We start from the raw sequence: 57,671 nt of genomic DNA, 5'->3' as shown, positions 1-57,671 counted from the left end.
ATATTGTTTTTTCAGTGCGGAATATTTGATGAAGTTCAAAAGCAATCAGGGTTTTACTCACAGTCAGTCAGACAAAATAGGCGTGTTGGTTACCAATTTAGGTACACCCGAAAGCCCAACCGCGGCGGCCCTGCGCCCCTATCTAAAAGAGTTTCTTTCAGACCCGCGGGTAGTAGAAATACCTCGTGCGCTTTGGTGGTTCATTTTAAACCTCATTATATTAAATACTCGTCCTAAGCGTTCGGCTGAAGCATATAAAACCGTTTGGACAGAAGAAGGCTCACCGTTGCTTACTATTACCAAAGCCCAAGCAACAGCAATAGCGGCACGCTGTAAAGCAGAGTACGGCGACGATGTTGTGGTTGATTTTGCTATGCGTTACGGTAACCCTGCTATTAGCGACACTATTGAACGTATGTTGTCGCAAGGCGTAAGAAAGTTAGTGGTATTGCCTTTGTATCCGCAATATAGCGCCTCTACTACAGCGTCTACCTTTGATGCCATTGCGAAAGACTTTACCAAACGCCGCTGGTTACCGGAACTTCGCTTCGTGAACCATTACAACGACAGGCCTGATTACATTAAGGCGCTGGCGAATAAAGTACGGGCATACTGGGAAGAACACGGTAAAGCCGATAAGCTTATTCTTTCTTATCATGGTATTCCTAAGCGCTACTTATTAAATGGCGACCCGTATCACTGTGAATGTCATAAAACATCGCGTTTGTTGGCCGAAGAACTCGGGCTAACTCATGAGGAGTACATGACCACCTTCCAGTCTCGTTTTGGTAAAGCGGAGTGGTTGAAGCCTTACACTGATGAAACAATGAAGTCTTTGCCTGGCAGTGGGGTAAAGTCAATTCAAGTCATGTGCCCTGGTTTTTCTGCAGACTGCTTAGAAACGATTGAAGAAATTGGTGAAGAAAACCGTGAATACTTCATGGAAGCGGGTGGTGAAAAGTACGAATACATTCCTGCATTAAACAGCGACGAAGAACACATTGATATGTTGTTTGATTTAGTTAAAGAGAATTTGCACGGTTGGACTGCGACTAAAGATACTGCATTACGAGCTGGTTTAGCTCGCGCGTTAGGCGCTGACAAATAGCCAGTAATTGTTTTTACGTTAATAAGGTAGCTAAACATGGATAGTAAAGCCCCAAAGGCACTGTTAAAAGCACAAAAGTTAGCAAATTTACTTGATACCGCTGTTAAGTTACCGATTATTCCCATTCGGATAGGTCTCGACTCAATTGTTGGCCTTATTCCGGGTGCGGGTGATGCGCTAATGCTGCTCGTTTCTCTACGTATCGTGTGGTTGGGGAAATCATTGGGAATGCCCAGTGCGTTGGTAGCTCAAATGGTAAAGAACTCCGCTATCGATTTTGGCTTAGGCTTTGTTCCCTTCATTGGCGACATCGTTGATGTATTTTATAAAGCGAACCAAAAGAACGTACGCTTAATGGAAAAGTGGTGGATCAGCGAAAATAAAGCCGATGTAGATGCCGAAACTCAGAAAAAGCTAGCAGAATGGGAAGAGAAACTAGAGCGCCAGTAAGCGTTCACATTTAGGTGTTTTGGATAGTTTCACAAAACCACATTAATCGTAATCTATACTCTTTGCGTAGCAACCTTTACTGATACGCGGTTGCCGCGTAAAAATTAATGGAAAATGGAGTGTAGGATTAATGAAAGCGTCTGACCTTTTCGTAAAAGCGTTGGAAGCTGAAGGTGTAGAATACATCTTTGGCATTCCTGGCGAAGAAAACCTCGACTTGCTTGAGTCGTTAAGAACCTCCTCAATTAAACTCGTACTTACCCGCCATGAACAAGGCGCGGGTTTCATGGCCGCGACTTACGGTAGATTAACCGGTAAAGTTGGCGTGTGCTTATCTACCCTCGGTCCAGGTGCGACCAATCTTGTTACCCCAGCGGCGTATGCACAACTAGGTGCTATGCCCATGTTAATGATCACAGGGCAAAAGCCCATTAAAACCAGTAAACAAGGCCGGTTTCAAGTTATCGATATTGTCGATATGATGCGTCCCATTACTAAATTTACCACGCAAGTGGTGAGCGGCGATCGCATTCCCTCTGTCGTTCGCGAAGCATTTCGATTAGCCTCTGAAGAACGCCCCGGTGCTGTGCACATAGAGCTTCCTGAAGATATTGCCGATGAGCATACGTCTGTACCCTTATTAACCCCTAGTACGTCAAGGCGACCTATTGCTGAATACAAAGCTATATCAGCGGCTATTTCGATGATAGAAGAAGCTACCTCCCCATTATTGTTAATAGGAGCAGGTGCAAATCGTAAGCTAACCGCCAAAATGCTGCGGGAATTTGTGGATAAAACCTGTATCCCGTTTGTGACTACACAGATGGGTAAAGGGGTGCTAAACGAAAGCGATCCTAGGTTTGCGGGCAATACAGCTTTATCAGATAACGACTTTGTGCACAGAGCGATAGAAAGAGCCGACCTTATTATTAATGTTGGGCACGATGTCGTAGAGAAGCCGCCGTTCTTTATGCATAACGACGGTAAGAAAGTCATCCATATGAACTTTGAGTCAGCCGCTGTTGACCCAGTGTATTTTCCACAGCTAGAGGTGGTGGGGGACATTGCCAATAGTATCTGGCAAATAAAAGAAGGCATTACGCCGCAAGATGATTGGAAACTCGATTTCTATAAAGACGTACACGATGCCTATGAAAAACACAGAGCGGAAGCAGAAAACGATAATCGATTCCCCATTCTGCCTGAGCGCTTTGTGCGTGACATCAGGAAGGTCATGCCAGATGATGGCATAGTGACGCTTGATAATGGCGTATACAAAATTTGGTTTGCTCGTAATTATCCTGCTTACCACCCCAATACATTGCTATTAGATAACGCATTAGCGTCAATGGGGGCTGGTTTACCCTCGGCAATAGCTGCAAAGTTGGTGAAGCCTGATGTGCCTGTTATGAGTGTTTGCGGCGACGGCGGGTTTATGATGAATAGCCAAGAAATTGAAACTGCGGTTCGTCTGAAACTCGACCTTATTGTGATCATACTGCGGGATGATGCGTACGGAATGATTAAGTGGAAACAAGCCAATATGCAGTTTGATGAGTTCGGTTTGGATTACGGTAATCCGGATTTTGTGAAATACGCAAAAAGCTACGGTGCCCATGGCTGGCGCGTAGACAGTACCGAATTACTAATTCCTATGGTGGAAAGCTGTTTAAACACACCGGGGGTGCATGTGATTGATTGCCCTGTTGACTACAGCATGAACGATAAAACACTGAACCATACGATTGCCGAATTAAGCGCGAAATTATAAGGAGTGATCATGTTAAAAGACAGCTATCCCTATTACCTTGCAAGCGAACCTTGTTTTGCTAATACCGATTTAGACGTTACCAATAAATACACAGGCGAAGTGGCTACAAAAGTGGCGTTGGCCGACGCTGAAGTGATTGATAAAGCCATAGCCGCTGCCGAAAAAGCACAGCCTGCGATGACTGCGCTGGCTCCGTACGAGCGCCAAGCAATTCTAGAGCATTGCGTTAAGCGCTTTACTGAACGCGAGGAAGAACTAGGTAAAGCCCTTTGTATTGAAGCGGGTAAGCCTATTAAAGATGCCAAAGGCGAAGTAGGCCGGTTAATCGACACCTTCAAAATTGCGGCTGAAGAATCGGTAAGAATTAATGGTGAAGTGGTTAATTTAGAAATCTCCGCCCGTGCCAAAGGTTATCAGGGCATGACGAAGAAAGTGCCTATCGGCCCTTGCTCGTTTATCTCTCCGTTCAACTTTCCGTTAAACCTAGCCGCGCACAAAGTTGCGCCAGCTATCGCGGCAGGATGTACTTTTGTGCTTAAGCCTGCTTCTCGTACACCTATTGGTGCGTTGATTATTGGCGAAGTGTTAGCGGAATGTGAGTTGATGCCCAAAGGCGCATTTTCAATTCTTCCTTGTAGTCGCGACGGCGCTGATTTATTTACCACCGACGAGCGATTAAAGCTACTTAGCTTTACCGGTTCACCTGATGTGGGCTGGGCGCTAAAAGCTAAAGCGGGTAAAAAGCCTGTGGTATTAGAGCTTGGCGGTAATGCCGCTTGTGTGGTGGATGAAGATGCCGATATTAGTGATGCCATCGACCGTATTATTGTCGGCGCGTATTATCAGTCGGGCCAAAGCTGTATTTCAGTGCAGCGCTTATTAGTGCACTCGTCAATTTATGATGATTTCAAATCTCGCTATGTAGAGCGGGTCGAAGCTTTGGTGTCTGGCGATCCTAGCGATGAAGATACTTTCATTGGCCCTATGATTTCTAAGGGCGAGGCTAAGCGTTTAGAAGGCTGGATTAAAAACGCTAAAGAAGCTGGCGCTAGCGTGCTATGCGGCGGTGAAAGAGATGGTGCCATGCTACAGGCTACCGTAATGGAAAACGTGCCGAAAGATTGTGACGCTAGCGCCGAAGAAGCTTTCGGGCCGTTATCTATATTGCAGCCGTTTGACGATTACGATAGTGCGTTAGATGAGGTAAACAACAGTCGCTATGGGCTACAGGCGGGTATCTTTACGCGTGATATCTACAAAGCACACAAAGCATGGAATGTGCTTGAGGTGGGCGGAGTAGTCATAGGTGATGTACCCAGCTGGCGTGTAGATAATATGCCTTATGGCGGTGTAAAAGACTCAGGACTTGGCCGCGAAGGTATTCGCTATGCCATAGAAGATATGACAGAAACACGGCTTATGGTTATTCGAACGCCCTAGGAAGTAGAGTAACTAAAACGCGTATAAGGTAACGAAGGTGAAAAAGCCTTAAAAGCCTAACGAACCAAAATCAACCGTAATAAAGCGGGTGCTTCTAACAGAAGTCACCCGCTTTTTTAATCTGCTGCAAAAGCTTCAAGGGTAGCCAAGGGAATAATATCAAGGGCTCGTTCATGAGTAGCTTCTAATCGCACTTTTGGCGCAACACCTGCTTCGTAAGCCTGTAACCATCTGGCGGCGCACAAGCACCATCTATCACCGGCAAGTAAACCAGCAAAGTCCATACTGGGCCAAGGCGTGATCAAGTCATTACCTTGGCGTAAGGAAAATTGTAGAAACTCATCGGAGACTACTGCACACACACTGTGGTTACCCACATCTGCATCGGGCACATAGCAAAAGCCTTCTCGGGTGTAGCCAGTGTTACCACAACACAGTTGAAGTGGTCTTCCATAGACATTTTTAGCATTAGCCAAAACGAATACCTCTTTTTGCGCGTATAAGCATTGATTGTATACCTATTTCTCATAAAACTCAGGCATCTGCTAGCCGTTGGCTACACAATATCCTAGGTGTTTTAATTACGGGGACCTAGCGTAGATAGATTTGAATAAATTACCTATTTTTTAAACTGGTGTTAGTGCATGTTAGATAAAAGCCGAAAATCAGCGCCCATTAATTTTTCTCAGCAGGAAATTGACCGCTTTGATGCGCTAGCAGAAAGCTGGTGGGATCCCAATGGCAATTATAAAACCGCGTTAGATTTTAATCGTGCACGGCTATCTGTGATTGAGTCTCAAATAACCAGTCACTTTTTGAAAAGTGAGCAAACCCAGGGCTTTCCTCAAAATGCGTCTACGGCAAATTCCCTAACGAATGCCACTGATAAAACCAAGCCTTTTACGGGGCTTTCAATTGTAGATATCGGTTGTGGTGGTGGGCTTATTAGTGAGCCGCTTGCGTTGAAGGGGGCGGATGTTACAGGTATAGATGCAAGTGCCATGAGTATTGAGGTGGCGAAGCGGCATGCGAATCTAAGCAATGTGAAGGTTAACTACATACACGGCCTTTCATCTGACTTGGTAAGCCAAGGCCGTCAATTTGACATCGTCATTAATGCAGAAGTTGTTGAGCATGTACCTGATCAAGCGCAGCTAATAAAAGAGTGTGCAAGTTTAGTGAAGCCAAGTGGTTTATTGGTGCTAGCCACGTTAAATAGAACCATTAAAAGTTTTGTTATTGCGATTGTAGGCGCAGAATATGTCATGCGATATTTACCCGTTGGTACTCACGATTGGCAAAAATTTGTTAAACCCACTGAGCTAAATCAATGGGTAGGTGAAGGGTTTACGCTTGATCATGAGACTGGCATGGCACTAAATCCATTCACTAAGGTATGGAAGCTTACACCCAGCTTAAGCGTAAATTACCTTCAGGTTTACCATCGTGCGTGATAAAGCCACATAGTCAGTGCATATTACTTTCGTTCGCTAACAGTAGTTAACATTTACCCGGGCTATAAACTCTCGCTATTTTCTTTATTCGCCTATTAAATAGTATGAGGGTTTATACCCAGTTTTTACGCTAGTCTTCTGAATATAAAGCATTTTACGTTTTCTTATCCTTCATAACCGTATTTTTAGCTATTACCTCTAGTCAATTTTATAAAAGACCACTCTCTTATTTATCTTGTTATTTACATTGAATTAACATAAAAGTAACTCAGGTCTGGCCTCAGACCACTAATGTTGATAATTCAAGGAACATGCAATGAAACTAAGAACGAAAATAACAACGCTCATGCTGTTTTTGCTTGTCGCAGTATTACCTTCTCAATCGTGGGCTGGTAACTACGCTAAAACACAATACCCAATTGTACTGGTTCACGGTCTCTTTGGTTTTGATGACATTTTGTTTGTAGATTACTTTTACAAAGTGCCTCAAAAACTATCTCGAAACGGCGCGGTGGTTTATATCGCAGAAGTGTCCCCTTCTAATTCTACCGAAGTGAGAGGAGAGCAGTTACTTAACTATATTGATGAGGTACTTGCACTTTCTGGCGCCGAAAAAGTCAATCTTATTGGCCATAGCCATGGCGGACCAACGGCAAGGTATGCCGCAAGTGTAGCGCCCAGTAAAGTGGCTTCGGTTACCTCCGTAGCCGGAGTTAACTGGGGGAGCGCTGTGGCAGACGTATTAAAAAGTGGCCTTACGGAAGGGTCTGTTCAAGAAGGTACAGTGGGGCTAATCACTAACGCTTTTGCTAATCTTATCGAACTTGCATCAGGTTCAGATCCTCGAGATAAACCCACAGATTCTGTAGCTGCACTAACCTCGCTATCAACCGCTGGTTCAATTGCGTTCAACGCTCGCTACCCCGAAGGCATGCCCTCGGCCTACTGTCGAAATGACGGTAAAAAATTAGGCGAGAATGGCGTGTACTACTATTCCTGGAGTGGTGGCAGAACTTATACAAACGCGCTGGACGTGGTCGACCCTTTTCTTGCCATTACAGGCTTGGCATTTGGTGAAACCAATGATGGGTTAGTGTCTTCATGTAGTTCTCATTTAGGTAAAGTACTAAAAGATAACTATAAGATGAATCACCTTGATGAAGTCAACCAAAGCTTTGGTATCACCCATTGGTTTGAAACCAACCCAGTAGATGTCTTTGTCGACCAAGCAAACCGCTTAAAAAGCCTAGGTTTATAATGAGCCGGTGGGTATTAATAGGAGGGGGCGCTGCCCTCTTTTTTGTCGTTGTTATTTTAATTAGCAAGCGTCATCACATCGACGATGAAGAGGCACATAAAAATCGTCAAGCTACAACGGCAGTATTAACCCGTAAAGACTTAAAAGCAGCTGAACTTAAAAAAGCGATTCAGCCAGTAAAAAAGGTAAATTCCCACGCGTCAGCTCTACCAGTATTTACCTTATATTTTGGCGTAAAAGACAGTTTCGATCGCTTTATTTTTGCTAATGAAGGCGCTTCAGATAGCGAAGTGACGGCACTATTTAGTATGAATGCTAAAAGTATGTATGAGGCTAAGTCGGCCATGTACGCCGCTGATGTATTCACCCGATATGTTGAATATAAAGTGGCATTGGCAGATACCGATGCCGAAATCGACAAGGTGCTGACAGTATCTAGCGAGAGCACCATGACTGATGTTACCTATGCTGGCATTTCATTAAGTGACGTTGAACAAAAACTAGCAACGAGAGATACGCTGCGTCTTAACTACTTTTCCCAACAAGAATATGAGTACTTGTTTTCTGCTGATGCGGCCATTGACGCAAGAGCACTTGCTCGCCTTGCTATTGCTCAAGATCGCGACCTCTCAAGGGAGCAAAAACGCAATGAGATATTTGGTCAATTAAATGCACTAAATGAGCAGGAAAAAGCGGCGTTTCAACCTACCCTAGATATGGAAAAAATTAACCAAATTAAACAAAAATATGTAGATTTCGAGTCTCGATACCACGCTATTGCCGCTGAATTTGGCCATCAGGTAGCCGAGCGATTCTCTGCATTATGGGAGACGCAAGCACGATGGCAACAACGAGTTGATGCCTACCGAGACTATCAAGAATACGTGAGCGCTAGTGCAATGAAAGCGCAAGCACAGCAAGACGCCTTAACGACTTACAGGCAAACCCACTTTTCAAATACCGAACAAAAGCGCCTGAGAGTATTAGTAGATGTAAATCTGTGAACAGGTATAACCATTCAACCTTTTAATAGTTGTACCCCAACGGAATATGATTTGAACCCATGGGCAAGCAGCACTAGTCTGACTGTTAACATTCCAACGATACGATATTACCTATGAAAATTTACGAGACCAAAACAGCGCCTAATCCTCGCCGTGTTCGCATGTTCCTTGCTGAAAAGGGGATAGATAAATCACAAGTAGAGTATGTACAAGTAGACATTCAAAAGGGTGAAAATTTAAGCGCTGAAATGCGCGCTAAAAACCCGCTAGGTAAAATTCCTATTTTGGAGTTGGATGACGGTACCTGTATTGCTGAAACCGACGCTATTTGTACTTACTTTGAAGCCATTCATCCTGAGCCTTCATTGCTAGGCTCTACGCCTATTGAGAAAGCCACCATCGCTATGTGGCAGAGACAAGTAGAAATGGCGTTGATGTTACAAGTAGGCATGTGTTTCCAACACACCACCGGGTACTTTAAAGACAGAATGGTGCCTGTGCCGGAATACGGTAAAGAAGCCGGTATCAATGCATCAAAATATTTTAATATTCTCGAACGCCGACTTGAATTACATGAGTTTATAGCGGGAGATACCTTCTCTATTGCGGATATTACTGCTCTATGTGCCATTGATTTTGCACGGGTGGTGGATATTCGAATTAAAGACGAACAAACCAACCTTCAGCGTTGGTACGACAACGTTAGTAGCAGAGCGAGTGCAAAAGCCTAATGATAGATTTATACACCGCAGCAACACCCAATGGCTGGAAAGCGTCAGTCGCATTAGAAGAAATGGAACTCGACTATACCGTGCACGCGGTAAACTTAATGAAAGGAGAGCAAAAAACTGCTGAGTTCCTCGCCATGAACCCGAATGGCAGAATTCCCGTTATTGTGGACAAAAGCGAAGGCGACCATGTGGTTTTCGAATCTGGCGCCATCATGCTTTATTTAGCTGAAAAGACAGGTAAGTTTTTACCCACAGACGCCAAAGGCAGAAGCCAAGTGATGCAATGGGTTATGTTTCAAATGGGGGGTATTGGGCCAATGATGGGGCAGGCGAATGTGTTCCATCGCTATTTAGAAGAAAAAATCCCCATTGCTATCGACCGTTATCAAAATGAAGTACGCCGATTGTTTACGGTGCTAGATGGGCGGTTAGAAGATAACGAATATTTAGCCGGTGATTACAGCATTGCCGACATGGCAAACTGGTGCTGGGTGCGTACCTATGAATGGTCAGGTGTTAGCATTGAAGGGCTAGATAATTTAACTCGCTGGAAAAACAGTATCGAGGCACGCCCTGCGGCGCGCCGTGGTGTTGAAGTACCCAATAAAATCGATAAAGAAGCGTTAATAAAAGGCGCTAAAAACGTGGTTACTCGATAATACGTCACCCGATAATACGTTACCCGATAACACGTTACTCTAATGCGTTAACGAATCCCTGCGCCAATGCTTTTATGTGCGCAGGGCCTATACCGCAACACCCGCCTACAATTGAAGCGCCAGCGTTCACCCACGTTTTCGCGTACGCTAAGTATTTTTCAGGGGTGACATCTTCACGCAACGTAGAGAGCATTTCATTAGCATCATGCTTTCTAACATGCTCTGAAAAACTATTCGCATAAACGCCAATAGGAATATGGGCATTGTGGCAGTGTGTAAACGCAATGGCTGATTCCATCTCTTCAGGCTGCGAGCAGTTAAACAACACGGCATCTAGGTTATCTAGCGTGGGCAATATCGCATTCAGTGGCTCACTAGAACGCAAGGTCACAGGGGTTGCAAAGTCATGACGATTACTGAGCGAGTAAGAAAGCCAAATTGGTTTAGATGAGTGCTGTTTTATTAAGGAGGTTACTGCAATAGCTTCTTCTACCGAAGATACGGTTTCTACAAGCCAAAAGTCGATGTAGGGCGCTTGTGCTTCAATCAATGGTAATAAAACTGAAGAGACTTGCTCGGCACAAAATAGTTCAGGTTTGTAAGAGCCAAACGCCGGAGGAATGCAGCCTGCAACTGACACATCACTCTTTTTTGCCACAGTACTGGCAATACTGGCCGCGCGTTCGGCAAGCAAGAATGCTTGCTCATCAAACTGTTTTTGTCCTATATGAAAAGGCACCAATGCGTAGGTGTTTGTGGTAATGATTTTTGCACCCGCATCCACAAAGTTTTGGTGTACTTGAGCTACTAATTCAGGGGCTTCCATTAATGAAAGAGCCGACCATTCAGGTTGCCTAAAGGGAGCCCCAACGCTTTCTAATTCTCGGCCTAATCCCCCATCAAGAATTAAAACGTTTGACGATGGGTTTGTTGAATGAGGCCCTTTAGAATGAGCCCCGGCTAACGGAGCGCTTGTGGCCTTGCCTGTAAGTGAAGTTGTAACCACGTTACCCCTGTTTTTCGTTTAACGTATATAAGCTAATAGTAGTTCGCGATAAGCGACAAGTTTGCACTGCCAATAGACTGCGCTTTACTCCCTACGTTACCTGCACTAATACTACCTTGAGAAACGCCTCGAAGATCAGCATCTTTCAATGCATTTTTCACGCAGGTAACCAATTCTTGTTTTATATTCTGAGGCATGGCCCCATCGATGATAATGCCATCGAGGTCGAGCATGCTAAATGCGCAGTGTGTGGCAAAGGCAATCCCCTGGGCTGCCTGTTCCATCCACACTTGAACGATGCGCATAAATTCTGGATTGGTTTTTAAGCCAGACCAATGTTCCGGTGCCTCATACAATTTATTGCCATCAAGCCCCGCGTTATTCAGCTGCTTTTCTAGCAGGTATAGCGATGATTGGGTGATGAGTTGTTGCTGTTGGCTTTGGGCGTTAGATAAGAAAGGCAAGGAACCAATTGCGCCAGCATTACCCGATTTTCCTGTAAATAACTGATTGTTAATAACCAAGCCACCGCCAAGAAAAGTGCCTACAAAAACATAGAGAAAATGGTTGAATCGATGGGGATTACCGAAGGCCATTTCTGCACTACACGCCGCTGTTGCATCGTTACTCACGTAAATGGGTAAGTCTAGAAGTTCAAATAACTCAGCCTGAATATCAAGGCTTTTCCATGCCTCTAACGCGTCACTAGGTGCGCCGGCTTCTTCTGCCCAGCTCCAAATTTCAAATGGCATAGCAATGCCTAATCCGCGAATGCGCGTTCGTTGTTCGTTACTGAGTTGTTGCGTTAGAACCGATACGCCGCGCTGGGTAAATGACAATAAATGATCGACGGTGGGGTAGGCTATTTTTTCGTGAAGCGAAGCTTTCACATTGCCAGCCAAATCTAGCAAGGTCATATCAAAACTACGGCGACCAATTTTCAACCCCAATCCAAAGGCACCCTCTGCATTTAATCCAAAAGGTACTTTAGGTTGCCCCACCCCCCCGCGAACTGGTGGTAGCCGCTTAACAAGGGCGTCTGACTCTAGTTTTTTGATAATAACCGTTGCCGACTGAGCAGATAAGCCCGTGCGTTGAGCGATCTCTGCTTTTGGAATAGCGCCTTCATGACGAATGAGTGTGAGTATATCCCGTTCATTTTGAGTACGGTTGTCTAGTGGGTCAGTTGCACGGTGGTGCATATCTCTTTCTAATGCGCTTTCTGATGAACCCGTGTGCTCATGGGATTTTGTCATTTACAGTGTACCTGAATCATTATGAATTGAATGTTATAACAAACTGCATCAATAAGTCATGGATAGATATTAATTCAATATCGATAACATAATTCACCGAAGCGAGTTTTTCTCTACCAATCAAGCCGATAGATTACGCATTCATCACCGGTAATGTCAAAGTGATAAAATAATAAATCAACAAGGTTGATTTATATTTGAAGCTAGTTAATACTATGCCCCAATTAATTAACTATAATTTAACGTGCCCGTTGGAATGCCCTTCGGCTACGCTTATTATCCATGACTACAGCGGTATAAATATTAACGTCATCGCTGTTAGCTTCAGCCAGAGGTGTTTATGAAAATTTTATGTTTAGGCGAAGTACTTATCGATATGTTAAGTGCGGGTGCAGCGGACCAAAGCGAAATGCCAGCAATGAATTCATTCCAGCCTTATGCTGGTGGTGCGCCCGCTAACGTAGCGGTTGCTGTTGCGAAGCTTGGTGGTCAAGGCGCGATGGTGTCTAAAGTGGGTGACGATACCTTTGGCCGCTTTCTTCAAGACATGCTTAGCTATCACAACGTAAACACTGATTATGTTTGGAGTACGAAAGAAGCGAATACAGCATTGGCTTTTGTTAATCTAGATAAAGACGGTGAACGTTCTTTCGATTTCTATGTTGATAATGCGGCACATAAGCACATTGGTGAAGACGACTTGGCCACGGTTGCATGCGACAATACTAGCGTGCTGCACTTTTGTTCTGGCTCAATTTCAGGCCCCGAATTGCTTCCCGGCACCGACTATATCCTAAACAAAGCTAAGCAAGAAAATATGCTGGTATGTTTGGATATTAATTATCGTCCCGCTTTTTGGGACGACACGGCTAATGCGCCAGGCCGAATTGATGAAGTAGCTAAAAAAGTAAGCATCTTGAAAGCGAGTCGCGAAGAGTTGGCTGAGCTTTACGGTGAAGAAAATGCGCAGACTCACGTGCAGCAGTGGCTAGATAGCGGCGTTAAAGTGGTATTAGTAACAGATGGCGGCGAACCTATCCAGTACATAACAAAAGAGTTTAGCGGCACCTTGGCCTCGCCCAAAATGGACGTGAAAGATACGACAGCTGCTGGCGACTCATTCATTGGTGGTTTCCTGTATTTCTTATCTACCAAAGTGGCTAATAGCGCAGAATTCGACGAGTGGGCAAGTAGCTTTGAAAACGTAAGTGAAGCCACCGAGTTTGCTATACGCTGCGGTGCCTACACAGTAACGCAATATGGTGCGTTTAGTGCTTTACCTACTATGGAAAATATTGCGAAATAAGCAATATATTGGTGCTCAATGTCTTTTGATATGAGCGTGGGTACATAATTTAAAAAGCAAGGCGATGCCTTGCTTTTTTATTGCCTGTTTAGCTGCTAGGCGTCTGCTTCAGCGCTAGCGTGAAGCAGTTTTTACCGTGGACACAGAGCTAAACACGCTAGGCAAACATATCTATGCAAACATCATGCGACCACTTAATCCAGTTTCGCTTCGTTTAGAGTGACGTTTAACGACAAAAACAATACAAATCGAAAGTAGCAAAATTCCTAATGAACTGGGCTCGGAAACAAAGTAGTTATCGACACCCCTGTCGGCAACTAGCGTTAAAGCAGCAACGCCCGAATTAACTTGTGCCCACTCTAAAAAAGCATCGAAGTGATCTATTTGAGGTGAGGATAAATCCTGACCCATTATACTATCAGCGCGAATAAGTTCAGTTACTGGGTCAAGAGCGCCGCCTGTATATTCATCGAATAGCCCTATCATGTGGCCAAATTCGTGAGCTGCTATAATGCCTTGATATGGATAACCCCAACCAGAGGGGTTGCCTGTATACCATTGCCTTAAGTTTGTAAAACCATCCCCATTACGAACGTTAATATAATGATCTGACGCGCCCCATGTGTCGACCCAATCTACATTAAACACAGTGTCGTAAAAATAAGTGCCGTCAGATAAGTCAAAGGCATTACTCCAAATGGATTCAATACCATCTTCCCAAATGTCCCGAAGTGCACTGCCGGGTTCATAACCAGTTAGATAAACGTCAACATCAATCAGTAAATCTTGATTAACAAAGCCAATATCATAGCTAGCATTCCATCCGAAGATCCCTGTCGAAATACGGTATGAAATGGTTTCGGACGCAATATTAGTAATTAGGCCAGCGTGACTCGCTGTGGAAAAAAGGAGAAAGAAACCAATAAGGCAATGTTTGAACGATCGCGAAAACAACATTTTTTTGTCCTTGGCGCTGCATTAATTCATGCAGGCGCACATAAAAATTTTTCTGTAATTTCTTTTCTAACAGTAGGTTAGCTGGAACAGAAAAAGCTAATATACTTTAAGTGTAAGCTAAAATCAGGGTTTGTAAAAAAAATGTTTCATTAAGATTATGACTCGATAAGTGCTTTCACGTTGATAAGTGTATCTGCCTCGTTAGCAGGCTTATCCCAGCGGATACGGTGTATGCGAGGAAATCGTAGTGCCACGCCTGATTTATGCCGGTTGGAGGGATGAACCGCATCGAAAGCCACTTCAAGTACCAGCTCCTTTTTAACCTCTCGCACTGGCCCAAAACGGCCTATGGCGTTTCGTCGTACCCAGTTATCTAGTTTCTTAAGCTCTTCATCAGTAAATCCAGAGTAGGCTTTGCCGATAGGCAGCAATTGCTCATCTTGCCATGCGCCAAAGGTGTAATCGGAATAAAAGCTAGAGCGCTTACCGTGACCACGCTGGGCATACATCATCACCGCATCTACCACCAGCGGGTCGCGTTTCCACTTGTACCACTGGCCTTTAGGTCTGCCTGGTACATAGTGGCTACTTGAACGCTTTATCATAAGCCCTTCTACCGCGCGGTTTTCACATACCCTTTTATGTAGCGCTTGAAGATCTGTTGGTGAATCGGCAGATAAGCACTCAGATAAATGCAGTCGTGATTTATTGTCGTTTTCCTGAATCCCATTTTTGTCAAACCACGCTTCTAGTGCTTTGCGCCGGGTGATAAGAGGTGAGTCGGTTAATTGCTTACCGTCTAATACCAGTGCATCATAAACTATAAGCCCTGCGGGGTTGGTTTTCATTAACGCAGAGGTGGGCTTTTTCTTATTGAGCCGCTGCTGCAGAGCATTAAATGTATCGACTTCGTTGTTATGCATCACCAACAGTTCGCCATCTAGCACCATGTTATCTACAACCATGTTGCCACTAACACTATCGAGTAGGTCGGGGAATGCATGACTGATGTCATCGCCGGTGCGTGAGAATAGCGCCTTTTCTGGTTCTTCTTTTGTGGTATTACAAACCAACTGCACCCGAATACCATCAAACTTGTGTTCTATTTGCCACTGCTCGGGGACAAAGTCATCGATATCACTTTGCGCAATGGGGTGAGATAGCATGACAGGGTGAAACGTAACTGCGTTGCTTATATCCGGTTTAGGGCCGTTACCTTCAAGCCATGCGAGCAGGTCGGTATAAGGCGGTGTGACGCCATGCCACAGTTTTTCTATTTCAGTGATATCTTGATTGCCGTATTCCGCTAAAATTTGTTTGATAGAGCGAGCCGATACGCCAATTCTCAACCCCCGTGTACCAAGCTTTAATAGTGCCCAGCGCTGTGATGGAGTCATTATGGTGAGATAATTCGCTAACGTTGAAGCGACTTTTTGTTTGCTGACATTCGCAAATGTATCTACCACTTCAGACAAACTAGGCAGCGCTTGATCTGGCGTTAGTTCGGGCCATAAATGGGCTACCGTTTCGCTAACTTCGCCCACATAATCGTAGCTCATAGCAAATAGCTCTGGGTCTACTCGCTCTGTAATCAGTTTTTTTACCGTGTTACGTTTGAAGAAATCAAATCGAAGCGTACCTGCCATCGCGGCAATAGCCCAGCCGCGATCGGGGTCTGGCGTAGTAGCAAGGTAATGCAGAATAAGCTGGGCTTTCGCTTTGGTTCCGGCGGTATAGTAAAGCTGTTCAAGTAAGTCGCTGAATGCTTGCATTGCTATTCTTCCTGCGCCGCTTCATCGTAACCTACCAGCGATAACGCTCGCGCTTTAAAGCCCATCTTCTGTGCCTGATACATTAGTGCGTCTTCTCGGCCGTGGGTCACCCATACCTCGCTAGGGTTCACTTCGGTGAGGGTTTGCAATAACTCGGGCCAATCGCAGTGATCTGAAATAATAAGTGGTAGCTCAGCGTTGCGCTGCTTAGCTCGCGCGCGAATTTGCATCCAACCAGACGCCAACACAGCGCGAACATGTGGCAAGCTTCTCGACCACCTGTCGGCTAATGCAGAAGGGGGAGCCAAAACGATTTCACCGGCGAGTAACGCTTTGTCTTCTACCTCGCTAACCGGAATAATATCGCCTAACGCAATGCCTTCTCGTTCATATAAATCACACAGCTTCAGTAATGCACCGTGCAAATAGATAGGCTTGGTGTAACCCGCTTCTCGAAGCGCCAAAATAACCCGCTGGCATTTGCCTAATGCGTAAGTTCCTACTAAATGACAACGTGTAGGAAACACATCAAGGGAATGAAGAAGCTTTTGGATTTCTTGTTCGATTGGCGGGTGGGCAAATACCGGTAAACCGAAAGTGGCTTCGGTAATAAGTACATCGCAAGGTACTACTTCAAACGGCGGACAAGTGGGATCGTGTCTACGTTTGTAATCGCCAGATATCACTAGCCGATAACCCGCATACTCAATAAGTAATTGTGACGAACCTAGTATATGGCCAGCAGGGTAAAAAGTGACTTTTATCTTGCGTCGCCCCTGTTCAGTTGAGGCACTGTGACTATCAGTAGTGATTACCTCATCAAACTCTACGCTCTCGCGATAGGGCACCGGTATTTGTACTTCAGCCATATCGTCGCCATAGCGAGTGGTCATAATTGCCATGGTTTGTGGGTGGGCGAATACTCGCTTGTGGCCCGCTCTAGCATGGTCAGCATGACCGTGGGTAACAAGCGCAGTATCCACAGGCTGCATAGGGTCTATATAAAAATCACCTGGCACACAATACAAACCTGCATCGTCAGTTTTCATCCACTTCGAAGGGTGTATTGTATTTTCAGCCATCATATAAAAACCACATGCTATTAGTTAGCGTTTCATATGACTACGGTGGTTTTGCGCAATTGGTTGAGCGTAGTGGAAAATTAAACCCTTCTGCCGCATTAACGTATATCTACTATTGCTTACCATCGAAACAGCAGAGTAACGAAAAATCATGATGCAGGAGAAGTTCGGGCAGGTGCCTAGGGTTGTACGTAGCTTTTATTTCAAAAGCTTCGAAAGATATGCCAGCAAATATGCCTAAAACCAAAGCACCACTTAAGAAACCAAACGAAACCGGCAGCGACATTTTGCCACCGGCGTTTAGCCAATGGTTCAAAAATAAAGGCTGGGCGCTTCGTGATTACCAACGGCAGATGTTGGCGCAAGACACCCACAACACTACGTTATTGATTGCCCCAACCGGGGCAGGAAAAACCCTATCAGGCTTTCTACCTAGCTTAGTCGAGTTAGCGCAATCGCCACAGCTAGGCTTACATACCTTATATATTTCCCCGCTTAAAGCGTTAACCCAAGATATTCATCGCAACTTATTACAACCTATTGAAGAGATGGAATTGCCAATAACGGCAGAAACTCGTACTGGCGATACACCTTCGCATAAACGGCAGCGCCAACGGAAAAAGCCGCCAAACCTGCTGCTTACTACCCCAGAATCTTTAATGTTGATGCTGAGCTATGCCGATGCTGACAAGCTATTTGGCAAACTAAAGCGAGTCATTATTGATGAAACCCATAGCTTGGTAGCAAACAAGCGAGGGGACTTTTTATCTTTAGCGCTAGCACGACTTTCAGTATTGTCACCTAAAATGAAGCGGGTAGGCCTATCGGCTACAGTGGCTTACCCTGAAACCTTAGGGGCGTGGCTAGCCGGTACAGAAGGTATTGCTAATATCATCAGCGTGAAAGCGGGTGAAAAACCAAAAGTAGATATGCTGCAATCTGAAAATCGCATGCCCTTCGGTGGCTTTATGGCGCGTTATGCCATAACCGATATCTACAAAGCCATTGAAGGAGCGAAAACGACCTTGGTGTTCGTTAATACCCGGGCGCAATCTGAACTGATTTTTCAAATGCTGTGGGAACACAACACCGCTGCGCTACCGATAGCCTTATACCACGGCAGTTTGAGTAAAGAACAACGGCGCAAAACAGAAGCGATGATGTCTAGCGGGTTATTGCGGGCAGTAGTGTGTACTTCGGCGCTAGAGCTAGGTATTGATTGGGGCGATGTCGATAAGGTCATTCAGGTAGGTGCCCCCAAAGGTGTTAGCCGGTTGTTGCAACGTATTGGGCGAGCAAACCATCGGTTAGATGAGCCCAGCGAAGCGTTACTTGTACCAGCTAACCGATTTGAAGCCCTTGAATGCCAAGCGGCTATTGATGCAATTAATAAAGGCGAGCTAGATGGCGATGCGCCGCAGCCGGGGGCATTGGATATCATCCCCCAGTTTATCGTGAATTGCCTATGCAGCAATGCTGACAGCCCAGATACCCTTTACGAGCAAATCCTCATGGCATCGCCCTACCAAGGGCTCGATAAGCAAGATTTTGAAAAATTATGGCAGTTTGCGTTAGATGGCGGAAGTGCGCTTAACGCCTACGAGCGATACCAGCGCCTAACGCCAAATGACGATGGCACTTTTTCACCCGCTAACAGGCGGGTTATTCAGCGTCATCGTCAGAATATAGGTACTATTGTTGAGGCGGGTAGATTAAAAGTAAAACGCATTCGCCGTGGTAACCAGGGCAAAATTATTGGTGAGGTAGAAGAGTACTTTGCCCAGCAACTTACCCCAGGTGACACCTTCTATTTTGCCGGTGAAGTGCTCAAGTACGAAGCCATTCGGGATATGCAATTGCATGCACGCCCTGCTAAAGCCAAAGAGCCTAAAATCCCCAGTTATTCCGGTGGCCAAATGCCACTGTCGACATACTTGGCTGATGGGGTTAGAGCCATACTCGCAAATCCCAAAAGTTGGCGCAATTTACCTGCACAAGTACAAGAGTGGTTAAAGTTACAACAGCAGTTTTCACAACTTCCTGAACCTGAAAAGGTGTTGGTAGAGCAGTTTCCTTTTCGTAATGTAAACCATACGCTGTATTACACATTCGAAGGTAGGAAAGCGAACCAAACCTTGGGTATGCTGGTTACCCGTAGAATGGAAAAAATGGGGATTAAGCCGCTTAGCTTTAGTGTGACTGATTATGGGCTTTCGATAAGTGCAGTGAAACAGATTACCGACAATCAGCTGCAACAGTTGTTTCAGCCAGATATATTAGGCGACGAGCTAGAAGACTGGATGTTACAGGCCCCCATGTTAAAGCGCTCTTTCAGGCAGGTGGCGGTAGTAAGCGGCTTAACCGAACAGCGTTATCATGCTAGTCAGAAAACCATGAAACAAGTCACGTTTTCTACTGATTTAATTTACGACACGCTGCGTGAACACGACCCTGATCATATTCTTTTAGCAGTAGCACGGGCTGATGCTGAACGGGAGTTGTTAGATTTACAGCGTTTAGCCAATTTGCTTATTCGCTTTGTCGATAAAACCACATTAGTTAATTTAGAAAAAGTATCGCCCATGGCCATACCGATTGTGCTGAATATGCGCAGTGAGCAAATAAAAGGGGCTGGTGCTCAGGCGATTATCGAGCAGGCCGATTTGTATGCAGAAGCGGAAAGTATGTTAGACGAAGTACGGGCTTTATTGTCCTAAAAGCTAAAAGCTAAAAGCTAAAAGCTAAAAGCTAAAAGCGGTTGAGTGGGGTTGGGTCTGGAACTCGCCGTGAATACATCCATGTAGGCTCTGATGCAGCATCCATGCTGCATAAGGTTCCATACCCAATCCCACTACACCGCTATAGTTCGGGCGTGGATTTGTATTCAAGTTCGAATGTTGAGTGTTGTAGAGAGAAGCACGCCGTAAATAAATCTATGTAGGCTCTTATGCAGCATCCATGCTGCATAAGGTTCCAGACCCAACTCCACTCCATCACTATAGTTCGGACATGGGCCTAGAAGTGGTGGAAAAGTGTTGAACATTTTCAAAGAGGTCAATCAGTGGCAATAAGTGAGCAGTGGCTATCGGCACAGGTAGCGGTACGTAGCATTAGTATTGTGAAATTCGCAGACCTGCTTTGGCTGTTAGATACTAGAGGTGTGGCGTATTTGCCTGCGCTTGATTGGCTGGTGGTATCCGATTTACACCTTGAAAAAGGCAGTTATTTACGTAGTTATGGTAATCCGCTGCCAAGTGTCGATTCCGTCGCTACGCTTAAGCGTTTGCAGCAGATTATTCGCGATTACAACCCTGCACGGGTGATTAGCTTGGGTGACAGTTTCCACGATAAGCACAGTATGTCTCGTATGACTGCTGAAGATAGAAACCTCTTATGCGATATCATAAATAGCGTTCCCAAATGGGATTGGGTAGAGGGAAATCATGACCCCGACTTACCTGAAGGTATTCCCGGCAACCCTTGCCATGAAATAGTGCATAGTAATGTGGTATTTCGCCATGAGCCAGAAATCTATGAGCCAGAGCCACGTGAAACAGAGCCATGTGAAACAGAGCCGCATGAAAAAGAGTCACATGAAAAAGAACCAAGTACGAAGGATGGGGTTCAAGCTAAGCCCCAAGCTAAGCATCAAATTATTGGCCATTACCACCCTAAAATACGCAAGACTATTTCCCGTCGTCGATTTTCCGGTAAATGTTTCGTTGTCACAGAAGACCTATTTATCATGCCAGCTTTTGGGCAGTTTACGGGAGGCTTAGATGTGGATGAAGAGGTTATGCTAGTGTTAGCATCTAAAAAATCCCGCGCCTGTTATATGTTGTATGACGGTACAATTTTCAAAGCTTAAGCGGCAAATTATTAACATGCTGCGCGCAATAAAAAAACGGGCAACTAGGTGCCCGTTTTAATCTGTTTTAAACCCTTTTACAAAAGCATACGCCCTTGACCTAATCGCGCCAGCGCTTGGTTAGGTCTTCGTAAGCATCTATGCGACGGTCACGGAAATAAGGCCAAATGCGTTTTACTTTTTCAGTGCGGGTTAAATCTATCTCAACCGAAAGAGTGGTTTCACCCTCGGCTTCGGCTTTCGCCAGAATTTCACCTTGTGGGCCAGTTATAAAGCTTTGCCCCCAAAACTGTATGCCGGGGTCGCCCGCCACTGGCGATGCTTCAAACCCTGTGCGGTTTGCTACAACAACCGGCACTGAGTTTGCGACTGCATGTGAGCGCTGTATAGTTTCCCACGCGCCATGTTGTCGACTACGTTCTTCTTCAGTATCAGTACTATCCCAACCAATTGCCGTTGGGTAAAACAATAAGTCAGCGCCAGCCATCGCCATTAAGCGTGCGGCTTCTGGATACCATTGATCCCAACAAACTAATACACCCAATTTACCCACGCTGGTGTCTATTGGCGTAAAGCCCATGTCACCTGGTGTGAAGTAAAACTTCTCGTAAAAGCCTGGGTCGTCAGGAATATGCATTTTGCGGTATTTACCGGCAATCTCTTTGCTTCTATCAAATACCACAGCGGTATTGTGATACAAGCCAGAACCGCGTTTTTCAAATAAAGAGGTTACTAATACAATATTGTGTTTTTCAGCAAGCGCACCAAAGAAATCTGTTGCAGCACCTGGAATAGGTTCGGCTAAATCAAAGGCGTCTGTATCTTCCTGCTGGCAAAAGTAAAGGGTGCTATGAAGTTCTTGTAGCAAAATACACTCACAGCCTTCTGCGGCGAGCTTTGCAACTTGCTCAGCACTTTTGTTCCAGTTTGTCGCTTTGTCGTTATCAGCAACAGACTGTTGTACCAAGCCTATCTTTAGCTTAGTTCGTTGCATGTACAGACACTCCTTTTGAGAAGGTGGAAATAACAGATTCTTTCAACGTATTTGTGGGTACCTGCATTGAAATACAATGCAAACTGCCAAATTGCTTTACCAACACCGAGCAATCAATAGGCTCGATAATATGGTCGGGATAAGCCAGTTGCATTTGGCTAATGGCCGCTTCATCTTCAGGTTGCCCGTAAATAGGTAAGAGCACCGCGCGATTACAGATCAAAAAATTGGCGTACGATGCAGGTAAACGCTCGCCTTCGCTATTCACAATATGTGGCAGTGGCAATCGATATTGTTCATGCTCAGGCATTGCACTGGCGCACTCTTCACACAGCGCACTTAACCCTGAATAATGACTGTCGTCTTTTCGATTATCAGCTGCTTGAATGACTAGGCCTTTATTGGGCGTGAAACGCACAAGCGTATCAATATGCCCGTCAGTGTCGTCACCTTCAAGGTGACCGTGTTCTAATACCGTAAAGGTGCTACAACCTAGCATGTCATTAAAGGTTTCAGCGTAATCCTCGGTGGTCATATCACCGTTGCGCTTAGGGTTTAACAAACATTGAGAGGTGCTAAGCAAGTGGCCAAAATCGTCAATTTCTAACGCGCCGCCTTCAGCAACTACTGGGCTACTTCGTAGGGGTAATTTACATAATGAGGCAAGGTAGCGTTGGTTAGCCATATTGTCTTCGCTGGCATCAAACTTTTCGCCCCAACCATTGAAGCGAAACTCTACTGGCGCGCCAGAACCTTCGGTATCTCGACAGGTTAAAAAGCCGTAGTCACGTACCCAAGTGTCGTTATAAGACGCAGGCATGATAAGCACACGCGCATGATCGCCTAAGCGTGATTTCACATCATCAACATCGTCAGGGGCGCATAGCAATATCACACCTGCATGATAACGGTTGACCGCAGCAATGACGTTCAAGTATGTTTCACGGGCTTCTTCTAGCCATGGCGACCAGTCGGTTTCTGCATGCGGCCACGCCAGCATCACAGCATCAACGGTTTCCCATTCAGGAACCAGTTTACGACTACCTTGCATGTTTATTCTCGATAGAAATAAATAAAGCGGCGATTATAACTATCCTACTCTCGCCAACCAATAGCAAACTTGATGAAATTCTTTTCTTGTCACGAACAGTGTCACTATTAGAACAACAACTCGTAATGGAAGGGATGATTTGTAACCGTCCTGTTGAACGTTTATTTTTTGATCTCATTGCTCCTAATAGACGTTTTATCTCAATATCGATAAAACACGCCTCTAATAGCATTTTCAGATTAGGCTAATCTCAGCATTTGCTCGATCAATAGCCGCTAGAATGCTAAAATATAACCGTTAGAAGTCGCCAAACCTTTGCCAAAGCGTGGTTATATGCCTTGGCCGTAATCATGCTATTCAATAGTCTTGCGTTGGCTTTCAGGCGGTATTGTCATTTGCATCTTGGTATCAAGTTAGCCTTAATCGTGTTGATTACGTTTAAGGGTAAAGAAGTATTTACGGATAGGGTTAATGTTAGCAAAAGAAGCGGTAATTGTGCGTGATGCACTAGAGCCATCAATTTCTGAATCGGCACAACGTGTTAGAGCAGCGCTTGAAGAAAAAGGGCTGGAAACACCTATGGTGGCGAATGGTTTGTCTGACGAGCAAAAACGTCAGAAGATTGAAATCGCAATGCGTGACGTGATGAATACGCTTGGGCTCGATCTTACCGATGACAGTTTGCACGACACACCAACCCGTATTGCAAAGATGTACGTGAACGAAGTGTTCGGTGGTTTAGATTACCGAAACTTCCCTAAAATAACCCAAATTGAAAATAAGATGCGTCTTGATCAGCCTGTTCAAGTGTCTGATATAAGTTTAACGAGCACATGTGAACACCACTTTGTAACTATTGATGGGCTCGCTACCGTATCTTACATTCCCAAAGACACTATTATCGGTTTATCGAAATTAAATCGATTAGTCAGCTTCTTTGCACAGCGCCCTCAAGTGCAAGAGCGATTAACACAGCAAGTGCTTGTCGCCATCCAGACGCTAGCCTCTACTGATGACGTTGCAGTAAGCATTAATGCTACCCATTATTGTGTGAAGGCCAGAGGTATACGCGATACTAATTCGTATACCAAAACATCTGCGTTAGGGGGCAAATTTTTGTCCGATGTAGAATTACGAAGAGCATTTTTTAGCTAATTGCTTTTAAAATGTCTAGTGGCTTTGGCCAACACTGAAAACCGCTTTTAAAGCGGTTTTTTATTTTGAATGGAATTCGGTTTCTAACTCGCTGATGACAAGGTTAATACGACCTTCGACACCATTTGCTGCGGTAAGGCTTAAATTCTTTTTGCAACATCCGCAAGTTTCAACCTGCTCTTGATACATATCGCGAATGGTGTGCTCAGAAAATTCATTGAAAGCGCCGCAGTATGGGCACATGTATTCTAAGGTTGTTTCGGTCTTCATCTATTGTCCTTTTTAGCTTCACCCATATCCATATGGTGACTGCATACTTTAAGCTTTGGTGTTGAATAACAGCGTCTATTCGCAGAGTAATACGAGGGGCTTAACCAAATCGATTACTCTGACTGAAGTATAGTTGCAAATTAATAGATTGCCTGTGGAATACGCCAAATTCTCGCTAAGTTGCGGCGAAGTAACAAAAAATAGATTTTCCGTTACTGACTGCCAATAAGAATAGGAGCTGAAAGAGCGCTTATTGCTTTAGCCAAAGCTGTTGAAACGGGGCAAGCGAGATTATTGGCTCGTCGCCGTTAAGTGTATTGCCGGTCAGTAAGTCGGTAGAATTTGTGTTCCCAAGAATACCGATTAAGTCACTGCTTGTTTGCTGAGTTTCTTCGCTGAAATTGCAAATAGCCAACAGCTTTTCACCCGAATCGTTTTCTCTAACATAAGCGAAGCAATGTTGATTGTCGGTATCTAAAATGGTGGTACGTGATGCTCCAAAGATAGGGTTATTACGTCTTATCGCTAACATATTTTGCAAGCCTCGAAATACTTGCAGGCTAGCATCTTGTTCAGCCGTTAGCTGACTGCTTGGCTCAGAAAGCGCAAGTTCAGTATCTTCTTGGGTAACAGCAATCCTATTAACCCATCTGTCATCGTGGCGCTTGGATGGGTCATTCAAGTAATCATAGTCATTTAACTTGGCCAGCTCGTCACTCGAATACAGCAAAGGAATACCGCCGATACTAAAGGTAATACCGTACATAAGCAGCATGCGATTAATAGCATCTTCAATGCCTTGTTGATCATTGGTATCAAGTGCGCCCTCTAAGCCGCAAAGCGAGGCCAATGAGCCACATACACGACAATCGCCATTCGATGGATTTTCAGCAAATGGTACGCCATTAGCAAAGCTGCCTTCAAATCTGCCAGTAAAAAATTGATTTAAGAAAAAACGGTGGTCGTGGGGGTTTATCCCAAGCTCGTTCGCAACATTATCGTCGAACGTCCACCCAATATCGTCATGACAACGCACATAGTTAACCCAAGTGCACTCATCGCTAATTGAAAAGCTTTTTTGCATTGAGCGGGTTAAAAGGCGTGTTTTACGGGTAGCCAAACTGTTCCACAACAATGCCATTAATAACGGGTTATAGGAAAGCTGGCATTCGTTTTTACCAATGTATTTAACCACTTCATCGGGGTGCACAATAGCTTCAGACTTAAACACCACTGCTGGTGCAACAATTTGCAAACAAGTGTTAAAGGCTTGAATGAGCAGGTGGGCTTTTTCTTGGTTCTCACAGTCAGTTCCCATTTCTTTCCAAATGAAAGCAAGGGCATCAAGTCTCAGTGCCGCACAGCCAATATTGGCAAGAAACAGCATTTCACCGGTAATGGCATTAAATACCTCGGGGTTACTGTAATTTAAATCCCACTGAAAGCTATTGAATGTTGTCCATACCCACTTTTGCATGTGTTCATTAAAAGTAAAGCTTCCGCGCCTAACCTGAGGAAATATTTCTCTAAGCGTATGCTCGAACTGATCTGGTACTGTACGGTCATTGAATAAGTAGTAGTAATTTTGAAACTGTTTGTTTCCCGCTAATGCTTCTTTTGCCCACTGATGCTCGTCTGACGTATGGTTAAACACAAAATCGAGAACAAGATTTATGCCCTCTTTTTGCAGTGCGGCTGCCAGCAACTCAAGTTCTGCCATGGTACCTAGACTAGGGTTAACTTTATGATAATCAGAAACAGCATAACCGCCATCGCTGTCTCCTTTAGGAGAATCATAAAGCGGCATTAAGTGCAGATAGGTTATACCCAGCGCTTTGTAATAGGGAATACGCGTGTGCAAATCTTTGAGGGTAGGGCCAGCAAGGTCTACGTACAGCGCCATGCCTACTTGGCTTTCATCTTTATACCAGTTAGGAGATTGAAGGCGAAGGCTATCTAATTTTTTCAGCGCAGGTTTACGGTTTTTAACACCGTCGCGCAGCACACTAATAAGCTGTTGAAGGTGGAAATAACAGTCGAACTGGTGGCCGTAAATAGTGGTGTATTTATCGAATAAGTCGCCAAAATGTGCGTTAACTCGGCGGGTAAACAGAGCTGCATCTTTTTTAGTCAGCATAGATAAATCAGTGCTTGCCATAATACGATCTAGGCAAACGTTACTATCAGCGGCATAGTTCATAGCTTGTTCCATTTTATTACCTTTAAACTACCTAAAAAAAAGCGTGGCAACGTAAACTTAATATGGTTTTCAGTGGCTTTAACGAAATTTATCACGGCAAACTTAATCGATTAAGTTGTATTGTAGTTTAGGTTTGTTAAGGAATCTACTTATCTATGTAAATGTTCTGCGTTTATCGTTTGGGGCGCATTTAAACCCCCTAAATATCAGCTACATACAGATGAAAAAAAAGCAGGCTAAGCCTGCTTTTTTATCAGAAGGGTCAAGAGTACTTTTCATCAAGACCACTCATAAAAACGGTTCATTCGAGGTTATATTTCATAGAGTTCAAGTGGTAAACCATCGGGGTCGGCGAAAAAAGTAAACCGTTTACCCGTGTATTCATCTACACGAATGGGTTCGCACTCCACCTTATTTGCAGTTAAATGCGCAATCACTTCATCAATATCGTCTACTCTAAATGCCAAATGACGCAACCCTTGAGCTTCTGGTCTTGAAGGTCTGACTGGTGCACCAGGAAACGAAAATAGCTCGAGTTGCCCGCCATCAGGTAATGCTAAATCGCACTTATACGATTTTCTCGCTTCGCGATAATTTTCTGCAATAACGCTAAGGCCAAGAATCTCAGTATAAAAGCGTTTAGACACAGGATAGTCGCTACAAATTAGTGCGACGTGGTGAATTCCTTTTAGCATAAATAAGCTCCGTTAGAACATGAACCGAGGGTGTTGCACACACCCTACTTTATGGCATTTCCTGGCCACGAGCAGTTTCTAATAATAAATACCAATGTTCGCGAGTCAGTTGTACATCCATCGATTTATGGCAGGCTTTTATCCGCTCAATATTGGTTGTACCAAGTACCGGTTGGATATTGGCAGGGTGGCGCATTAACCACGCTAATACGATAGCTTCAGGGCTAGTTTCGTATTCAGCGGCTAGCGTGTTTACCAACGCAGCCGTGGCGGCATCAGTATTGTTCTGAGTACTCGCACCCGTGTATTTACCTTGGGCCAGGCTGCCCCACGCCTGAAGTTGTACCTTGTTCATCATACAATATTCAAGGGTGCCTGGCGCATAGCCAGAGTTACGGTTTGCTGGGCTATTAGTGGTAACGCCGTCTTCTAGCCAGTCTCGAAACGCTAAGCTCATTTCCAATTGGTTCGCCACAATTGGGCTTGAAAGCGCCGATTGTAAGTACGCCATTTGATGCCCATGCATGTTTGATACGCCAACGTGCTTTATCTTTCCTTGCTGCTGTAAGGAAGAGAGCGTGGTAGCAACTTCATCCAATTCCATTAATGGGTCGGGGCGATGAAGCAGTAAAATATCAAGTTGCTCTATGTTCAAACGCTGCAAAATTCCTTCTACCGAAGATTCAATCCATTTTGCTGAGAAATCGTAGCGCTTTGGTCCTAAATCATCTTCGAACCGTATCGCACATTTAGACTGCAGAATCATACGTTCTTTTAACGAAGGGTTTTCTTTTAGAACCTTACCGAACACAGTTTCAGCTTTGCCGAAGGTATAGATGTCTGCATGATCGAACACATTAATATTAAGAGCTAATGCTTGTTCTATTACTTGGTGAGCTTGTAACACATGTTTTTTTGATGCTGGTTCGTTGTTCCAGCCACCACCAAGGCCCATGCAGCCATAAACAAGTCTGCTTGCGTCTGGGAAATAGTTTTGCATCTTATACTCCAAATAAATGTGCAATTGCGCTAGCAGCTACAATAACCTGCTATTTTGCTAAAGTAAGCCATATATAGATGAAGCTAGGGGATTAGTCGATGTTTAACACATTGAATACGTATGAAGGTATTTTTCGCCGATTGTTTAGCCAGCATAGTAAAAAATGGTTGAGTGTAACCATGTTATTTACCTTAGTTGGATGTACATCAGTGCCAGACGGCGTTGCGCCGGTGGATGGGTTTGAGCTAGATCGCTATTTAGGTCAGTGGTACGAAATTGCGCGCTACGATCACAGTTTTGAAGAGGGGCTATCCAATGTAACGGCAACCTACTCTACGCGTGATGATGGGGGCGTAAAGGTTATTAACCGAGGTTATTCGCAAGAAGAAGCAAAGTGGGATGAAGCCGAAGGGAAAGCCTATTTTGTATCGAGTGCCGATATTGCGCATTTGAAAGTATCATTCTTTGGGCCTTTCTATGCCAGTTATGTTGTGATGGCGTTAGACAAAGAAGACTATCAATATGCCATGATTACAGGGCCTGATAGAGAGTACCTGTGGATATTAGCCAGAGAAAAAACCTTACCGCAAGACACTATCGATGTCCTTTTGGCCCAAGCTACACAGAACGGCTACGATACTAGTAAATTGATTTGGGTCTCTCACGACACGCCTTAACAGTGATGAGAAGGCGTTTTAGCCAGCCCCTATTTTGCCGAATTGTGGTATACTTTGCGGCAAAATATTGTAGGGACATTTGCTGTGCTTCAAGAAGCTGTTTTCAATCGAGCGGATAACGCTTGCGAGATGTGTAAGAACACCGAAAATTTAGACGTTTATATGGTACCCGAATCGCCAGATGAAACTGCTGGCTGCGCGGTACTTACCTGCCAAACCTGCCGCATGCAACTTAACAGTGAAGCCGATATAGACACTAATCACTGGCGTTGCCTTAATGACGCCATGTGGTCACCTACACCCGCAGTTCAAGTGGTGGCTTACCGTATGCTTAATAAAATAAGCGGCGAAAGCTGGGCACAAGATTTGTTAGACATGGCTTATCTAGAAGACGATGTTAAACAGTGGGCAGAAGCCGGGCTTATAGAGCAGGAAGCTACGCTTGATTGTAACGGTACTGCGCTGCAAGCTGGCGATAATGTGCACCTAGTTAAAGACCTTACCGTTAAGGGAGCTAACTTTACGGCTAAACGCGGTACGCCGGTAAGAGGCATTAGCCTAAGCGATAATCCTTTGCATATTGAAGGTAAAGTTAACGGCACCCGCATTGTCATTATTGCGGCTTATACAAAAAAATCTTAATTGGTCTTAAAGAAGAGAGCTCTCGGTTATGCAAACGCTAACGATTAGAACCCCCGATGATTGGCACTTACATTTTCGTGACAACGAAATGCTAGCAGAAACGGTCCCCGCTACAGCCCGTTGTTTCCAGCGAGCCATCGTTATGCCTAACTTGGTTCCACCAGTAGTTAATGCAACTATGGCGGTTGCTTACAAACAGCGTATAGAAGCGGCTCGCCCTGCGGGTAGCAACTTTGAACCACTAATGACTCTCTTTTTGACAAACACCACATCAGTACAAGATATTGCTGATGCGAAAGCCGCTGGCGTCACGGCGTGTAAGCTATACCCGGCTGGCGCTACCACCAACTCAGATGCTGCAGTAAAAGGTATCGAGGCGTTATACCCTGTTTTTGAGGCCATGGAGGCTCACGGGTTATTGCTACTTATTCATGGTGAAGTTACCGAAACGCACATTGATATCTTTGACCGTGAAAAAGTATTCATCGATACGCATTTAGCACCAATTGTGGCGGCTTTCCCGAACTTGAAAGTGGTGTTTGAACATATTACTACCGCAGACGCTGCGGCCTTTGTCGTTGATGCTAGTGCCAACGTAGGTGCCACAATTACGCCACAACATTTATTGTTAAATCGCAATGACCTGCTGGTTGGTGGTGTTCGTCCACACAATTACTGTTTGCCCGTTTTAAAACGAAATACCCATCAAAAAGCACTGCAAGATGTGGTAGCCAGCGGTAACAGCAAATTCTTCTTAGGGACTGATTCAGCCCCTCATGCAAAACATAAAAAAGAGAATGCGTGTGGTTGTGCAGGTTGCTACAGCGCATGGTCTGCCATCGAGCTTTATGCTGAAGTGTTCGAGCAGTTAGGCGCATTAGATAAGCTAGAAGGGTTCGCCAGTAACTACGGTGCTGACTTCTACGGATTACCTAGAAACAACACAACAATGACGTTAGTAAAAGAAGCGTGGACAGTACCTGAACAGGTCACGTTAGCTGATGGTACCGATATGGTCCCTTTCTATGCAGGGCAGACGCTTCAATGGAAACTACAAGATACTTTCCAAACACGCTCGGCTGACTAACGCTACGTATATGCATCTTTGGAAAAAACAGAAATGACAATTGAAACTGTAAAGCAGTTGGAAATAAATCCAGCTATCACAAAAGCGTTAGATGCACAGGGTATTTTTGCCTTATCGCCCATTCAAGCACAGTCTTTACCTCATGCATTAGCAGGTAGCGACATTATTGGACAAGCGCAAACAGGCAGTGGTAAAACACTTTGCTTCGTAATACCGGCCCTTGAAAAGATTGACCCTACCTTATTTGCAACGCAAGTATTGGTATTGTGCCCAACGCGAGAGTTGGCAGACCAAGTCGCCGTACAATATAGAAATGCCGCAAAGCAAATTGGCAATATAAAGGTGATGACTATTTGTGGCGGCCAACCTATGGGCCCACAAATCCAGTCGCTTAAGCACGGTGCACATGTTGTAGTTGGCACGCCAGGTCGCGTGATGGAGCATGTAGAGAAACGCAGGCTAATGCTAAAAAATGTGCGTTTACGCGTGCTTGATGAAGCTGACCGCATGCTAGATATGGGCTTTGAAGATGACTTAAAAGTCATCTTTTCGCCAATGAAGAAAGGTGTGCAAACTTTACTGTTTTCTGCGACTTATACGGAAGAAATTGAACGTATTGCCGATCAGTATTTAACTGAGCCTGTAATTTGTAAGGTTGAAAGTGACGAGTCGAGCAAACCGTCGATTACTCAAATTGGCTACAACGTACTTCCTCACACTCGAATACAAACGCTCAAAGCTATTCTGACCGATTCCCAGCCTAAAACTGCTATCGTGTTTTGTAACCGACGAGTACAAGTGATCGAAGTGGTCGCATCATTACTGGAAGATGGCTTCAGCGCAGCAGGTTTGCAAGGCGAAATGGAGCAGTATGAGCGTACCGCGGTACTTAATCAGTTTGCCAGTGATGCACTTCAAGTGCTGGTTGCTACTGATGTAGCCGCACGTGGGCTTGATATTGATGATATTCCTTGTGTGATCAACTACACAGTAAGCGAAGAGCCTGAAACGCATATTCACCGTATTGGCCGTACCGCTCGTGCTGGCGCTGAAGGCACTGCAATAACGTTAGTGGGCGACGAGGAAGAGCATTTTTTGCGTAAAATTGAAGTGCTTCAAGGCACTGATATTCCGTTAAAAGGCGCACAAGGCTTACGTTTCCATAAAAACCGCATCATCGAACCTGAATTTAGCTGTATTTCATTAAGTGCTGGTAAAAAGCAAAAGCTTCGTCCTGGTGACTTAGTAGGTGCGCTTACTAAAGATGCAGGCATACCAGGTGATGATGTAGGCAAAATTGCAGTGCAAAATAGCCAAAGCTTTATTGCGGTTAAATTGCGAAGCGTAAAGCGCGCTATGAATCACTTCCGCGAAGGTAAAATTAAAGGCAAGCGCATAAGAGCGCGTAAGCTGTAAGTGATTTAGCATCGAACAGCCTAAGCGTATGGAACACGGCTTGGGCAAAATATATTCAATGAGTTGGACAGGCAAAACAGGGGCGGTGTGATGTCAGGCGAAACAGATTTAAATACATTGCTAAAAACACTTCAGCCGGTTCTAAGCGCTGAGGCGTTCGTATTTGTGAGTGTGCCTTACGCGGTTTCGCCAACTCAATTAGCCAATGCCTTAATGGTGTATAAAGAAGATGAAGGTACAACCCTTATTTTTGAATCATCTTTTGCAAGCAACGAAGGCTTTGCTGTGGATAGCACCTACAAGCGCATTACCTGTAATGTCCATTCAAGTTTAGATGCGGTGGGTATGACCGCAGCTATGTCGGCTGCGCTTACCCGGGCGGAAATTAGCGCTAATGTGGTAGCGGGCTTTTATCACGACCATATTTTCGTTCCCGCTGGCCGAGCCGATGAAGCCATTGCAGTATTGGGTGAATTGGCCAATCCTTAATAAGCCATAAGCCATAAGCCATAAGCCATAAGCCATAAGCCTAGCCCATTTTTTCTAAGGAACATAACAGGGCAACATGGCTAGCGAATAATGGCTATTGTTCTTTTACGATTTAGCCACGTTCCACAAATTTAATGCAGATATAAAAAAGGCGACAATGAATTGCCGCCTCGTTAATGATATTAATTAATGCCTATTACCAAATTTTTACGCGCTCTTCTGGCGGTAAATACAAATCATTTTCCTCGGTCACATCAAACGCCTCGTAAAATTCAGGCACGTTGCGCAACGCGCCGTTAGTACGGAATTTCGTTGGTGAGTGAGTGTCGGTTTGAATTTGGCTGCGTAGGGCTTCGTCACGGTACTTGCTTGCCCATACTTGACCATAACCAATAAATACGCGCTGGTCACCGGTATAACCGTCAATAACAGGGGCTTCTTCACCCTCTAAGGTTAAGTGGTAGGCTTTAAGCGCAATACTAATACCACCCAAGTCGCCGATGTTTTCCCCAAGAGTGTATTCACCGTTGACGAATAGCTCTGGCAGGGCTTCGAATTCGTTGAATTGCTCGACAAGTTTAGCCGTTCTTGCTTCAAATTCTTGACGGTCAGTATCAGTCCACCAGTTTCGTAACGCGCCATCGCCATCAAACGTTGAACCTGCATCATCAAAGCCGTGACCAATTTCATGCCCGATAACCGCACCAATGCCGCCGTAGTTTACCGCGTCTTCCGCATTCATATCGAAAAAAGGCGGCTGAAGTATGGCCGCTGGGAAAACAATTTCATTTGCCGTTGGGTTGTAGTAAGCATTAACGGTTTGAGGTGTCATGCCCCACTCATGCTTCCATACTGGGCCGCCTTGTTTCTTAAGCATCTCTTCGTAGGCAACATCCGACGAACGCTTTAAGTTGCCAAATAAATCGCTGCCTTTCACTACTAGCTGAGAATAGTCTTTCCACGTATCGGGGTAGCCAATTTTAACAGTAAATTTAGAGAGCTTATCTAACGCCTGCTCACGTGTTTCATCTGTCATCCAATCAAGCTTTTCAATACTGTCTTTGTAGGCTAATAAAAGATTGCTCACCATTTCGGTCATGCGCTCTTTTGCTTCAGGTGGGAAGTATTGTTTCACGTATACTTTACCGATAACTTCGCCTACATGAGCATTAGAAAGGCTAACAGCTCTACGCCAGCGGGGCTCAGGCTCTTCAACCCCACGGAGTGTTTTGCTGTAAAAGTTGAAATTAGCGGTGTCGAAATCTTCACTTAATCGACTGGCTGAGGCATTAAGTAAGCCCCATTTTAAAAATACCTTCCAATCTTCCAGAGAGGTTTCAGTGATGAACGTATCCATTTGCTTCATGAAATCAGTTTGCAGGAATACAATGCTATCTAAATCGTCTAATTCCATTTCTTTAAGGAATAATTCCCACGGGAAGTTGGGCATATGCGTGCTTAGTTCTGATACCGGCACTTTGTTATAGTTAGCCGCCCAATTACGCACTTCCTCTTTCTTCATATGCATTTCTGCAATACGGCTTTCCATATCAAACAACATTTGAGCGTTATCTGATGGCGCGTCGAATTCCGCAAGCGTAAACATGGTTTCAATATGTTTAACATAAGCATCGCGAATTTCTTGTGATTTGGCGTCGTCTTTAAAGTAGTAATCGCGCTCAGGCAAACCAAGGCCAGACTGCCATGTATAAATCATATAAGAATCAGGCGATTTGAAATCTGCATTTTGACCAACGTTGAAGGGACTCGCATAGCCGTAACGGGTGGCATAGGCAAAGTATGCAGCTAGTTCATCGTAATTGGTAATGCCTTCAATCTTTTCAATATCGGCATTAATTGGGCTTATACCCAATTCATTAAGTGTATCCGTATCCATGTAAGCACGGTAGAAATCGCCCACTTTTTGCTCGTCGGTGCCATCTGCAAAGTCGCCTTCGGCGGAACTTTTGATTATTTTCATTACATGGTCTTGAGATTCGTCACGCAAAATCGTGAAAGCGCCATAACTTGATTTGTCGGCTGGGATCTCAAGGTTATCAACCCACGTGCCATTCACGTATTGGAAGAAGTCGTTACCAGGATCGGCAGTTAAATCCATGTTTTCTTTATTCACGCCGGACTTTAATTCTTGCTGTTGCGTTACAGCGGTTGGCGCTTGGTTTTCTGGTTGTGTATTTTGCGGACTACATGCACTAAGTGCTAATGCAACGCTTAAGCTAATTACGCTTTTCAACATGGATTGTTATTCCTATTTTTATAAGCTTGTTTTTGAACCAAGTCGTTATTAATTTATGTCGTTAAGTTCATATCTCGTTGGCCGAATACTGACTCATCGCCTCTATCGCCGTTTTGTGATGCACTAGCGAGTGCAGGCGAGTGTAAGCTCTCTAAAACAAGGCCTTTAAAACAAAGCACGAAAGACAGTATTCTCTTACCGTAATATTTATCACGCTCCTTCCATTAGAAAAAGCACTTATAGTGAAAATACATAGCTTGTAACAACTTCTGTATATAATTTCGATATATTGGTCACATTGGGATAGCAACACGCCTTTGCACTTCATTTAACGCTGAAGGAATTAATATGAAGCAATACGATACAGTATCACCATGTGAATACGCCGATGCACTGCCACGAGAGCAGTTTATGGATTATAGAATCAAGCCGTTGTGGCAACCTATACCACGTATTGCTGGGCCAGCCTTCACAGTGAAATGCGAGGCGGGCGATCACCTTATGCTTCACGCAGCGATTTATCGCGCAAAAGCAGGCGATATTATCGTGGTTGAGGCTGATGATAAATTCGCAGTGGCTGGCGGTAACGTGTGTGCAATTGCACAGTCTAGAGGCATCAAAGGGTTTGTTATCGACGGTGTCATTAGAGACTTAGCAGAAACCACAGACAATCAGTTCCCGGTCTTTGCCCTTGGTGTAGTGCCTAAGCCAGGTGCCAAAAAGTGTATATCGCCTCTTAATCAGCCTATTCAATGTGGCGGAGTGACGGTGAATGCGGGTGACATTATTGTGGCTGACGAAGAAGGTATTGCGGTAATACCGCAGGCGCAAGCACAAGAAGCCTTTGATATAGCCTTTGCTCGGGGCGAGAAAGATGCTGCGATGAATCTTCAGCAGTGGCAAGCGCAGCATAGCGAAAAGGTAGAGAGCATTTTGAAAAACTTAGGCTACAAAGATGAGTAAGTCGATGTTTTAAACCCGAGTATTGAACATATCGTGTAGAATGACGTAATTAAACGAAGTTGATGTAGAACGACACGAGTTTTGTTGCATGTTTTCATTTTTTGAACGATTAACACAGCCTTTCCCTAAAGCCCCGCCAGGGCAGCCCCCAACAGGTATCGTTGCCTTTTGTAAGTACTACACGCAAGGTATGTGGGGCGTTATCGCGACCGTCTCTATTTTAAGTGCCATTGTGGCGGTGCTTGAAGTCGCGTTGTTCGGTTTTTTGGGCCAATTAGTAGATTGGTTTTCAGAACAAAATCGAGAAACCTTTTTAGCTGAACAAAAATGGACCTTAATTGGCATGGCGGTCACCGTACTGGTGCTGATTCCAGGCTTTATATTGTTGCGTTCATTATTTTCACGCCAGTCGCTGATGGGGAATTTCCCTATGCGTATTCGCTGGCAAGCCCACCGCTATTTATTAGGCCAAAGCTTAACCTTTTTTCACGATGAGTTTGCGGGCCGCGTGGCCACAAAAGTAATGCAAACCGCGCTATCGGTACGTGAAACCGTAACAAAAGTGCTCGATTTACTGGTATACATCAGCGTCTACTTTATCTCAATGGTGGTACTGGTGTTCAGTACCGATTGGCGCTTAGCTGTGCCGCTTGTGGTGTGGTTCTTTGTGTACATGTTCATCTTGCGCATGCTGGTACCTAAACTTAAAGAGGTATCGCAAAAACAAGCTGACGCTAGGTCTATGATGACGGGGCGAATAGTTGATAGTTACACCAATATCACCACAGTAAAGTTATTTTCCCACAGCCGCCGAGAAGCTGACTACGCTAGAGAAAGCATGGATGGCTTTTTACAAACCGTTTATCCCCAAATGCGTTTAGTAACGGTATTAGAATTTTGCGTAGAGATGTCGAATGCCATTTTGGTCTTTACGATTGGCGCATTGTCTGTTTATTTATGGATGGAAAACCTAGCATCACCTGGCGATATTGCTATTGCGATTAGTTTATCTCTTCGCCTAAATGGGATGTCCCATTGGATCATGTGGGAAGTATCCGGCTTGTTTGAAAATCTAGGTACGGTGCAAGACGGCATGAATACCTTAGCGCAACCTATCGCAGTAAAAGATAAGCCTAAAGCGACAGCGCTTAGCGTACAGGGTGGCGGGATTAAATTTGATAACGTAGACTTTGCCTACGCAGGTGCCGATAACCAACCCATTGATGTATTTTCTAACCTAGAACTTGCTATTCACCCAGGGGAAAAAGTAGGTTTGGTAGGGCGCTCAGGTTCCGGCAAATCCACATTAGTTAATTTGCTGATGCGATTTTATGATACCCAATCGGGGCGCATTGTTATTGATGGGCAAGATATCACGCAAGTAGGCCAAGAAACCTTGCGGGCTAAAATTAGCATGGTGACCCAAGATACCTCGCTAATGCATAGGTCAGTGCGTGACAATATTCTTTATGGGCGTACCAACGCCAGCGAAGAAGAAATGATAAACGCAGCCAAGTTATCCGAAGCTCATGAATTTATACTTACCCTTACCGACAGCCAAGGTAGAACAGGCTATGACGCCCATGTGGGCGAACGTGGTGTGAAACTATCCGGTGGCCAACGTCAACGTATTGCTATCGCCCGTGTGCTATTGAAAGACGCACCTGTATTAATCTTAGATGAAGCCACTTCTGCGTTAGACTCAGAAGCTGAAGCCGCTATTCAAGCAAGCCTAGATAAGGTTATGGAAGGAAAAACTGTATTGGCTATTGCACACAGGCTCTCAACGATTGCGCAAATGGACCGATTGTTAGTGTTAGAAAAAGGACAGATAGTAGAGCAGGGGACACATGCCGAATTAATTGCACATAATGGTATTTACGCCAAGTTATGGGCACATCAAACAGGCGGCTTTATTGGCGTGGAATAGTTTTTCACTGAGATAACGAGTTAAACGGCACAGTAAGTTGCAGAACAACTTGCACTGAGGGTATTACCACCAACATGGTTAACAAAAACCTTGTGCCGTTTGTTATCTTGAGTATAATACGCGTCCCTCCCTTGCGATACCGCACTTTCCATTGAAATGACGCTGAATTCCCAAGGGTAGTGTAAGTAAAATTTGTGAGTTAAACACCACAGGGGTGTAGTTCGAATTGGTAGAACAGCGGTCTCCAAAACCGATGGTTGGGGGTTCGAGTCCCTCCACCCCTGCCAAATTACAAGTTCGCGTGTTAGCGCGAGCAAAACGACGCTGTAGTGCTAGGATCGTGACATGAGCGAAAAGACGGAAAATCAGTCCAATGCATTGGACATGTTTAAATGGGTAGTGGTATTTGCCCTACTTGCTGGATTGGTTACGGCCAACACAGTGTTCGGTGAAATTTCAGTATTATATCGTGCAGTTACTGCAGTAGTGGTAGTGGTTATTGCTGGCTTTATTGCAGCATCAACGGTTAAAGGCAGTACTTTCCTTAGCTTTGCTAAAGAGTCGCGTACTGAAGTTCGCAAAGTAGTATGGCCGACCCGTCAAGAAGCAAACCAAACTACTATCATCGTACTTGCGGCAACGTTGGTAATGGCATTAATCCTTTGGGGATTAGACGGCATTATCGTTCGTGTTGTAGGCTTTATCACTGGAATATAGGAGCATAACGTATGTCCGAAGAAGAAATTAAAAAAAGATGGTACGTAGTACAAGCATATTCTCAGTACGAAGGTCGCGTTCAAAAAACGTTACTTGAATATATTAAGATGCACGGCATGGAAGAGCACTTTGGTCAGATTTTAGTTCCGACTGAAGAAGTTGTTGAAATGCGCGCTGGCCAAAAGCGCAAATCTGAGCGTAAGTTTTACCCAGGTTACGTTTTGGTAGAAATGGCAATGAACGAAGAATCTTGGCACTTAGTGAAAAGCGTTCCTCGTGTACTTGGTTTCATCGGTGGTACTTCTGATCGCCCTATGCCAATTACCCAAAAAGAAGCAGACGCCATTCTTAACCGTCTTGAAGAGTCAGTTGATAAGCCTAAGCCGAAGACATTGTTCGAGCCAGGCGAAGTGGTTCGCGTTACAGACGGTCCATTTGCCGATTTCAACGGTGTGGTAGAAGAAGTAGACTACGAAAAGAGCCGCGTAAAAGTGTCGGTACTTATCTTCGGTCGTTCTACACCGGTAGACTTAGAATTCGGTCAGGTAGAAAAGGGTTAATCCTAGCTACTTACCAAAAAAAGACGGGCTACCGTCTTTTTTTATGTCTGAAATTCAAGATTGGAAGACTCGTCCGAATCCTCGTTTCAATAGTGGATAAGTAATCGACAGCATTACAGTTTCAGAAGCGCTCTTTCGCCGGAGTTCACGTCAATAACAATAATGCCCTCTAGCGCCTTATCGGAAACAAACAGCCTGCCTGTACTTGCATGATAAACCATATCAGAAGCCCCAGATAATGGGAGTGTAGCTGACTTATTAACTAATACAGAGCTTTCACCCGTATCCACATTTACACTCAATACTTGGTCTGTAAAGCTCGAAGTTGTAAGTAGCTGTGCGTTTAAAGAATGAAATGCACTTACGGTCTTGCCGTGTAACGTTAACCCGCCATCGCCATCCCCATTAAGAATGAATTGTCTGTTACCTGTTGCTAAATCGACGGAAATAACTTCATTTTGATTAAAGAAATAACCTGATTGGTTAACGATAAGTCTGTTGTTGCTCGTATCTACAAATAAGTCGTTTGGACGTCGGGCAGGGGGCCCTTCTGAATCAGGCTCATTATTGTTGAAAACGTAATGAATATCGCCAGATTCTCTATTTACGCCGTACGCGCTCATGTATAAATCGTCATATACATAGAGGTATTGAGATGAAACATCATAAGCAAACTCAAAAAAGCTGCTGTATGGATCAGCTAAAGAGCCTGCCTCATAGATAAATTCTATATCACCAGAAATGAGTTCAACTTGAGAGAATACACCGCGATTTTCTCTATGCTCAAGAACGATAAGGTGATTGGTAATCTCATCAAACTCTATACTTTGTATATTGTGGAGCTGACAATCTTGGGGTGGTAGACAGACCTCTGCTGTTACAAACTCGGCGGTTGTTGAAGAAATGCCAGTCGACATATCGACTCTATACAAATTATGATGATCTGCTGCATAAAGAATGTTGTTTGTTTCGTCCAACGTGAGTGTATTCAAACCGGAAAACGTATTACCAAGCATCGTCTCTGGCAATTTAGTCAATGTGTCAGAGCCAACACTCCTTTTAAGCACAACATCGAGTTCTGCATCTAATATCCACTCATTCTGTCTATCAGGGTCAAACACCATACTTGATGAAGTACTAAGATTTTCCTCATAAATCGAATCGATGCTCAAAGAGTAGCTTGAAAGGTCAATATTGAGGGTGCCAGATACAACTTCGCCGCTTTCGATATTAAATAAAGCAAGCAGACCAATACCCGAGCCGTCAGGATTTAATGTTAAATCCATTCCCCGTTTTAAAGTAATCTCAGTGTTAGCGCCCAAATCTACGAGCTCGTTTATGGCTCCATTAATTAAGTCAACGCTAAACAAAATATGCTCATCATTGTCCATGTAATAAAGAGTTTTTGAGGTTAAATCCCAAACGCTTATGCTGCTCTCGTCAAAATAAACGCCTTTATCAAATAGCGGCACTGAGGCACGAGATGAAAGGTCTATTTCGAGTACTTCGCCGCTATCTACTAAAACATATAAATGATTTTGGGCATTATCATAAGCAATGTCGAAGGGAGTACCATTTAGAAAGTCTGAATCAAATAAACTAGTTCTTTCACCAGAGGTTAAATTAATACTTATGACACCTTGTTCGCTAGCGACGTATAGGATGCTCCCTTCACTATTATATGATGCAGCTTTAGCGGTGAGTAAAGAGTGAGATAAACTAGATAAATTGGCAGAAGAAAGAACAGAAAATGCATTGCTATTTAAGTCTAGCGCGAGCAAATTATCTTGGAACGAATCGCCTATCAAAAGTCGATTATTCTGCACATCTAAGACGCCAAAGGTGGGGGACTCAAGTTGAGGGGAGATAGATTCGTTATCTATCTGGTACGCCTGAGAGCCGATTAATTCTTGGTCATTATAGGCTTCAATCGTAATGGTGTTTAGACCATCTTCTATAGGAACGCTTACTTCCCAGCGGTTGCTTGATAAATCTATACTCGCGGATACTCCGTTTACGAGTACTTCAGAAATGTCGTCGGTAGTGATGGTGTCGGAAGTATCAATATCAGAAAAAATCCCCACAACAGATGTTTGTGTTTTTCCGGCAACATTGGCGTTCGCGATAGGGTATTGCATAGACAACGCAATGGACGAAGCATTGTCCTGAGTATCAGTGCTATCACTATTACAACCAGCAAGTAATAGACACAAAGAAGCACTGGCTAAACGTATATTCATATTAAGTCCTTTTAATTATTGTGAAGCGCTTTTCTCTTCACCGTACTAGTAACTGTTTTAGTCACCGTACTGTTATGTGATACTCACTGTAAAAGCGCTTAATCAAAACTAACAATATCAATATAGATAAGAAAGGATATTCGATAAGGATGTGCGCATTTATAGGCTATAAGATGAAATGACCTGAGAAGGTTGCCAAAAATATGAAAGTAAACAGTGTAAGATCTGCTACCCAAGGCTTAATGTTTGGCGCGTCACTAATGGCTTGCCAAAATTTGAGTTTTAACTTCCGCTTTATTAAATAATTGACGACACCAGTTAACAGTAACCAGATTAACATACGTGCTATCAGTTCCATTTTAATGCTATTTTATTGCACGAAATCAAATGACTCAACGCGTAACAAGATAGTGGTATCGTCGTACTTGCAGCTAGACAGGTAAAGGCACTAATCCGTTGCAAATTAGACGGCATCGACGTTCGCGTTGTGGGCTTTTTTCTTTTAGAGAGCATGGTGTTAAATTTTAATCTAGATGTTCAAGTCATATTTTGGAATCGTAAGATCGGGAATGAACAATCTTACCGTTTGGTTTTTAGATAAAAAGGGAATCGGTAGTTTATAATAAACGTAACCGTTGCGGCCGCTATCACACACCATTTATATTCATCGATAAACAATAACCCAAAAGATAGCGTTGAGATAAATAAAGTTGTTGGTACGAGTATGCGGCTAACGTTAAAATATTCGAGTTTGCTCATATGCAATTGAGGCCGAATTAATCGAACCCAAAGAATTACAGCTACGCCCAAATGATTAAATAGTAATATAAAACTATTATTTGCAATAAACGCACTCAATGAGAAGAGGCTCAATATGGTACAAGCCAAATAAAGCCTCTGGTTAGGTGATAAATTCACTTATTCATCCATCGTTTCGTCATAGTCCGATATTGCATCAGCAGCACCGACAATAGTACCTATACCAGTACCAATCAGGCCACCTATTAAGGCGCCTACTGGACCGCCGTATGCGCCTAGAGCGACGCCTATGCCAGCCCCAGTTGCAGCACCTTCTATACCACCCTCAAAGGCAGCTTGTGATATGTTTCCACCCGAGACCGAGGCAATTTGCTCGTCAGAAAGAACTAATAGATTATTCGTCATCGGTAAAATACTCATATGCAGCCCCTATTGTCGCACCAGTAGCAATAACACCTAATGCAACTGGAAATGTAACTGTAAAGCCAACCGCTATAGCAACACCTATGCCCGTTGCTCCTATACCTCCCCCTGTAAGTCCACCTGAGGCGACATCCCATCCATCTCCACCTGATACAAAGTTGATGTCTTCTTGTGTAAGTAACTCCATATAACGTTCTCCAAATAGTTAATTTAAAATTACGCGACAGCGCGTTAAAAATATTCCGCTATTCGAAAAAGAAAAAATACTGACCATGAGATCGTTTTTTAGTCACATTTATACTTGCATACCATTTGAACACCTTATATAATGCGCGCCCTTTTAAACGGAAACGGGAAGCCGATTGAGCAGGTAATCTCTGTACTTGCAAGGCGCTATACCCAAACAAGAGAGCATTTAAAATGGCTAAAAAAGTAAGCGGTATTATTAAGCTTCAGGTTGCAGCAGGCGCTGCTAACCCAAGTCCACCAGTTGGTCCTGCACTAGGTCAACACGGTGTGAACATCATGGAATTCTGTAAAGCGTTTAACGCAAAAACAGATAGCCTTGAGAAAGGTGCTCCGGTACCTGTAGAAATTACGGTTTATGAAGATCGTTCTTTCACATTCGAAACTAAGACTCCTCCTGCGTCTTACCTGCTTAAGAAAGCAGCGGGCATCAAGAGCGGTTCTGGCCGTCCTAACACTGAAAAAGTGGGTACTGTTACTCGCGCTCAGTTGGAAGAAATTGCCAAAACTAAAGAACCAGACTTAACTGCAGCTGACCTAGATGCAGCGGTTCGCACTATCGCGGGTTCTGCTCGCTCAATGGGCTTGAACGTAGAGGACTAATCGAATGGCTAAATTATCTAAACGCGCTCGCATTATCCGCGAAAAAACAGACGCGACTAAAGAATACGAAATCAACGAAGCAGTTGCTTTGCTTAAAGAATTAGCGACAGCTAAATTCGCTGAAAGCGTTGACGTTGCAGTAAACCTTGGTATTGACGCTAAGAAATCTGACCAAAACGTTCGTGGTGCAACTGTACTACCTAACGGTACTGGTAAAGACGTTCGCGTTGCAGTATTTACTCAAGGCGCAAACGCTGAAGCAGCTAAAGAAGCTGGTGCTGACATCGTTGGTATGGAAGACCTTGCTGAGCAAGTGAAGAAAGGCGAAATGAACTTTGACGTTGTTGTTGCCAGCCCAGACGCTATGCGTGTTGTTGGTCAACTAGGTCAAATCTTAGGTCCACGTGGCCTAATGCCTAACCCTAAAACGGGTACAGTAACGCCAGACGTTGCTACTGCTGTTAAGAACGCTAAAGCTGGTCAGGTTCGCTACCGTAACGATAAGAACGGTATCATCCATGCTAGCATTGGTAAGATTGCGTTCGAAGCAAACCAAATTCAAGAGAACCTTGAAGCATTACTAGAAGCATTGAAGAAAGCTAAGCCTTCTTCTGCTAAAGGTACTTATATCCAGAAGATCAGCCTAAGCACCACTATGGGCGCTGGCGTATCTGTAGATAAAGCTTCAGTAGGTCTTTAATAGCCTGCCGGGGCAACTCGGTTTCTCTGTAAAGGTAATGGGTTGGAGTCGTCAATACAGCAGTGCTGATTGGCAACTCCCGTCCAAGACCGCAGGTGCGATGTGGTGATAGAGGTAAGAGAACTATCACATTAAACATATCGCTTAATACAACAACCTGCGCAGACGGTGGTTTGACTCAGACTCTCTGGGGTAACAAACACCGTAGAGCGGTATCATCAATTATGTTGATATCAATCTGTGAACCCTGATGGCGTAAACAGGTAACTGTATACAAAGTCAGATACAAAGAGGTGAACTCAGTGGCACTAGGTTTAGCAGCAAAAAAAGAGATCGTAGCAGAAGTTTCTGAAGTTGCGTCTCGCGCTCTATCCGTTGCCGTCGCTGAATACCGTGGGATGGAAGTTGCAGAACTGACTGACCTTCGCGTAAAAGCTCGTGAGCAAGGCGTATACCTTAAGGTTATACGTAACACTCTAGCTAAGCGTGCATTGGCAGACAGTAAATTTGCAGACTTAGATAGCGCCCTTACTGGTCCTCTTATCTACGGCTTCTCAGTTGAGGCACCTGGTGGTGCAGCACGTCTTTTTAAAGACTTTGCGAAGCAAAACGATAAGTTGAACGTAACAGCTCTATCTATTGGTAGTGGTCTTCTTGGTCCAGATAAATTGGACGCAGTTGCTTCACTTCCTACTCGCGACGAAGCGCTTGCAAAACTTCTTGCAACCTTCAAAGCACCGGTTGGGAAATTCGTTCGTACTATCAACGAAGTACCTACCAAGTTTGTGCGCGTATTGGCGGCGATCAAAGACGAGAAGTAATTCCCGTTTTTGGCATATTGATTTTTTTAACATTTTAAAAACCCAGGAGTTTAGACCACATGGCTCTAACTAAAGAAGATATCTTAAACGCGATTGCTGAAATGCCAGTTATGGAATTGGTTGAGCTAATCGAAGCAGCTGAAGAAAAATTCGGTGTTGACGCATCTGCAGCAGTAGCTGTAGCTGGTCCAGCAGCGGGCGAAGCAGCAGCAGTTGAAGAAAAGACTGAGTTTGACGTTGTAATGACTTCATTCGGCGCAAACAAAGTTGCAGTAATCAAAGCAGTTCGCGGCGCGACTGGCCTAGGTCTTAAAGAAGCTAAAGAAGTAGTTGAATCTGCTCCTAAAGCTATCAAAGAAGGCGTAAGCAAAGAAGAAGCTGAAGAACTTAAAGCACAGCTAACTGAAGCTGGCGCTGAAGTTGAAGTTAAGTAATCTATTTGTTTAGATTATTTGCCTGAGACGGCAAGGCTGGTGGTTTTTTAAACCACCAGCCTTTTTGCGCTGTACAGTGTGTAGATTCTAACCCTTGACTACACTACTAAATGCGCACCTCGGAAATTTCACATAAAAGCATAAAACCAACAAGTTAACTAATAATTGGTTAAATTTTGTTGTATGCTGTGATATTGCCCCGAAAAAGGGTTGTGGAAGTTTGTTGCTTATGCGCAATTCAACACGAAGCTCATAGCTTGAAGCACTCGTCGCGATGCATAATGCAGCAGGTTGGGTCATAAATCAGCAGGCTGAGGAACCCATGGTTTACTCTTATAGCGAAAAGAAACGTATCCGTAAGGATTTTGGCAAACGCCCACAGGTATTGGAAATTCCATACCTTCTTTCAATTCAGCTTGATTCTTTCAAAAAGTTTATTGAGATCGACGCCGATGCTCAATACGGCTTGGAAGCAGCATTTCGTTCCGTTTTTCCGATAAAAAGCTACTCAGGTAACTCGGAGCTTCAATATGTTAGCTACCGTTTGGGAGAGCCAGTATTCGACGTTAAAGAATGTCAAATTCGTGGCGTCACATTCTCTGCTCCATTAAGAGTAAAACTACGGTTAGTATTGTTTGATAAAGACGCTGCGCCAGGTACCGTAAAAGACATTAAAGAACAAGAAGTGTACATGGGCGAAATCCCATTGATGACTCAGAACGGTACGTTCGTTATCAATGGTACAGAGCGTGTTATCGTGTCACAACTACACCGTTCACCTGGTGTGTTCTTCGATCACGATAAAGGCAAAACTCACTCGTCAGGAAAAGTGCTTTATAATGCACGTGTAATTCCTTACCGTGGTTCTTGGCTTGATTTCGAGTTCGATCCAAAAGATAACCTGTTTGTTCGTATTGACCGTCGTCGTAAGTTGCCAGCAACAATCATCTTACGCGCGCTTGAAATGACATCAGAAGAAATCTTGGATACGTTCTTCGAGAAAGTCAGTGTACGTATCGATAAAGACAAGTTAATGATGGAAGTGGTGCCAGATCGTCTTCGTGGCGAAACAGCGGCATTTGATATCATTGATGGTGAAGGTAATGTTGTTGTTGAAACCGGTCGTCGTGTATCTGCACGTCACACCCGTGCGCTTGAAAAAGCGGGTTTAACTGAACTTGAAGTTCCAGCAGATTATCTAATCGGTCGCGTATTCGCGGCAACGTACGTAAATGAAGATACTGGCGAAGTTATCGTTAGCGCTAACGAAGAGTTAACGCTTGAGAACTTAGCGGCACTTAGCCAAGCTGGTATTAAAGAGTTCGAAACACTGTACATTAATGAATTGGACCACGGTTCATACATTTCTGACACATTGCGTATCGACTCTTCAACAAACCGCCTAGAAGCGCTTGTTGAAATTTACCGCATGATGCGTCCTGGTGAGCCACCAACAAAAGACGCAGCAGAAACCTTATTCCAAAACCTTTTCTTCTCTGATGAGCGTTATGATCTATCTTCTGTAGGTCGTATGAAGTTCAACCGCCGTTTAGGCCGTGAAGAATTGATTGGTTCAGGCACCCTAGATAAAGACGATATTGTTTCTGTAATGAAGCAACTTATCGAGATTCGTGACGGTAAAGACGAAGTGGACGATATCGACCACTTGGGTAACCGCCGTATCCGTTCTGTGGGTGAAATGGCTGAAAACCAATTCCGTGTTGGTTTAGTACGTGTTGAGCGTGCTGTTAAAGAGCGTCTAAGCTTAGGCGACCTTGATAGCATTATGCCGCAAGACCTAATTAACGCTAAGCCTATCTCGGCTGCGGTTAAAGAGTTCTTCGGTTCATCACAGCTTTCTCAGTTCATGGACCAAAACAACCCGTTATCAGAAGTAACGCATAAGCGTCGTATTTCTGCATTAGGCCCGGGTGGTCTTACGCGTGAGCGTGCAGGCTTCGAAGTACGTGACGTACACCCTACGCACTACGGTCGTCTGTGTCCTATCGAGACTCCTGAAGGTCCAAACATCGGTTTGATCAACTCATTGGCGAGTTTCGCACGCACCAATGACTTTGGTTTCCTTGAAACGCCGTTCCGTCGCATTGTTGATGGTGTGGTAAGTGAAGAAATCGATTACTTGTCTGCAATTGAAGAAGGTCAATTCGCAATTGCACAGGCAAACATTGTTTTAACCGCAAACGGTGAGCTAGTAGACGACCTTATTCCATGTCGTCACCGTGGTGAAACCACCTTGATGCCGAAAGAAGACATCAAGTACATGGACGTTTCTCCACAGCAAATCGTTTCAATCGCTGCGAGTATCATTCCGTTCCTAGAACACGATGATGCTAACCGCGCATTGATGGGTGCGAACATGCAACGTCAGGCTGTACCTACATTACGTGCTGATAAGCCGCTTGTTGGTACCGGTATGGAAAGAACCATTGCTGTTGACTCAGGTGTTACTGTAGTTGCTAAGCGTGGTGGTAGAGTTGACTATGTTGACGCTAGCCGTATCGTTATTAAAGTAGAAGAAGATGAAATGCTTCCTGGTGAAGCAGGTATCGACATCTACAACCTGACTAAATACACTCGTTCTAACCAGAACACCTGTATCAATCAGCGTCCTACTTGTAGCGTAGGCGACCCGATTGTTGCTGGCGATGTATTGGCTGACGGTCCATCTACTGACTTGGGCGACCTTGCTCTTGGTCAGAACATGCGTATCGCGTTCATGCCTTGGAACGGTTATAACTTCGAGGATTCAATCCTTATCTCTGAGCGTGTGGCTCAGGAAGACCGTTTCACCACTATCCACATTCAAGAACTAAGCTGTATTGCTCGTGATACTAAGCTTGGGCCAGAAGAAATATCTTCTGATATTCCGAATGTTGGCGAATCTGCACTAAGCAAACTTGATGAATCAGGTGTTGTTTACATTGGTGCAGAAGTGAAAGGCGGCGACATTCTGGTAGGTAAAGTAACACCTAAAGGTGAAACTCAGCTTACGCCAGAAGAAAAACTATTAAGAGCAATCTTCGGTGAGAAAGCGTCTGACGTTAAAGATACGTCACTACGTGTGCCTAACTCTGTTCACGGTACGGTTATCGACGTTCAAGTCTTTACCCGTGACGGCGTAGAGAAAGACAAACGTGCGCTTGAAATTGAAGACATGCAACTTCGTCAGGTTAAGAAAGACCTTACTGACGAATTTGAAATTCTTGCTGACGGTATCTTTGCTCGTGCACAAAACGCATTACTACGCTCTGGTGTTGATCAAGCTAAGCTTGACAGCCTACCGCGTGAGAAGTGGTTTGAAATTGCATTAAACGACGAAGACGTACAGCTTGAGATCGACCAAATTGCTGATCAGCACGCAGAAATCAAAGAAGACTTCGATAAGAAGTTTGAAACTAAGCGTCGCAAGATCACACAAGGCGATGACCTAGCACCTGGTGTCCTTAAAATTGTTAAGGTTTACCTAGCTGTTAAACGTCATATCCAGCCTGGTGATAAGATGGCCGGTCGTCACGGTAACAAAGGTGTAATTTCAACGATTCAGCCTGTGGAAGATATGCCATATGATGCTAACGGTACGCCGGTAGACATCGTATTGAACCCACTAGGTGTACCATCGCGGATGAACATCGGTCAGATCCTAGAAACGCATATGGGTATGGCTGCTCACGGTCTTGGTGTGAAAATCGACCGCATGCTGAAAGAGCATGAAGAGATGCAGAAGCTTCGTAACTTCTTAAAAGAAATTTATGAGCTTGGCGAAAATCACCAAGAAGTGGACATCGATAACTTCACCGACCACGAAATTACACGTCTTGCAAACAACCTACGTAAGGGTGTTCCAATTGCAACACCTGTATTCGACGGTGCACGTGAATCTGAAATTAAGGAAATGTTGAAGTTAGCTGACATTCCTGAAAGCGGTCAGATTTCGTTGTTCGACGGTCGTACTGGTCGCGAGTTTGAGCGTCCGGTTACGGTTGGTTACATGTACATGCTGAAACTGAACCACTTGGTTGACGACAAAATGCACGCTCGTTCAACTGGTTCGTACAGCCTTGTTACACAACAGCCGCTGGGTGGTAAAGCTCAGTTCGGTGGTCAGCGCTTCGGAGAGATGGAAGTGTGGGCCCTTGAAGCTTACGGTGCAGCATATACCCTTCAGGAAATGCTTACTGTTAAGTCGGATGATGTTAACGGCCGTACTAAGATGTACAAGAACATCGTCGATGGTGACCACAGAATGGAACCTGGCATGCCAGAATCATTCAACGTATTACTTAAAGAAATCCGCTCGTTGGGTATTAACATCGAGTTGGAAGAGAAGTAACACGGCAATCGCCACGTTATGACAAGAGATGGCCCGGCGCTTGCGCCGGGTTCTAGAGACTGACTCCGCTGGGAGAGTAATGTGAAAGACTTATTAAAGTTTCTAAAGCAACAAAACAAGACCGAAGAATTCGATAATATTCGAATCGGTCTTGCTTCACCTGACATGATTCGTTCATGGTCTTTTGGTGAAGTTAAGAAGCCAGAAACAATTAACTACCGTACGTTCAAACCAGAACGTGACGGCCTGTTTTGTGCGCGTATTTTCGGACCAGTTAAAGACTACGAATGTCTTTGTGGTAAGTATAAGCGTCTGAAGCACCGTGGTGTTATATGTGAAAAATGTGGTGTTGAAGTAACCCTAACTAAAGTACGTCGTGAGCGTATGGGTCACATTGAACTGGCAAGCCCAGTTGCACACATCTGGTTCCTTAAATCACTTCCGTCTCGTATCGGCTTAATGCTTGATATGACACTTCGTGATATTGAACGTGTACTATATTTTGAATCTTACGTAGTAACCGAGCCGGGTATGACTACCCTTGAGCGCAGCCAACTTCTTAACGAAGAAGATTACTTGGATGCACTTGAAGAGCACGGTGACGAGTTTGACGCAAAAATGGGTGCTGAAGCCGTATTTGACCTTTTAAAAGTGTTAGATGTAGATGCTGACGTAGCTTCTATGCGTGAAGAGTTGCCTTCAATCAACTCTGAAACTAAGCGTAAGAAAATCACTAAGCGTCTTAAGTTGCTTGAATCATTCCAACAGTCTGGCAACAAGCCAGAGTGGATGATCTTGACTGTACTTCCAGTACTTCCGCCGGATCTTCGTCCGTTGGTACCACTGGACGGTGGTCGATTTGCAACATCTGACCTGAACGATTTATACCGTCGTGTTATCAACCGTAACAACCGTCTTAAGCGTCTTCTAGACCTTGCGGCGCCTGACATTATCGTACGTAACGAAAAGCGTATGCTTCAGGAAGCGGTAGATGCACTTCTAGATAACGGTCGTCGTGGCCGCGCTATCACAGGTTCTAACAAACGTCCTCTTAAATCACTTGCCGATATGATTAAAGGTAAGCAAGGTCGTTTCCGTCAGAACTTACTTGGTAAGCGTGTTGACTACTCTGGTCGTTCTGTAATTACTGTTGGTCCTACATTACGTCTTCATCAATGTGGTCTTCCTAAGAAAATGGCACTTGAGTTATTCAAGCCGTTTATCTACGGAAAACTTGAAGGTCGTGGTTTAGCAACAACTATCAAAGCAGCGAAGAAGCTGGTTGAACGTGAAGCACCAGAGGTATGGGACGTACTAGACGACGTTATCCGTGAACACCCTGTTATGCTTAACCGTGCACCAACACTTCACCGTTTGGGTATCCAGGCATTTGAACCAACCCTTATCGAAGGTAAAGCGATTCAGCTTCACCCACTAGTATGTGCGGCCTACAACGCCGATTTCGATGGTGACCAAATGGCTGTACACGTGCCGCTGACTATTGAAGCTCAGCTTGAAGCACGTGCGTTGATGATGTCGACCAACAACATTCTGTCTCCTGCAAATGGTGAGCCTATCATCGTTCCTTCACAGGACGTTGTATTGGGTCTTTATTACCTAACCCGTGACAAAGTGAACGGCTTAGGCGAGGCAATGGTATTTACCAGCCCGAATGAAGCAGAAAAAGCATACCGCACAGGTAACGCAGAACTTCACTCACGCGTTAAAGTACGTATCTCTGAATACGACATTGACGAAGATGGCGTGAAGACTGAGAAAGTAACACTAACAGATACTACTGTTGGTCGTGCGATTTTCTCACTGATGCTACCTAAAGGTTTGCCGTTTGAAATTATCAACCAGGCAATGGGCAAAAAGCAGATTTCACGTTTGCTAAATGCTTGTTACCGTACACTGGGTCTTAAAGACACAGTAATCGCTGCTGACCAAATCATGTATACCGGTTTCCACTACGCAATGATTGCGGGTGCATCTGTTGGTATCGATGACATGGTAATTCCAGCTGCGAAGAAAGATATTATCGACGCTGCAGAAGCGGAAGTTATCGAGATCCAGGAACAGTTCCAAAATGGTCTTGTAACAGCCGGTGAGCGCTACAACAAAGTTATCGATATCTGGTCAAATGCCAACGAAAAAGTTGCCAAGGCCATGATGGATAACCTTAAGACTGACATCGTAATTAACCGCGATGGCGAAGAAGAAGAGCAAACCTCATTTAACTCTGTTTATATGATGGCCGACTCTGGTGCTCGTGGTAGTGCCGCACAGATTCGTCAGCTAGCTGGTATGCGTGGTCTGATGGCTAAGCCAGATGGCTCAATCATCGAAACGCCAATTACGGCTAACTTCCGTGAAGGTCTTAACGTACTTCAGTACTTCATCTCTACTCACGGTGCGCGTAAAGGTCTAGCCGATACAGCACTTAAGACTGCGAACTCGGGTTACCTAACTCGTCGTCTAGTAGATGTTGCACAAGATTTGGTAATTACTAACGACGACTGTGGCACCTTCGGTGGTGTTACGATGACACCGCTAATTGAAGGTGGTGACGTAGTAGAACCACTTCGTGAGCGTGTACTAGGCCGTGTAGTTGCAGAAGATGTAGTTAAACCAGGTACGACAGAAGTATTGGTTGAGCGTAATGTGTTACTAGACGAAGCGCTAGTAGACATGCTTGAAGCAAACTCTGTTGACCAAATTCAAGTACGCTCGGTTATCACTTGTGATAACGATTTTGGTGTGTGTGCAAACTGTTATGGTCGTGACCTTGCTCGCGGACATATGGTTGGAAGCGGTGAGTCTGTGGGTGTTATTGCCGCACAGTCAATCGGTGAACCAGGTACACAGCTTACCATGCGTACGTTCCACATCGGTGGTGCGGCATCACGAGCTTCTGCTGAGAACAGCGTTCAGGTTAAAACTGCGGGTAGCCTTAAGCTACACAATGAAAAATCAGTACGTAACTCAGACGGCAAAGTGGTTATTGTTTCTCGTTCAACAGAACTTACTGTTATCGATGAACAAGGTCGTGAGAAAGAGCGTTATAAAGTACCTTACGGTGCTGTACTTAGCGTGGATGACGGTGCAACTATTGCAGCTGGCGACGTTGTTGCTAACTGGGATCCGCATAGTCACCCAATCGTTACTGAACGTGCAGCTAAGATTAGCTTCGCCGACATCGACGACTCTAACACTGAGATGCAACAAGACGAACTAACTGGTCTTACGCGTATCGTAGTTAAAGATCTTGCGAAGAGTAACTCTAAAGAACCTAAACTTATCCTAGAAAGTGATGAGTTCGGTCTTCAAGAGATTCGCCTACCAAGCTTTACCACTATCGAAGCGAAAGAAGGTAAGGTTGCTAACGAAGGTGACGTGTTAGCACGTATACCTCAAGAAAGCTCGAAGACACGTGATATCACGGGTGGTCTACCTCGCGTAGCCGACTTGTTTGAAGCACGTAAGCCTAAAGAGCCAGCTATCCTTGCTGAAGTTTCAGGTACTATTGGTTTCGGTAAAGAAACCAAAGGTAAGAAACGTTTGGTTATCACGCCGCCAGAGGGTGATGCATACGAAGAGATGATTCCAAAATGGCGTCAACTTAACGTGTTTGAAGGTGAGAAAGTAGAACGTGGTGAAGTTATTGCAGATGGCCCTGAGTCACCGCATGATATCTTGCGTCTACGTGGTATCTCTGCTGTAGCAAACTACATCGTGAACGAAGTTCAGGAAGTTTACCGTCTACAGGGTGTAAAAATTAACGATAAGCACATCGAAGTTGTTATTCGTCAGATGTTGCGTAAGTGCGTTATTACCCATTCAGGTGATACTCAGTTCCTTGAAGGCGAGCAAGTTGAAGTGTCTAACGTGAAAGTGACCAACCGTGAAGTTGAAAAACACGGTAAGATCCCAGCGCAGTATGAAACACAACTGCTTGGTATCACTAAAGCGTCGCTATCTACTGAGTCATTCATCTCAGCTGCATCGTTCCAAGAAACAACACGTGTTCTTACCGAAGCTGCAGTTCAAGGTAAAGAAGATGACCTTCGCGGTCTGAAAGAAAACGTAATCGTGGGTCGATTGATCCCAGCGGGTACAGGTTTCGCTTACCATGAACGTCGTGCACAAAGACGTAAAGAAGAAATCGAAGAAATGTCAGTTTCTGCTGCAGATGCAGAACAGGCACTAACCGAAGCGCTTAACGCCGGTGACGACTCAGCCGAATAAGGCATGATCGTAGGAGTACGTTAACGTACTCCTAACAAATTGGCATGTTAAGCTGACAGATTGCAGTTAAATGGCTGCTTAACCTTTGTACAGCTTGACACGCCGAGCTATGATCATTAATATTCCGCGACCCGATTTTGGATGACCTCTAAAAGGCAGAAGAAAATGGGCGCGGTTTTTTGTATCAGAGCTCAGTTAATGCTGACAAGCACAGTATTAACATTGAATGAGTGACGTTAGAAAAGTCGCTTTAATGGACCCAATCAGAGTGATTGGGTTTTTGTAGTTTTTAATCAGGAGCTAGTTAATGGCAACAGTTAACCAGTTAGTCCGCAAGCCGCGCAAAAAGCCCGTTGAAAAAAGCAACGTAGCTGCATTGCAAGCTTGTCCTCAAAGACGCGGTGTATGTACTCGTGTATATACTACTACGCCTAAGAAACCAAACTCTGCACTACGTAAAGTATGTCGTGTACGTCTAACTAACGGTTTTGAAGTTTCTTCATACATCGGTGGTGAAGGTCACAACCTACAAGAGCACAGTGTAGTACTTATCCGTGGTGGTCGTGTTAAAGACTTACCAGGTGTTCGTTATCACACAGTTCGCGGTACATTAGACTGCGCAGGTGTAAACGATCGTAAGCAAGCCCGTTCTAAGTACGGTGCGAAGAAGCCTAAGTCTTAACGGTTCTCCGTTAGTAAGGCCAAACTGAAGTTTAAGAGTTTTGGGTAATTCCTGAATTCATACGGAGAATAGAAATGCCAAGAAGAAGAGTCGTAGGTCAACGTAAAATCCTACCAGAGCCAAAATTTAGCTCACAACTGCTTGCAAAATTCATGAATGTCGTAATGCTTGACGGCAAGAAGTCAGTCGCTGAAAAAATCGTTTACGGTGCGCTCGATATTGTTGCTGAAAAAACCAGCAAAGCTCACCTAGATGTATTCGAAGAAGCACTTGATAACATCCGTCCTACTGTAGAGGTTAAATCTCGTCGTGTAGGTGGTTCAACTTATCAAGTACCAGTAGAAGTTCGTCCAGTTCGTCGTAATGCCCTAGGTATGCGTTGGTTGGTAGATGCTGCTCGTAAACGTGGCGAAAAGTCTATGGCTCAACGCCTAGCTGCTGAAATGATTGATGCATCAGAAAACAAAGGTTCTGCGGTTAAGAAACGTGAAGACGTTCACCGTATGGCCGAAGCAAACAAAGCGTTTGCTCATTACCGTTGGTAATAAACGTAATATAACTGAGAGAGATGTATGCCTCGTAAGACCTCGATTGAGCGTTACCGGAATATTGGTATTGTGGCTCATGTGGACGCGGGTAAAACCACGACCACAGAGAGAGTCCTGTTTTATACAGGGTTGTCTCATAAAATCGGTGAAGTGCATGATGGTGCTGCAACCATGGACTGGATGGAACAAGAGCAGGAGCGTGGTATTACTATCACGTCTGCTGCAACGACTTGTTTCTGGTCAGGCATGGAAAAGCAGTTCGATCAGCATCGTATAAACATTATAGACACGCCAGGACACGTGGACTTTACCATTGAGGTAGAACGTTCATTACGAGTTCTGGATGGGGCTGTAGTGGTTTTTTGCGGGTCTTCTGGGGTTGAACCTCAATCAGAGACAGTCTGGCGACAGGCTGACAAATATGAGGTGCCACGTCTCGTGTTCATCAATAAGATGGACCGAGCTGGCGCCGATTTTGAGCGTGTTGTGGGTCAAATCCGTAAACGCTTAGGCGCAAACTGTGTTCCTATTCAATTGAACATGGGCGCTGAAGAAGAATTCCATGGCGTTATCGATCTTATTAAGATGAAAGCCATAAACTGGAATGCCGAAGACATGGGTATGACTTTTACCTATGAAGATATTCCAGCGCAATATTTAGACAGCGCACAAAAGTATCGTACAGAGATGATTGAAGCAGCTGCTGAAGCCTCTGACGAACTAATGGATAAGTATTTAGAAGGCGAAGAGCTAACTGAAGCTGAAATCCGACTTGGTTTACGTACCCGTACACTGAACAACGAAATTGTTCTTGCCACCTGTGGCAGCGCCTTCAAAAACAAAGGTGTTCAGGCTGTACTAGACGCGGTAGTAGAATACTTACCGTCACCAAGTGAAGTGAAAGCTATTACGGGTGTTTTAGACGATAAAAATGAAACTGAAGCTGAGCGTCATGCAGACGACAGCGAGCCATTCTCGGCCCTGGCATTTAAAATCGCTACCGACCCATTCGTAGGAACGCTGACTTTCTTCCGTTGTTATTCTGGTGTTGTTAATACTGGTGATACGGTATACAACCCGGTGAAAGGTAAACGCGAGCGTTTTGGACGTATAGTTCAAATGCACGCCAAAGACCGTGAAGAAATTAAAGAAGTTCGTGCAGGCGATATCGCCGCAGCCATTGGTCTTAAAGATGTGACCACAGGTGATACGCTTTGCGATCCGAATAATGTCATTACACTAGAGCGTATGGAATTCCCTGACCCGGTAATTTCTATCGCTGTAGAGCCTCGCTCTCAGGCTGACCAAGAAAAGATGGGACTCGCGTTAGGTAAGCTAGCCGCTGAAGATCCGTCATTTAAGGTTAAGACTGATGAAGAGTCTGGCCAAACGATTATCTCTGGTATGGGTGAGCTTCACCTTGATATCATTGTTGATCGTATGAAACGCGAATTTAAGGTTGAATGTAACGTAGGTAAACCTCAGGTTGCTTATCGTGAGACCATTCGTAAGAAAGTAGAAGTTGAAGGTAAATTCGTACGTCAGTCTGGCGGCCGTGGCCAATTTGGTCATGTATGGCTTCGTATTGAGCCACAAGCTGAAGAAGGCGCAGGCTACGAATTTGTTAATGACATCACCGGTGGTGTGGTACCAAAAGAGTTTATACCAGCGGTTGATAAAGGAATTCAGGAGCAGTTGCAAAGTGGTGTTGTAGCAGGGTATCCGGTACTTGATGTAAAGGTAACTTTGTTCGACGGTTCGTACCATGATGTTGACTCTTCTGAAATGGCGTTTAAGATCGCCGGCTCTATGGGTTTCAAAAAAGGCGCCGCAGAAGCAAATCCGGTGTTGCTTGAACCCATGATGAAAGTTGAAGTAACTACTCCAGAAGACTGGATGGGTGATGTGGTTGGTGACCTAAATCGTCGTCGCGGCATGATCGAAGGTATGGAAGAAGGCGTAGCAGGTATTAAAATAGTACGTGCTAAGGTGCCGCTTTCAGAAATGTTCGGGTATGCTACTGACTTGCGTTCACAAACGCAGGGTCGCGCATCATACTCTATGGAGTTCTTCAATTATTCTGAGGCGCCTAAAAATGTGGCGCAGGCTATTATTGAATCTAGAATTTAATCTAAATGAAGGTTCGGTCCGGTCCCGTATTGGGTCGGACTTTTAACTTAGGAAACGAGAAAAATGGCAAAAGAAAAGTTTGAACGTACGAAACCCCATGTAAACGTGGGTACAATCGGCCACGTTGACCACGGAAAAACTACCCTTACTGCAGCTATCACTACTGTTCTTTCAAAGACATACGGTGGTTCAGCTCAGGCTTTCGATCAAATCGATAACGCGCCTGAAGAAAAAGCTCGCGGTATCACCATCTCTACTTCA

General features: G+C 44.5%; 48 protein-coding genes and 1 tRNA gene. 33 read left to right on the top strand and 16 right to left on the bottom strand.

Annotation, left to right across the window (positions count from 1 at the left end; translation table 11 throughout):
* The first annotated feature begins 28 nt into the window (after positions 1-28).
* The 4 genes from hemH to J8L84_RS07090 all read left to right on the top strand — a co-directional run bounded on the left by hemH (position 29) and on the right by J8L84_RS07090 (position 4,769).
* Positions 29-1,108 (top strand): ferrochelatase, encoded by a 1,080-nt coding sequence (gene hemH, locus J8L84_RS07105; protein WP_211070083.1) that lies wholly within the window; start codon positions 29-31, stop codon positions 1,106-1,108.
* 36 nt (positions 1,109-1,144) lie between these two features.
* Positions 1,145-1,558 carry a DUF4112 domain-containing protein gene (locus tag J8L84_RS07100; protein ID WP_211070082.1) on the top strand — a complete coding sequence of 138 codons (414 nt, stop codon included), beginning with the start codon at positions 1,145-1,147 and terminating at the stop codon, positions 1,556-1,558.
* A gap of 130 nt (positions 1,559-1,688) precedes the next feature.
* Entirely contained in the window at positions 1,689-3,329 is a 1,641-nt protein-coding gene (locus tag J8L84_RS07095; protein ID WP_211070081.1) for an acetolactate synthase large subunit, read from the top strand.
* Positions 3,330-3,338: 9 nt separating this feature from the next.
* Entirely contained in the window at positions 3,339-4,769 is a 1,431-nt protein-coding gene (locus J8L84_RS07090; RefSeq protein WP_211070080.1) for an aldehyde dehydrogenase family protein, read from the top strand.
* 116 nt (positions 4,770-4,885) lie between these two features.
* Here the strand turns inward: J8L84_RS07090 and J8L84_RS07085 are convergent, their stop codons facing one another.
* Entirely contained in the window at positions 4,886-5,245 is a 360-nt protein-coding gene (locus J8L84_RS07085) for a DUF2237 domain-containing protein (RefSeq protein WP_062088469.1), read from the bottom strand.
* Positions 5,246-5,413: 168 nt separating this feature from the next.
* Between J8L84_RS07085 and ubiG the strand changes: the two genes are divergently transcribed.
* The 5 genes from ubiG (at position 5,414) to J8L84_RS07060 (ending at position 9,875) form a co-directional block, all read left to right on the top strand.
* Positions 5,414-6,223, top strand: a complete 810-nt coding sequence (gene ubiG / locus J8L84_RS07080; protein WP_211070079.1) for a bifunctional 2-polyprenyl-6-hydroxyphenol methylase/3-demethylubiquinol 3-O-methyltransferase UbiG — start codon at positions 5,414-5,416, stop codon at positions 6,221-6,223.
* Between the two features lie 346 nt (positions 6,224-6,569).
* The gene (locus tag J8L84_RS07075) at positions 6,570-7,481 is read left to right on the top strand and encodes a triacylglycerol lipase (protein ID WP_211070371.1); all 912 of its coding nucleotides are present in this window, start codon (positions 6,570-6,572) and stop codon (positions 7,479-7,481) included.
* On the top strand, positions 7,481-8,485 hold the full coding sequence (locus J8L84_RS07070) for a lipase chaperone (RefSeq protein WP_211070078.1): 1,005 nt from the start codon (positions 7,481-7,483) through the stop codon (positions 8,483-8,485). The genes J8L84_RS07075 and J8L84_RS07070 overlap by 1 nt, the downstream gene beginning before the upstream one ends.
* Before the next feature lie 113 nt (positions 8,486-8,598).
* Entirely contained in the window at positions 8,599-9,216 is a 618-nt protein-coding gene (locus J8L84_RS07065; RefSeq protein WP_211070077.1) for a glutathione S-transferase family protein, read from the top strand.
* Positions 9,216-9,875, top strand: a complete 660-nt coding sequence (locus tag J8L84_RS07060) for a glutathione S-transferase N-terminal domain-containing protein (RefSeq protein ID WP_211070076.1) — start codon at positions 9,216-9,218, stop codon at positions 9,873-9,875. Before J8L84_RS07065 ends, J8L84_RS07060 begins: the two co-directional genes overlap by 1 nt.
* 34 nt (positions 9,876-9,909) lie before the next feature.
* Here the strand turns inward: J8L84_RS07060 and J8L84_RS07055 are convergent, their stop codons facing one another.
* Both J8L84_RS07055 and J8L84_RS07050 read right to left on the bottom strand, forming a co-directional pair.
* On the bottom strand, positions 9,910-10,881 hold the full coding sequence (locus tag J8L84_RS07055; RefSeq protein ID WP_348771823.1) for a homocysteine S-methyltransferase family protein: 972 nt from the start codon (positions 10,879-10,881) through the stop codon (positions 9,910-9,912).
* A 32-nt stretch (positions 10,882-10,913) separates the two neighbouring features.
* On the bottom strand, positions 10,914-12,137 hold the full coding sequence (locus J8L84_RS07050) for an ROK family transcriptional regulator (RefSeq protein ID WP_247670630.1): 1,224 nt from the start codon (positions 12,135-12,137) through the stop codon (positions 10,914-10,916).
* Between the two features lie 340 nt (positions 12,138-12,477).
* Here J8L84_RS07050 and J8L84_RS07045 point away from each other — a divergent pair, with 340 nt between their 5' ends.
* Positions 12,478-13,443 carry a carbohydrate kinase gene (locus J8L84_RS07045; RefSeq protein WP_211070075.1) on the top strand — a complete coding sequence of 322 codons (966 nt, stop codon included), beginning with the start codon at positions 12,478-12,480 and terminating at the stop codon, positions 13,441-13,443.
* A 171-nt stretch (positions 13,444-13,614) separates the two neighbouring features.
* On the opposite strand, the gene J8L84_RS07040 is transcribed toward J8L84_RS07045, so the two are convergent.
* The 3 genes from J8L84_RS07040 to J8L84_RS07030 all read right to left on the bottom strand — a co-directional run bounded on the left by J8L84_RS07040 (position 13,615) and on the right by J8L84_RS07030 (position 17,257).
* Positions 13,615-14,400 carry a hypothetical protein gene (locus J8L84_RS07040; protein ID WP_211070074.1) on the bottom strand — a complete coding sequence of 262 codons (786 nt, stop codon included), beginning with the start codon at positions 14,398-14,400 and terminating at the stop codon, positions 13,615-13,617.
* A 155-nt stretch (positions 14,401-14,555) separates the two neighbouring features.
* Positions 14,556-16,172 carry a cisplatin damage response ATP-dependent DNA ligase gene (locus J8L84_RS07035; RefSeq protein ID WP_211070073.1) on the bottom strand — a complete coding sequence of 539 codons (1,617 nt, stop codon included), beginning with the start codon at positions 16,170-16,172 and terminating at the stop codon, positions 14,556-14,558.
* A gap of 2 nt (positions 16,173-16,174) precedes the next feature.
* Positions 16,175-17,257, bottom strand: a complete 1,083-nt coding sequence (locus J8L84_RS07030) for a ligase-associated DNA damage response exonuclease (RefSeq protein WP_247670629.1) — start codon at positions 17,255-17,257, stop codon at positions 16,175-16,177.
* Between the two features lie 230 nt (positions 17,258-17,487).
* On the opposite strand from J8L84_RS07030, the gene J8L84_RS07025 reads away from it, so the two are divergent.
* Entirely contained in the window at positions 17,488-19,971 is a 2,484-nt protein-coding gene (locus J8L84_RS07025) for a ligase-associated DNA damage response DEXH box helicase (protein WP_211070367.1), read from the top strand.
* 344 nt (positions 19,972-20,315) lie between these two features.
* Positions 20,316-21,122 carry a ligase-associated DNA damage response endonuclease PdeM gene (locus tag J8L84_RS07020; protein ID WP_211070072.1) on the top strand — a complete coding sequence of 269 codons (807 nt, stop codon included), beginning with the start codon at positions 20,316-20,318 and terminating at the stop codon, positions 21,120-21,122.
* A 100-nt stretch (positions 21,123-21,222) separates the two neighbouring features.
* On the opposite strand, the gene J8L84_RS07015 is transcribed toward J8L84_RS07020, so the two are convergent.
* Positions 21,223-22,116, bottom strand: coding sequence for a carbon-nitrogen hydrolase (locus tag J8L84_RS07015; protein ID WP_211070071.1), 894 nt, complete (start codon positions 22,114-22,116; stop codon positions 21,223-21,225).
* A complete protein-coding gene (locus tag J8L84_RS07010; RefSeq protein WP_211070070.1) occupies positions 22,103-23,167 on the bottom strand; it encodes an agmatine deiminase family protein in 1,065 nt (354 codons plus the stop codon). Before J8L84_RS07010 ends, J8L84_RS07015 begins: the two co-directional genes overlap by 14 nt.
* Positions 23,168-23,638: 471 nt before the next feature.
* Between J8L84_RS07010 and folE the strand changes: the two genes are divergently transcribed.
* Complete coding sequence (gene folE / locus J8L84_RS07005; protein ID WP_057795639.1) at positions 23,639-24,322, top strand: GTP cyclohydrolase I FolE; 684 nt, start codon at positions 23,639-23,641, stop codon at positions 24,320-24,322.
* Positions 24,323-24,382: 60 nt separating this feature from the next.
* Here folE and J8L84_RS07000 read toward each other — a convergent pair whose 3' ends face one another.
* The 4 genes from J8L84_RS07000 to J8L84_RS06985 all read right to left on the bottom strand — a co-directional run bounded on the left by J8L84_RS07000 (position 24,383) and on the right by J8L84_RS06985 (position 28,487).
* Complete coding sequence (locus tag J8L84_RS07000; RefSeq protein ID WP_211070069.1) at positions 24,383-24,592, bottom strand: hypothetical protein; 210 nt, start codon at positions 24,590-24,592, stop codon at positions 24,383-24,385.
* 250 nt (positions 24,593-24,842) lie between these two features.
* The gene (locus J8L84_RS06995; protein WP_211070366.1) at positions 24,843-26,792 is read right to left on the bottom strand and encodes an amylosucrase; all 1,950 of its coding nucleotides are present in this window, start codon (positions 26,790-26,792) and stop codon (positions 24,843-24,845) included.
* Between the two features lie 311 nt (positions 26,793-27,103).
* A complete protein-coding gene (locus tag J8L84_RS06990; protein ID WP_211070068.1) occupies positions 27,104-27,487 on the bottom strand; it encodes a VOC family protein in 384 nt (127 codons plus the stop codon).
* A 49-nt stretch (positions 27,488-27,536) separates the two neighbouring features.
* A complete protein-coding gene (locus J8L84_RS06985; protein WP_211070067.1) occupies positions 27,537-28,487 on the bottom strand; it encodes an aldo/keto reductase in 951 nt (316 codons plus the stop codon).
* Between the two features lie 179 nt (positions 28,488-28,666).
* On the opposite strand from J8L84_RS06985, the gene J8L84_RS06980 reads away from it, so the two are divergent.
* The 5 genes from J8L84_RS06980 (at position 28,667) to J8L84_RS06960 (ending at position 32,798) form a co-directional block, all read left to right on the top strand.
* Entirely contained in the window at positions 28,667-29,164 is a 498-nt protein-coding gene (locus J8L84_RS06980) for a lipocalin family protein (protein ID WP_211070365.1), read from the top strand.
* A gap of 84 nt (positions 29,165-29,248) precedes the next feature.
* On the top strand, positions 29,249-29,806 hold the full coding sequence (locus J8L84_RS06975; RefSeq protein WP_317352543.1) for a PhnA domain-containing protein: 558 nt from the start codon (positions 29,249-29,251) through the stop codon (positions 29,804-29,806).
* 28 nt (positions 29,807-29,834) lie between these two features.
* Positions 29,835-30,893 (top strand): dihydroorotase, encoded by a 1,059-nt coding sequence (gene pyrC, locus J8L84_RS06970; RefSeq protein WP_211070066.1) that lies wholly within the window; start codon positions 29,835-29,837, stop codon positions 30,891-30,893.
* A gap of 33 nt (positions 30,894-30,926) precedes the next feature.
* Positions 30,927-32,309 carry an ATP-dependent RNA helicase DbpA gene (gene dbpA / locus J8L84_RS06965; protein ID WP_211070065.1) on the top strand — a complete coding sequence of 461 codons (1,383 nt, stop codon included), beginning with the start codon at positions 30,927-30,929 and terminating at the stop codon, positions 32,307-32,309.
* A gap of 90 nt (positions 32,310-32,399) precedes the next feature.
* A complete protein-coding gene (locus tag J8L84_RS06960) occupies positions 32,400-32,798 on the top strand; it encodes an ACT domain-containing protein (protein WP_211070064.1) in 399 nt (132 codons plus the stop codon).
* Positions 32,799-32,994: 196 nt separating this feature from the next.
* On the opposite strand, the gene J8L84_RS06955 is transcribed toward J8L84_RS06960, so the two are convergent.
* Positions 32,995-35,055 (bottom strand): M13 family metallopeptidase, encoded by a 2,061-nt coding sequence (locus tag J8L84_RS06955; RefSeq protein ID WP_211070063.1) that lies wholly within the window; start codon positions 35,053-35,055, stop codon positions 32,995-32,997.
* 348 nt (positions 35,056-35,403) lie between these two features.
* Between J8L84_RS06955 and J8L84_RS06950 the strand changes: the two genes are divergently transcribed.
* The 5 genes from J8L84_RS06950 (at position 35,404) to nusG (ending at position 39,225) form a co-directional block, all read left to right on the top strand.
* Positions 35,404-36,018: an RraA family protein gene (locus tag J8L84_RS06950; RefSeq protein ID WP_211070062.1), complete on the top strand. Its 615-nt coding sequence runs from the start codon at positions 35,404-35,406 to the stop codon at positions 36,016-36,018.
* Positions 36,019-36,106: 88 nt separating this feature from the next.
* Entirely contained in the window at positions 36,107-37,948 is a 1,842-nt protein-coding gene (locus J8L84_RS06945) for an ABC transporter ATP-binding protein (protein ID WP_211070061.1), read from the top strand.
* Between the two features lie 210 nt (positions 37,949-38,158).
* A tRNA-Trp gene (locus tag J8L84_RS06940) sits at positions 38,159-38,235 on the top strand.
* A gap of 58 nt (positions 38,236-38,293) precedes the next feature.
* Positions 38,294-38,665 carry a preprotein translocase subunit SecE gene (secE, locus tag J8L84_RS06935; protein WP_211070060.1) on the top strand — a complete coding sequence of 124 codons (372 nt, stop codon included), beginning with the start codon at positions 38,294-38,296 and terminating at the stop codon, positions 38,663-38,665.
* An 11-nt stretch (positions 38,666-38,676) separates the two neighbouring features.
* Positions 38,677-39,225 carry a transcription termination/antitermination protein NusG gene (gene nusG / locus J8L84_RS06930; protein ID WP_013786334.1) on the top strand — a complete coding sequence of 183 codons (549 nt, stop codon included), beginning with the start codon at positions 38,677-38,679 and terminating at the stop codon, positions 39,223-39,225.
* A 113-nt stretch (positions 39,226-39,338) separates the two neighbouring features.
* Here nusG and J8L84_RS06925 read toward each other — a convergent pair whose 3' ends face one another.
* From J8L84_RS06925 to J8L84_RS06915, 3 genes are all read right to left on the bottom strand, one after another.
* The gene (locus J8L84_RS06925) at positions 39,339-41,465 is read right to left on the bottom strand and encodes a hypothetical protein (RefSeq protein WP_211070059.1); all 2,127 of its coding nucleotides are present in this window, start codon (positions 41,463-41,465) and stop codon (positions 39,339-39,341) included.
* A 918-nt stretch (positions 41,466-42,383) separates the two neighbouring features.
* On the bottom strand, positions 42,384-42,644 hold the full coding sequence (locus tag J8L84_RS06920; protein WP_211070058.1) for a Blp family class II bacteriocin: 261 nt from the start codon (positions 42,642-42,644) through the stop codon (positions 42,384-42,386).
* Entirely contained in the window at positions 42,619-42,834 is a 216-nt protein-coding gene (locus tag J8L84_RS06915) for a hypothetical protein (protein ID WP_211070057.1), read from the bottom strand. Before J8L84_RS06915 ends, J8L84_RS06920 begins: the two co-directional genes overlap by 26 nt.
* A 233-nt stretch (positions 42,835-43,067) precedes the next feature.
* Between J8L84_RS06915 and rplK the strand changes: the two genes are divergently transcribed.
* From rplK to J8L84_RS06865, 10 genes are all read left to right on the top strand, one after another.
* Entirely contained in the window at positions 43,068-43,496 is a 429-nt protein-coding gene (gene rplK / locus J8L84_RS06910; protein ID WP_013786332.1) for a 50S ribosomal protein L11, read from the top strand.
* Between the two features lie 4 nt (positions 43,497-43,500).
* The gene (gene rplA / locus J8L84_RS06905; RefSeq protein WP_211070056.1) at positions 43,501-44,196 is read left to right on the top strand and encodes a 50S ribosomal protein L1; all 696 of its coding nucleotides are present in this window, start codon (positions 43,501-43,503) and stop codon (positions 44,194-44,196) included.
* 302 nt (positions 44,197-44,498) lie between these two features.
* On the top strand, positions 44,499-45,017 hold the full coding sequence (rplJ, locus tag J8L84_RS06900; RefSeq protein WP_013786330.1) for a 50S ribosomal protein L10: 519 nt from the start codon (positions 44,499-44,501) through the stop codon (positions 45,015-45,017).
* A 59-nt stretch (positions 45,018-45,076) separates the two neighbouring features.
* Positions 45,077-45,451 carry a 50S ribosomal protein L7/L12 gene (rplL, locus tag J8L84_RS06895; protein WP_211070055.1) on the top strand — a complete coding sequence of 125 codons (375 nt, stop codon included), beginning with the start codon at positions 45,077-45,079 and terminating at the stop codon, positions 45,449-45,451.
* Positions 45,452-45,773: 322 nt separating this feature from the next.
* Positions 45,774-49,802, top strand: a complete 4,029-nt coding sequence (gene rpoB / locus J8L84_RS06890) for a DNA-directed RNA polymerase subunit beta (protein WP_211070054.1) — start codon at positions 45,774-45,776, stop codon at positions 49,800-49,802.
* Between the two features lie 81 nt (positions 49,803-49,883).
* On the top strand, positions 49,884-54,050 hold the full coding sequence (rpoC, locus tag J8L84_RS06885; RefSeq protein WP_211070053.1) for a DNA-directed RNA polymerase subunit beta': 4,167 nt from the start codon (positions 49,884-49,886) through the stop codon (positions 54,048-54,050).
* 307 nt (positions 54,051-54,357) lie between these two features.
* The gene (rpsL, locus tag J8L84_RS06880) at positions 54,358-54,732 is read left to right on the top strand and encodes a 30S ribosomal protein S12 (RefSeq protein WP_013786326.1); all 375 of its coding nucleotides are present in this window, start codon (positions 54,358-54,360) and stop codon (positions 54,730-54,732) included.
* Between the two features lie 74 nt (positions 54,733-54,806).
* Complete coding sequence (gene rpsG, locus J8L84_RS06875) at positions 54,807-55,277, top strand: 30S ribosomal protein S7 (protein ID WP_013786325.1); 471 nt, start codon at positions 54,807-54,809, stop codon at positions 55,275-55,277.
* A gap of 27 nt (positions 55,278-55,304) precedes the next feature.
* Positions 55,305-57,410: an elongation factor G gene (fusA, locus tag J8L84_RS06870; protein WP_211070052.1), complete on the top strand. Its 2,106-nt coding sequence runs from the start codon at positions 55,305-55,307 to the stop codon at positions 57,408-57,410.
* 63 nt (positions 57,411-57,473) lie between these two features.
* Positions 57,474-57,671 (top strand): GTP-binding protein (locus J8L84_RS06865; RefSeq protein WP_247670628.1); only part of this gene is annotated, 198 nt, incomplete at its 3' end.

The sequence above is a fragment of the Alteromonas sp. MMG017 genome, assembly GCF_018100795.1.
GTDB lineage: Bacteria > Pseudomonadota > Gammaproteobacteria > Enterobacterales > Alteromonadaceae > Alteromonas.
The sequence above is the reverse complement of the archived record's forward strand: the minus strand, read 5'-3'. Positions and strand labels throughout refer to the sequence as shown.

Excerpts from the sequence above, each read along its gene's own strand:
- hemH (WP_211070083.1), top strand. The coding sequence starts at position 29 with ATGAAGTTCAAAAGCAATCAGGGTTTTACTCACAGTCAGTCAGACAAA.
- J8L84_RS07100 (WP_211070082.1), top strand. The coding sequence starts at position 1,145 with ATGGATAGTAAAGCCCCAAAGGCACTGTTAAAAGCACAAAAGTTAGCA.
- J8L84_RS07095 (WP_211070081.1), top strand. The coding sequence starts at position 1,689 with ATGAAAGCGTCTGACCTTTTCGTAAAAGCGTTGGAAGCTGAAGGTGTA.
- J8L84_RS07090 (WP_211070080.1), top strand. The coding sequence starts at position 3,339 with ATGTTAAAAGACAGCTATCCCTATTACCTTGCAAGCGAACCTTGTTTT.
- ubiG (WP_211070079.1), top strand. The coding sequence starts at position 5,414 with ATGTTAGATAAAAGCCGAAAATCAGCGCCCATTAATTTTTCTCAGCAG.
- J8L84_RS07075 (WP_211070371.1), top strand. The coding sequence starts at position 6,570 with ATGCTGTTTTTGCTTGTCGCAGTATTACCTTCTCAATCGTGGGCTGGT.
- J8L84_RS07070 (WP_211070078.1), top strand. The coding sequence starts at position 7,481 with ATGAGCCGGTGGGTATTAATAGGAGGGGGCGCTGCCCTCTTTTTTGTC.
- J8L84_RS07065 (WP_211070077.1), top strand. The coding sequence starts at position 8,599 with ATGAAAATTTACGAGACCAAAACAGCGCCTAATCCTCGCCGTGTTCGC.
- J8L84_RS07060 (WP_211070076.1), top strand. The coding sequence starts at position 9,216 with ATGATAGATTTATACACCGCAGCAACACCCAATGGCTGGAAAGCGTCA.
- J8L84_RS07050 (WP_247670630.1), bottom strand. The coding sequence starts at position 12,137 with ATGACAAAATCCCATGAGCACACGGGTTCATCAGAAAGCGCATTAGAA.
- J8L84_RS07045 (WP_211070075.1), top strand. The coding sequence starts at position 12,478 with ATGAAAATTTTATGTTTAGGCGAAGTACTTATCGATATGTTAAGTGCG.
- J8L84_RS07040 (WP_211070074.1), bottom strand. The coding sequence starts at position 14,400 with ATGTTGTTTTCGCGATCGTTCAAACATTGCCTTATTGGTTTCTTTCTC.
- J8L84_RS07035 (WP_211070073.1), bottom strand. The coding sequence starts at position 16,172 with ATGCAAGCATTCAGCGACTTACTTGAACAGCTTTACTATACCGCCGGA.
- J8L84_RS07030 (WP_247670629.1), bottom strand. The coding sequence starts at position 17,257 with ATGATGGCTGAAAATACAATACACCCTTCGAAGTGGATGAAAACTGAC.
- J8L84_RS07025 (WP_211070367.1), top strand. The coding sequence starts at position 17,488 with ATGCCTAAAACCAAAGCACCACTTAAGAAACCAAACGAAACCGGCAGC.
- J8L84_RS07015 (WP_211070071.1), bottom strand. The coding sequence starts at position 22,116 with ATGCAACGAACTAAGCTAAAGATAGGCTTGGTACAACAGTCTGTTGCT.
- J8L84_RS07010 (WP_211070070.1), bottom strand. The coding sequence starts at position 23,167 with ATGCAAGGTAGTCGTAAACTGGTTCCTGAATGGGAAACCGTTGATGCT.
- folE (WP_057795639.1), top strand. The coding sequence starts at position 23,639 with ATGTTAGCAAAAGAAGCGGTAATTGTGCGTGATGCACTAGAGCCATCA.
- J8L84_RS07000 (WP_211070069.1), bottom strand. The coding sequence starts at position 24,592 with ATGAAGACCGAAACAACCTTAGAATACATGTGCCCATACTGCGGCGCT.
- J8L84_RS06995 (WP_211070366.1), bottom strand. The coding sequence starts at position 26,792 with ATGAACTATGCCGCTGATAGTAACGTTTGCCTAGATCGTATTATGGCA.
- J8L84_RS06990 (WP_211070068.1), bottom strand. The coding sequence starts at position 27,487 with ATGCTAAAAGGAATTCACCACGTCGCACTAATTTGTAGCGACTATCCT.
- J8L84_RS06985 (WP_211070067.1), bottom strand. The coding sequence starts at position 28,487 with ATGCAAAACTATTTCCCAGACGCAAGCAGACTTGTTTATGGCTGCATG.
- J8L84_RS06980 (WP_211070365.1), top strand. The coding sequence starts at position 28,667 with ATGTTATTTACCTTAGTTGGATGTACATCAGTGCCAGACGGCGTTGCG.
- pyrC (WP_211070066.1), top strand. The coding sequence starts at position 29,835 with ATGCAAACGCTAACGATTAGAACCCCCGATGATTGGCACTTACATTTT.
- dbpA (WP_211070065.1), top strand. The coding sequence starts at position 30,927 with ATGACAATTGAAACTGTAAAGCAGTTGGAAATAAATCCAGCTATCACA.
- J8L84_RS06960 (WP_211070064.1), top strand. The coding sequence starts at position 32,400 with ATGTCAGGCGAAACAGATTTAAATACATTGCTAAAAACACTTCAGCCG.
- J8L84_RS06955 (WP_211070063.1), bottom strand. The coding sequence starts at position 35,055 with ATGTTGAAAAGCGTAATTAGCTTAAGCGTTGCATTAGCACTTAGTGCA.
- J8L84_RS06950 (WP_211070062.1), top strand. The coding sequence starts at position 35,404 with ATGAAGCAATACGATACAGTATCACCATGTGAATACGCCGATGCACTG.
- J8L84_RS06945 (WP_211070061.1), top strand. The coding sequence starts at position 36,107 with ATGTTTTCATTTTTTGAACGATTAACACAGCCTTTCCCTAAAGCCCCG.
- secE (WP_211070060.1), top strand. The coding sequence starts at position 38,294 with ATGAGCGAAAAGACGGAAAATCAGTCCAATGCATTGGACATGTTTAAA.
- nusG (WP_013786334.1), top strand. The coding sequence starts at position 38,677 with ATGTCCGAAGAAGAAATTAAAAAAAGATGGTACGTAGTACAAGCATAT.
- J8L84_RS06925 (WP_211070059.1), bottom strand. The coding sequence starts at position 41,465 with ATGAATATACGTTTAGCCAGTGCTTCTTTGTGTCTATTACTTGCTGGT.
- J8L84_RS06920 (WP_211070058.1), bottom strand. The coding sequence starts at position 42,644 with ATGAGTATTTTACCGATGACGAATAATCTATTAGTTCTTTCTGACGAG.
- J8L84_RS06915 (WP_211070057.1), bottom strand. The coding sequence starts at position 42,834 with ATGGAGTTACTTACACAAGAAGACATCAACTTTGTATCAGGTGGAGAT.
- rplK (WP_013786332.1), top strand. The coding sequence starts at position 43,068 with ATGGCTAAAAAAGTAAGCGGTATTATTAAGCTTCAGGTTGCAGCAGGC.
- rplA (WP_211070056.1), top strand. The coding sequence starts at position 43,501 with ATGGCTAAATTATCTAAACGCGCTCGCATTATCCGCGAAAAAACAGAC.
- rplL (WP_211070055.1), top strand. The coding sequence starts at position 45,077 with ATGGCTCTAACTAAAGAAGATATCTTAAACGCGATTGCTGAAATGCCA.
- rpoB (WP_211070054.1), top strand. The coding sequence starts at position 45,774 with ATGGTTTACTCTTATAGCGAAAAGAAACGTATCCGTAAGGATTTTGGC.
- rpsL (WP_013786326.1), top strand. The coding sequence starts at position 54,358 with ATGGCAACAGTTAACCAGTTAGTCCGCAAGCCGCGCAAAAAGCCCGTT.
- rpsG (WP_013786325.1), top strand. The coding sequence starts at position 54,807 with ATGCCAAGAAGAAGAGTCGTAGGTCAACGTAAAATCCTACCAGAGCCA.
- fusA (WP_211070052.1), top strand. The coding sequence starts at position 55,305 with ATGCCTCGTAAGACCTCGATTGAGCGTTACCGGAATATTGGTATTGTG.